General features: G+C 58.4%; 33 protein-coding genes (1 of these 33 cut by a window edge). 20 read left to right on the forward strand and 13 right to left on the reverse strand.

Translation table 11 applies throughout. The features are described from left to right. The 6 genes from GRH90_RS02090 to xylF all read right to left on the reverse strand — a co-directional run. Positions 1 to 505, reverse strand: the 5' portion of a protein-coding gene (locus tag GRH90_RS02090) for an ATP-binding cassette domain-containing protein (protein WP_162364225.1). It extends 155 nt beyond the left edge of the window; only the first 505 of its 660 coding nucleotides appear in the window; it begins with the start codon at positions 503 to 505; the stop codon falls past the left edge of the window. 1 nt (position 506) lies between these two features. Next, positions 507 to 1,763 (reverse strand): darobactin export ABC transporter periplasmic adaptor subunit, encoded by a 1,257-nt coding sequence (darC, locus tag GRH90_RS02095; protein WP_162364226.1) that lies wholly within the window; start codon positions 1,761 to 1,763, stop codon positions 507 to 509. 5 nt (positions 1,764 to 1,768) lie between these two features. After that, entirely contained in the window at positions 1,769 to 4,141 is a 2,373-nt protein-coding gene (gene darB, locus GRH90_RS02100) for a darobactin export ABC transporter permease subunit (protein WP_162364227.1), read from the reverse strand. A 443-nt stretch (positions 4,142 to 4,584) separates the two neighbouring features. Beyond that, a complete protein-coding gene (xylH, locus tag GRH90_RS02105; protein ID WP_162364228.1) occupies positions 4,585 to 5,763 on the reverse strand; it encodes a xylose ABC transporter permease XylH in 1,179 nt (392 codons plus the stop codon). Continuing rightward, on the reverse strand, positions 5,756 to 7,285 hold the full coding sequence (locus tag GRH90_RS02110; protein ID WP_162364229.1) for a xylose ABC transporter ATP-binding protein: 1,530 nt from the start codon (positions 7,283 to 7,285) through the stop codon (positions 5,756 to 5,758). The genes xylH and GRH90_RS02110 overlap by 8 nt, the downstream gene beginning before the upstream one ends. An 84-nt stretch (positions 7,286 to 7,369) precedes the next feature. Next, positions 7,370 to 8,365 (reverse strand): D-xylose ABC transporter substrate-binding protein, encoded by a 996-nt coding sequence (gene xylF / locus GRH90_RS02115; RefSeq protein WP_162364230.1) that lies wholly within the window; start codon positions 8,363 to 8,365, stop codon positions 7,370 to 7,372. Positions 8,366 to 8,850: 485 nt separating this feature from the next. Between xylF and xylA the strand changes: the two genes are divergently transcribed. From xylA to xylR, 3 genes are all read left to right on the forward strand, one after another. Beyond that, on the forward strand, positions 8,851 to 10,170 hold the full coding sequence (xylA, locus tag GRH90_RS02120) for a xylose isomerase (RefSeq protein ID WP_162364231.1): 1,320 nt from the start codon (positions 8,851 to 8,853) through the stop codon (positions 10,168 to 10,170). Positions 10,171 to 10,299: 129 nt separating this feature from the next. Beyond that, on the forward strand, positions 10,300 to 11,754 hold the full coding sequence (xylB, locus tag GRH90_RS02125; RefSeq protein WP_162364232.1) for a xylulokinase: 1,455 nt from the start codon (positions 10,300 to 10,302) through the stop codon (positions 11,752 to 11,754). A gap of 114 nt (positions 11,755 to 11,868) precedes the next feature. After that, positions 11,869 to 13,047, forward strand: a complete 1,179-nt coding sequence (xylR, locus tag GRH90_RS02130; RefSeq protein WP_162364233.1) for a D-xylose utilization transcriptional activator XylR — start codon at positions 11,869 to 11,871, stop codon at positions 13,045 to 13,047. 53 nt (positions 13,048 to 13,100) lie between these two features. Here the strand turns inward: xylR and GRH90_RS02135 are convergent, their stop codons facing one another. Next, on the reverse strand, positions 13,101 to 13,478 hold the full coding sequence (locus GRH90_RS02135) for a winged helix-turn-helix transcriptional regulator (protein WP_162364282.1): 378 nt from the start codon (positions 13,476 to 13,478) through the stop codon (positions 13,101 to 13,103). A 124-nt stretch (positions 13,479 to 13,602) separates the two neighbouring features. Between GRH90_RS02135 and GRH90_RS02140 the strand changes: the two genes are divergently transcribed. Then, positions 13,603 to 14,460, forward strand: a complete 858-nt coding sequence (locus tag GRH90_RS02140) for an SDR family oxidoreductase (protein ID WP_162364234.1) — start codon at positions 13,603 to 13,605, stop codon at positions 14,458 to 14,460. A gap of 49 nt (positions 14,461 to 14,509) precedes the next feature. Here GRH90_RS02140 and GRH90_RS02145 read toward each other — a convergent pair whose 3' ends face one another. From GRH90_RS02145 to GRH90_RS02160, 4 genes are all read right to left on the reverse strand, one after another. Then, on the reverse strand, positions 14,510 to 14,941 hold the full coding sequence (locus tag GRH90_RS02145) for a CopD family protein (protein ID WP_162364235.1): 432 nt from the start codon (positions 14,939 to 14,941) through the stop codon (positions 14,510 to 14,512). Further along, positions 14,938 to 15,312, reverse strand: coding sequence for a DUF3817 domain-containing protein (locus GRH90_RS02150; RefSeq protein WP_218586192.1), 375 nt, complete (start codon positions 15,310 to 15,312; stop codon positions 14,938 to 14,940). Before GRH90_RS02150 ends, GRH90_RS02145 begins: the two co-directional genes overlap by 4 nt. Positions 15,313 to 15,532: 220 nt before the next feature. Continuing rightward, the gene (locus GRH90_RS02155; RefSeq protein WP_162364236.1) at positions 15,533 to 16,783 is read right to left on the reverse strand and encodes an FAD-dependent monooxygenase; all 1,251 of its coding nucleotides are present in this window, start codon (positions 16,781 to 16,783) and stop codon (positions 15,533 to 15,535) included. Between the two features lie 233 nt (positions 16,784 to 17,016). Continuing rightward, positions 17,017 to 17,664 carry an L-fuculose-phosphate aldolase gene (locus tag GRH90_RS02160; protein WP_162364237.1) on the reverse strand — a complete coding sequence of 216 codons (648 nt, stop codon included), beginning with the start codon at positions 17,662 to 17,664 and terminating at the stop codon, positions 17,017 to 17,019. Between the two features lie 596 nt (positions 17,665 to 18,260). On the opposite strand from GRH90_RS02160, the gene GRH90_RS02165 reads away from it, so the two are divergent. From GRH90_RS02165 to bglB, 11 genes are all read left to right on the forward strand, one after another. Continuing rightward, positions 18,261 to 19,760, forward strand: coding sequence for a sugar ABC transporter ATP-binding protein (locus tag GRH90_RS02165; protein WP_162364238.1), 1,500 nt, complete (start codon positions 18,261 to 18,263; stop codon positions 19,758 to 19,760). Between the two features lie 3 nt (positions 19,761 to 19,763). Next, positions 19,764 to 20,744 (forward strand): ABC transporter permease, encoded by a 981-nt coding sequence (locus GRH90_RS02170; RefSeq protein WP_162364239.1) that lies wholly within the window; start codon positions 19,764 to 19,766, stop codon positions 20,742 to 20,744. Between the two features lie 53 nt (positions 20,745 to 20,797). Then, complete coding sequence (locus GRH90_RS02175) at positions 20,798 to 21,757, forward strand: ABC transporter substrate-binding protein (RefSeq protein WP_246235805.1); 960 nt, start codon at positions 20,798 to 20,800, stop codon at positions 21,755 to 21,757. Positions 21,758 to 21,820: 63 nt separating this feature from the next. Then, a complete protein-coding gene (locus tag GRH90_RS02180) occupies positions 21,821 to 23,581 on the forward strand; it encodes an L-fucose isomerase (protein WP_178112984.1) in 1,761 nt (586 codons plus the stop codon). An 85-nt stretch (positions 23,582 to 23,666) separates the two neighbouring features. After that, positions 23,667 to 25,145, forward strand: a complete 1,479-nt coding sequence (gene fucK, locus GRH90_RS02185; protein WP_162364241.1) for an L-fuculokinase — start codon at positions 23,667 to 23,669, stop codon at positions 25,143 to 25,145. Continuing rightward, the gene (gene fucU / locus GRH90_RS02190; RefSeq protein WP_162364242.1) at positions 25,139 to 25,567 is read left to right on the forward strand and encodes an L-fucose mutarotase; all 429 of its coding nucleotides are present in this window, start codon (positions 25,139 to 25,141) and stop codon (positions 25,565 to 25,567) included. The genes fucK and fucU overlap by 7 nt, the downstream gene beginning before the upstream one ends. A gap of 92 nt (positions 25,568 to 25,659) precedes the next feature. After that, entirely contained in the window at positions 25,660 to 26,379 is a 720-nt protein-coding gene (gene fucR, locus GRH90_RS02195; protein ID WP_162364243.1) for an L-fucose operon activator, read from the forward strand. A gap of 270 nt (positions 26,380 to 26,649) precedes the next feature. Next, positions 26,650 to 27,819 (forward strand): DegT/DnrJ/EryC1/StrS family aminotransferase, encoded by a 1,170-nt coding sequence (locus tag GRH90_RS02200; RefSeq protein WP_246235807.1) that lies wholly within the window; start codon positions 26,650 to 26,652, stop codon positions 27,817 to 27,819. 149 nt (positions 27,820 to 27,968) lie between these two features. Continuing rightward, complete coding sequence (locus GRH90_RS02205; RefSeq protein ID WP_162364245.1) at positions 27,969 to 28,490, forward strand: 5' nucleotidase, NT5C type; 522 nt, start codon at positions 27,969 to 27,971, stop codon at positions 28,488 to 28,490. Between the two features lie 251 nt (positions 28,491 to 28,741). Next, on the forward strand, positions 28,742 to 30,307 hold the full coding sequence (locus GRH90_RS02210; RefSeq protein ID WP_162364246.1) for an MFS transporter: 1,566 nt from the start codon (positions 28,742 to 28,744) through the stop codon (positions 30,305 to 30,307). A gap of 28 nt (positions 30,308 to 30,335) precedes the next feature. Next, positions 30,336 to 31,475, forward strand: a complete 1,140-nt coding sequence (gene bglB / locus GRH90_RS02215) for a beta-galactosidase BglB (protein ID WP_162364247.1) — start codon at positions 30,336 to 30,338, stop codon at positions 31,473 to 31,475. 105 nt (positions 31,476 to 31,580) lie between these two features. Here bglB and GRH90_RS02220 read toward each other — a convergent pair whose 3' ends face one another. Next, positions 31,581 to 32,687 carry a hypothetical protein gene (locus GRH90_RS02220; RefSeq protein ID WP_162364248.1) on the reverse strand — a complete coding sequence of 369 codons (1,107 nt, stop codon included), beginning with the start codon at positions 32,685 to 32,687 and terminating at the stop codon, positions 31,581 to 31,583. Between the two features lie 296 nt (positions 32,688 to 32,983). On the opposite strand from GRH90_RS02220, the gene GRH90_RS02225 reads away from it, so the two are divergent. Genes GRH90_RS02225 through GRH90_RS02245 form a run of 5 tightly spaced genes read left to right on the forward strand, consistent with a single transcriptional unit; the run spans position 32,984 to position 38,186 of the window. Further along, on the forward strand, positions 32,984 to 33,436 hold the full coding sequence (locus GRH90_RS02225; protein WP_218586193.1) for a MarR family winged helix-turn-helix transcriptional regulator: 453 nt from the start codon (positions 32,984 to 32,986) through the stop codon (positions 33,434 to 33,436). Positions 33,437 to 33,442: 6 nt separating this feature from the next. Further along, positions 33,443 to 35,539, forward strand: a complete 2,097-nt coding sequence (locus GRH90_RS02230; RefSeq protein WP_218586194.1) for an FUSC family protein — start codon at positions 33,443 to 33,445, stop codon at positions 35,537 to 35,539. Next, positions 35,536 to 35,745: a DUF1656 domain-containing protein gene (locus GRH90_RS02235; RefSeq protein WP_162364249.1), complete on the forward strand. Its 210-nt coding sequence runs from the start codon at positions 35,536 to 35,538 to the stop codon at positions 35,743 to 35,745. The genes GRH90_RS02230 and GRH90_RS02235 overlap by 4 nt, the downstream gene beginning before the upstream one ends. A gap of 6 nt (positions 35,746 to 35,751) precedes the next feature. Further along, the gene (locus GRH90_RS02240; protein ID WP_162364250.1) at positions 35,752 to 36,675 is read left to right on the forward strand and encodes an efflux RND transporter periplasmic adaptor subunit; all 924 of its coding nucleotides are present in this window, start codon (positions 35,752 to 35,754) and stop codon (positions 36,673 to 36,675) included. 2 nt (positions 36,676 to 36,677) lie between these two features. After that, on the forward strand, positions 36,678 to 38,186 hold the full coding sequence (locus tag GRH90_RS02245; protein WP_218586195.1) for an efflux transporter outer membrane subunit: 1,509 nt from the start codon (positions 36,678 to 36,680) through the stop codon (positions 38,184 to 38,186). 18 nt (positions 38,187 to 38,204) lie between these two features. On the opposite strand, the gene GRH90_RS02250 is transcribed toward GRH90_RS02245, so the two are convergent. After that, the coding region (locus tag GRH90_RS02250; protein ID WP_178112963.1) for a leucine-rich repeat domain-containing protein at positions 38,205 to 40,955 on the reverse strand (2,751 nt) is incomplete at its 5' end.

A 40,955-nucleotide genomic window follows, 5' to 3' on the forward strand; every position in this document is an offset into this window, starting at 1 on the left:
TGGGTTCATCCGCCAGTATCAAACCCGGACGGCAAACCATCGCCCTGGCGATGGCCACCCGTTGCTGCTGGCCGCCGGACAGCTGCGCCGGATGGTGCCCTGCCCGGTGCTCCAGGCCGAAAACCTCGAGGATCTGGTCGACCCGCTGCCGGCGCTCGGGCTTTGCCACGCCGCGGTATTTCAGCGGCAAGGCGACGTTGTCATGTACCGACATGGAGGGAATCAGGTTAAACGATTGGAATATATAGCCGATAAGCCGCCGTCTTAACGCGATTTTCTGCGCATGCCCCAGGGCGGAAACGTTTTCCCCGGCCAGGATCAGGCGGCCTTCATCAAGGGATTCAAACATGCCCAGCACGTTTAGCAAGGTGGATTTGCCGGAGCCGGACGGTCCCATGATGGCAAGGAAATCCCCCGCGCCGACGCGAAGATCGACCCCGTTCAGCGCCAGGGTCTTGATGGTCCTGGTGGTGTGGAACTTGCCGCCTTTTTCCAGTTTTATCATATCAATCAAACTCAATGATGTTGGATTTTTCGTAGTCGTTATCCGCAAAGGTCACCACCTGTTGCCCTTCGGTTAGCCCGCGGGTAATTTCCGCCTGAGCCGCTCCCTGCCGCTTGACCCGCACCGGCGTTTTCACCGCACGGCGGCCGTTTTCGTCAAACACATAGACCAGCGCCTGGCCCTCATTAAAAAACACCGCTTCGGAAGGAGTGAGCAGCGCGTCCTGCTGCGTACTCAGGAAAACATGCAAATCGATGGACTGCCCGCGCTTGAGGACCATTTGCAGCGGCCGGGACGATCTCAGCCTGGCTTTGAATTTGCCGTTATCCACCACGGAAGATACCGATTCGATGGTCAGGGGAATTTCAACGCCGCCGGCCTGCGCCACGACATTGGCCTGGGGCTTGATTTTATCCAGGTAATATTCGCTGAAATCAGCTTCAAAATAGTAAGAATGCAGGTTGTCGACGATGGTGACCTTATCGCCGGGCTTGATCTGCTGGCCGATTTTGATATCCAGCGACGAGAGCGTGCCTTCAATGGGCGAAACGATAACCAGCTGTTCCAGGCCCCCTTTGATCAAATCCACCAGTTTGCCCAAACGGTTGATGGAACGATCGATCTCCTGGAATTGTTGCGGCAGGATCTGATCCTGCTGCCGATCGTGCCCGGACAAAATGGCGCAGGTTTTTTCCCAGTGGTTTAACTCATCCAGCAGATCCTCATATTTGGCTTTTTCAATAATGGCGTTTTCGAATAGCTTTTTATTGCGCCGGATATCCTTGGCGATCTTCTGCCGGTTGTAATGGGATTTTTGCAGTTCTACCTTAGTATCGCGGCTGTTTCGCTCCAATAACATGCGCATATTACGCAGGTTGTTTATCTGCTCGGTGGCATCGGCGATACGGGAGGTCACCTGCAGGACAAAATCGTAATTGGACAGGCGGGCGATAATTTCGCCCTTCTTGACGTAATCGGAGGAGGTTTTATAGATATCGACCACCTTGCCTCCACGCTCGGAGGAAACGATGACGCTTTCGTTAGGCATGGCGACCGCGCGGGTGATCAGGGTATCGGTATAGGCGCCGCGCGTCACCGGATGAAGGGTTACGTTCGCCAGCGGCATCCGCAGGTAATTATCGGTGGTGGCCAGCTTATACAGCCACCCGCACAGCAGCATAAACAGCGCGACGGCGCACCAGGTGATCCAGCCGGCGCGCCGATGGACGCCATGTTTTTTATCCAGCTTGACATCCATGGGCTTTACCTGCGCCCCGGACGCGACATCCGGCCGCCGCCGGCCAGCAGGGCCATGGCCATCACCGCCACCACGGCCAGCGCCAGTAGCATCAGGGCGGCAAATGCATAGGTATAGGTCAGGCCGGTGATCACCTCATATTGGCGCAACCACCGTCTGAGGAAAACAAAGCCGATGGCAAAGGAAAATGAAAGCGCCGCCGCTAGCGGCGGTACGTTTTGCCGCAGGAAAAATACCGCGCTGGTATAAACCGAGCCGCCCACCGCCTCCATTATCAGCAGGGTCTGCTTGAGCCGCCGGGCTTCCGACAGCCCGATGACCATTGCGCTCGCCAGCATCAGTAACAGGGAGAGCGAGGCGACCAGCCTTATCACATTTAGGATCAGCAGGCTGTTTTTGAAATGATCGGCATGCAGCTCATCCACCGTCTGCATATGCATGTCCGCCAGCCCATATCCGCTGAGCAATGAGGTGATTCGATCCCGCTGCGCCGCGGTGGCAAACCCGATGGCGGCATACTTTTCCACCCGCTCGTTAATAAACAGCATCAACGGCGGCGGCTGCCGGGCGCGCTCCCCCAGGTAAAAGTTATCGACAATACGCAGCACGCGCAGTCTGCGCTTCGCGCCGCCCACCTCGGCATAAAACGTGGTGTTAAGCGTTTCATCATAAGAAGATAGCCCCATGAGCGCCATAAAAGACCGGGTAACCATAACGTGGCACACCGCCGGGTCTTCGCTTACGGCAATGGCGTTCTCCCCGCCGCCCAGGGTCTCAAGTCCCCAGACCCGGGAAAAACTGCGGTCGACATCGAGGGCGGTGACGGTGACGAACTGCTCCCCGGCCTGCTGGCGGGCGTGCTGGACGGTAAGCACGGTGCGCGACATATCAAAGGGACGCCAACTGCTTAACGCAATATTACCGCTGCCTGTCGCCTCTTTCAGGCGGCTTTGCAACGCGCGCATGGCCTCAGGCGAGTTTAGTCGTTCGTTGGGTTCAAACGTCAGCAGGTTTTTTTTATGGTAGCCAAAATCGGCATCCATAACGTAATGGTTTTGCGCCGTCGCCCCGGCCCAGATGTAGACCATCACGCCGGAAATAAGCAGTTGCGTCACCAGGGTCAGCCGGTTGAGGTAATACGCCGCCGTGGTATCGTGCCGGTTTTGCGCCCGTCCCGCCCCGGCGGACAACACAAATAAATAGAGATAGAGCAGATGCGAGGCCAATACCACGCAGCCGATGAGAAGCATCGTCGCCAGGAACAGCGCAACCGGAAGCACCGCGCCATGATGTGATATCAGCGCCAGGACATACGGCGACACGGCGGAAAAACCTATCAGTATCAGCAGCGCCAGCGCACAGATGGCGGCAAACTGCGGCACGATAACCGCCATCGCCTCGGCGACCAGTTGCTTATCCGACGCGCCAAGGGATCGTTTAGTATGCAAGGTGCGCCGTTTGGCGGCATTGACGACGGCATTGACGTTAAAAAAGTTTACCGCCGTGGTCAGCAGCACAAAAAACGCGGCCCCATACAGGGTATGCAGCAAGGGTTTGGCGATCCCCCCGGCCAGGTCATCGGCATAACCGTCGTCATAATGCATCTGCTGGATATTTTTGGCGCTGAAATGAATAAACTCCCCGGGCGTAAAGGGCGCGCCGGGCAACTGCGGCGCATACAGCCCGACCAGCTTATCCAGCAGGCGGTTATCGAACGGCGCGGCCGAGGCGGTCTTGATAAAAACAAACATATGAACGTGATACCAATCAACGCGCTTATCGTAGTAACCGTCCATCACCGCCGGGGAAAAGGCAATAATCGCCGGCATGGCGACGCTGCTGTCGGGGCGGGGCTCGAGCACGTCCTTGATCACGAACCGGCCTTTATCCCCCAGATCGATGGTCTTGCCCTGGGGTGACGCCAGCCCGAGATACTGGCGATTGAACGCGGGCGTAATATAGATTTCATTCGCTTCAAGCGTGGCGGGGGGCTGCCGGTAGGGATTCAACTGCGCCAGGAAACCGGGGCTGACCGCAAACACCGGCGCGCGCTGGGCAAGCCGGTCCTCGCTGCGAATGGTGGCATACAGCCGGAAAGCATAATTAACGCCCTCGATGCCCGGATCTTTTTTCAGGGCGTCAATCAACGGCAGCGGTGCCTGGGCGGAGCGTATCTTATCGCCATTGGGCAGCATAAACCGGGTTTCGATACGGTAAAGGCGCTGATGCCCGGGGTAAAACCTGTCGGTTTTAGCATCGTCGATAAACATCAGCAGGATAAGGAATGTGGTGGCAAAGCCAATGGCGGTAATAATAATCGCCAATAGGGATGCGAGGGGATTTAATTTTGCATCATTAAAAAACTCATTCAGGATCATCAGCGGATTATCTCTGTGTAGGGAGTAGAAAACCACTAAGCCTAACCATTAATTCTTTATTTAATTTATATAATAATTAATTATTGAATTATTTAAAATAAATATTTTGGTGAAATGCCCACCGAAATATCAGGGCCGGTTAAATACCGGCCATGGTAATACCTGATATGAAATACCGCCAATCACGAACTTCCGGAACTCATTCCATGCCGGCGGCTCCGGACGAAAAAATATTCTTCACTACTTAATTTAATAGACTATTTAAAAAATCGCCAATATATATTGCTTGTTTTTTAAGCTGATTTAATCAGCGTTTAACTTTTGATTAATGGGTTTAACGACGTTATTCATAAACGCACCTTGAACCCTGCGAAGGAGCGGTCCGGCGCGCCGGATAAAAAAAGGCCGCCCGTCGGCGACCTTCCCTGAGGCAACATCGGGTTTCACACCCGCTTTTTGCTGGCGGTATCCATCCACACCGCCAATAGCAGGATGGCCCCCTTGACGATGTACTGCCAAAACGTGGGTACGTCCAGCATGCTCATGCCGTTATCCAGCGAGGCCATGATAAACGCCCCCATTACCGCCCCGGCCACGCCGCCGACGCCGCCGGCCAGGCTGGTGCCGCCGATGACGCAGGCGGCAATGGCGTCCAGTTCGGCGATATTGCCCGCCGACGGCGACCCGGCCCCCAGGCGGGAGCTGAGGATCAGCCCGGCAATCGCCACCATCAGGCCGTTGATGGCGAAAACCGCCAGCTTGGTGCGTTCGACGTTGACGCCGGAGAGCCGGGCGGCGTCGATATTGCCGCCGATGGCATAGACGCGCCGGCCGAACGCGGTACGGGACGCCATAAACAAGCCGGCCAGCATCAACGCCACCAGGACCAGCACCGGCGTCGGCACGCCCCGGTAATCGTTAAGCAAATAGATGGCGCCCAGCACCACCACGGCGGTAATCGCCTGGCGGGTCATATCGCCGGTGCGGGTGGGCACCGATAATCCCAGCCGCCGGCGATTGCCCCGCCGGCGCCACTGCCAGGCGATAAACAGCACCAGGCTGACGAATCCGATGCCGAAGCCCACCCCGCCCGGCAGGTAGCTCTGCCCTATCTGCGACATGGCGGGTGAGGTAGGCGATACCGTGGTGCCGTTGGTGACGCCGATTAAAATGCCGCGAAAAGCCAGCATCCCGGCCAGGGTAACGATAAACGACGGGACTTTACGATAGGCCACCCACCAGCCGTTCCAGGCGCCAAGCACCAGTCCGAGCACCAGCGTCACCACGATGGTCAGCGGCAGCGGCCACCCCAGCCAGACGTCGAAAATCGCCGCCGCGCCGCCCAGCAGCCCCATCATCGAGCCGACCGACAGGTCGATCTCCGCCGAGATAATGACAAACACCATGCCGACCGCCAGGATGCCGGTAATGGCGGTCTGGCGCAGCAGGTTGGAGATATTGCGCGCGCTCAGATAGGAGCCTTCGGTGGTAAAGGTAAAAAACAACATGATGACCACGATGGCGGCCAGCATGACAAACACCTGCAGGTTCATGGATTTCAGACCGCCGGCGGCGACGGGACCGGCGACCGTTGCACCGTCGGTGCGCGTAATTTTAGACATGGGAGTCACTCCTGAGCGCCGCTTCCATCACCTGTTCCTGCGTCAGGCCGCGGTTGATAAGATCGGCTTTAATGGAACCCTGGTGCATCGCCAGTACCCGATCGCTAATGCCCAGTACTTCGGGCAACTCCGAGGACACGACGATAACGGCAATGCCCTGCCGCACCAATTGGTTGATCAATAGATAAATTTCCTGTTTGGCGCCGATATCTATGCCCCGGGTCGGCTCGTCAAGGATCAGGATGTCCGGATTCAGCAGCAGGCATTTGGCCAGGATGGCCTTTTGTTGGTTGCCGCCGCTAAGCCGGCCGATGGCCAGCTCCGGCGAAGACGTTTTCACCTTAAGCCGCTCGATGGCGTCGCGCACCGCGGCCTGTTCGCCGGCCTCATCCACCATGCCGAATCCACCGGTGAATTGCCTGAGCGCCGCCAGGGTAATATTGGACCCGACGCTCATCACCGGCACGATGCCGTCCTTTTTCCGATCCTCGGGCACCATGGCGATCCCCCGGCGCATCGCCTGGCGACAGTTGGCGAAGCGTACCGGCGCGCCGTTAAGGATAATCGAGCCCTCCCAACGGCCGGGGTAGCTGCCGAACAGGCACTGCACCAGCTCCGTACGCCCCGATCCCACCAGCCCGGCGATGCCGAGGATTTCACCCTTATGCAGGCTAAAGGCGGCATTGTTGACGCGACGGATATGCCGGTTAACCGGATGCCAGGCCGTCAGGCCCTCCACCCGCAGGATTTCCTCGCCAATCGCATGGGGCTGGCGGGGATAAAGCTCCGTCAATTCGCGCCCCACCATCATGGTAATCAGCGCTTCCTCGCTCAGGCCCGCCGCCGGGCGGGTGGCGATATGCCTGCCGTCGCGTATAACGCAGATCACGTCCGATATGGCTTTGACTTCATTGAGCTTATGGGAAATATAGATGCAGGCGATATCGTGATTGCGCAAATCGTCGACGATATCGAGCAGAATGGCGGTTTCACTTTCGGTCAGCGAGGCGGTAGGCTCATCGAGGATCAGCAGGCGTACCTGTTTGTTAAGCGCCTTGGCGATTTCCACCAGCTGCTGCTGGCCCAGCCCCAGTTCGCCGACCCGGGTGTTGGGATCAATATTCAGTTTTACCTGCGCCAGCATCCGCTGGCAGCGCAGGTACATATTGTCGTAATCCATTACGCCTAATCTTGCCCACTCGACGCCGAGAAAAATATTCTCCAGCACCGTCATCTGTTTCACCAGCGCCAGCTCCTGATGAATGATGGCAATGCCCTTTTGTTCGGTATCGCGTACCCCGTGCGCCACCAGCGGTTCGCCGCCAAACAGGATTTCGCCGTCGAAGGTGCCGTGCGGATATACCGCCGACAGCACTTTCATCAGCGTCGACTTGCCCGATCCGTTTTCGCCGCACAGCGATAACACCTGGCCGGCCTCGATGGACAGCGAGACATTATCCACCGCCTTGACCTGGCCGAACCGCTTGGTGATATTTTTCATTTCCAACAAATTTGACGCCATGATAATCAACCTCCGCAACCGGGCCGCAGCATAGGGCGGCCCGGTTCAGTTCACGTCACAGACAACAACCGGCGTTCAGGCGGATTAGTTCAGATCGGACTTCTTGTGGAAACCATCGGCGATGACCGTACTTTCTATATTGCTTTTATCCACCGAAATCGGCGTCAGCAAATAGGAGGGGACATCCTTAAGGCCGTTGTTCAGGGACGCGTTGGACTTGGGCTTTTCACCATTGCCCAGCTGTACCGCTATTTCGGCGGCGGCGCTCGCCAGCTGTTTAATGGGTTTATAGACCGTCATGGTCTGGGTACCCTGGTTGATGCGCTGGATCCCGGCCAGATCCGCGTCCTGGCCCGAGATGGCCACCTTGCCGGCCAGTCCCTGGGCAGCCAGCGCCTGGATGGCGCCGCCGGCGGTGGCGTCGTTGGACGCCACTACCGCGTCAATTTTATTATTATTGGCGGTAAGGGCGTTCTCCATGATTTTCAGGGCGTTTTCCGGTAACCAGCCGTCGGCCCATTGGTCGCCGACGATTTTTATCTTGCCGCTGTCGATCAGCGGCTTAAGCACCGTCATCTGCCCGGCGCGAAACATTTTGGCATTATTATCCACCGGCGAGCCGCCCATCAGGAAATAATTACCCTGGGGTACCCGATTGACCAGGCTTTGCGCCTGTAATTGTCCTACTTTTTCATTATCAAAGGAGATATAAAAATCCACATCAGCATTATTTATCATTCGATCATAAGCGAGGACTTTTATCCCTTCCCGTTTCGCTTCGGCAATAACGTTACTTAACACCTGGCCGTTGTAGGGAATAATGACCAGCACATCAACACCGCGATTGATCATATTCTCGATTTGTGACATCTGTGTTTCTTCATTGCCGTTGGAGGATTGGACAAACACATCGGCACCGAGGGACTTTGCTTTATCGACAAAAATATCGCGATCTTTTTGCCAGCGCTCCAGGCGCAGGTCGTCAACCGCCATGCCGATCTTGATTGGTTTGGCCATGCCCGGCTGGCTTAACAACACCAGCGCCGCGCAGGCAAAAAGCAGGAGGGTTTTCAGTTTCATCTTTAATTCCTTATGTTACTTTCATAAGAACATATTCAGCAAGGGACATTGCCGAGCAACGGATAAGAATCAAACCTTTACACAGTAGTGATGCGTAGGATGCCCGAACGGCGGCAGAGTTAACCCACGTAGTATTAGTGTTGAAAATCAGCAGCGGCAATTGCAAATTTTCACAACGGCATTACGATATTTTACTCAAATGCGGGTTCTGTGAGCTGCGCCTTATTTTACCAGCGGCGCCAAGCCCGGCCGGACATTAATCCTTGCGGCTTTCCCGTCTAGAAGCGTTTTTTTTCCTTCATTCCCTGTGATCTCGCGCACAATTAATAATTTCATGAATAGCGATGTGAAATAACGTAATTGATTGCGCCAAGGCTTATTACCAGAATCAACCACAGAGTAATTTATTTCGCCGACGTATTTACCCGCCGGCGCGGTAAATCCCGTCCGCTTCAGAACGGACCTGGTGTTTCCAAGGAGTCATTATGTCTCAATTCTTTGATCAAGTTGAAAAAATCCGTTTTGAAGGTACGCAAAGCACCAATCCGCTGGCTTTTCATCATTATAACGCCGGCGAAAAAATATTGGGTAAACGCATGGAGGACCATTTGCGCTTTGCCGTCTGCTACTGGCATACCTTCTGCTGGGGGGGCACCGATATGTTCGGCGTGGGTTCCTTCAATCGTCCCTGGCAGCAGGCGGGAGACGCGCTGGCCCAGGCGCGGCTGAAAACCGACGTGGCCTTTGAGTTTTTCAGCAAGCTGGGCGCGCCTTACTACTGCTTTCATGATATTGACATCCTGCCCGACAGCCCGACCATCAAAGACTACCTGAATAACTTTGCCATCCTGACCGACGTGCTGGCGCAAAAACAACAGGAAACCGGCCTTAAGCTCCTGTGGGGCACGGCAAACTGCTTTAGCCACCCGCGTTACGGCGCCGGCGCGGCCACCAGCCCCGACCCGGAAATCTTCGCCTGGGCCGCCACGCAGGTCAACAGCGCCATGGACGCCACCCGGAAACTCGGCGGTGAAAATTACGTGCTGTGGGGCGGGCGCGAAGGTTATGAAACCTTGTTGAATACCGATTTGCGCCAGGAACGGGAACAGATCGGCCGCTTTATGCAGATGGTGGTGGAACATAAGCATAAGACCGGCTTCCAGGGCGCGCTGCTGATTGAACCGAAGCCCCAGGAGCCGACAAAACATCAGTACGACTATGACGTCGCCACGGTGTATGGTTTTTTGCAACAGTTCGGCCTGGAAAAAGAGATCAGGGTTAACGTCGAGGCCAACCACGCAACGCTTGCCGGCCACACCTTCCACCATGAAATCGCCACCGCCATCGCCCTGGGCATTTTTGGATCGGTGGATGCCAATCGCGGCGACCCGCAGTCCGGCTGGGATACCGACCAGTTCCCCAATAGCGTGGAGGAGAACGCGCTGGTAATGTACGAAATTATCAAGGCCGGCGGCTTCACCACCGGCGGGCTGAATTTTGATGCCAAGGTCCGCCGCCAAAGCACCGATAAATACGATCTGTTCCACGGCCATATCGGCGGCATGGATACCATGGCGCTGGCGCTGAAGGTCGCGGCGAAACTTATCGAGGACGGCCGCCTGGATCAGATGGTCAAGGCTCGTTACGCCGGCTGGAACGGCGATTTGGGACAGCGGATATTGCAGGGCAACCTATCGCTTGCCGAACTGGCGCAGTACGCCGGCAAGCACGCCCTGGCGCCGCAACACCAGAGCGGGCAGCAGGAACTGCTGGAAAATATCGTCAACCAGGTGCTGTTCAGCTAACGCCGCGGGGCACCGCAGACCCTGCCAGCCAAAACTGGACAGGATTGCCGGTAGCGCCGCGCGGGCGGACCGCCGCCATGGACCCTATGCGCGGCGCCCGCGTCGGCATGATTTGATGGAGGATAGCGTATGTATATCGGCATAGATTTGGGCACGTCCGGCGTGAAGGCCATCCTGCTGGATGAGCAACAGCATATCCTGGGCAGCCATACGGAAACCCTGTCGGTCTCCCGGCCCCGGCCGCTATGGTCCGAACAGGACCCGGAACACTGGTGGCGGGCCGCCGACCGGGCCATGCGCGCGCTTGCCGCCCGGCATGACCTGAGCGGCGCGCGCGCGCTCGGGTTGACCGGCCAAATGCACGGCGCGACGCTGCTCGATAAGCATCGGCTGGTGCTACGCCCGGCCATTTTGTGGAATGACGGGCGCAGCTTTGCGCAGTGCCGATCGTTGGAAGACGAAGTACCCCGATCCAGGGAGATTACCGGCAACCTGATGATGCCCGGCTTTACCGCGCCCAAGCTGCGCTGGGTGCGCGAACACGAGCCGGAGATCTTTGCGGCGGTGGACAAGGTCCTGCTGCCGAAAGACTATCTCAGGCTGCGTTTGACCGGCGATTTTGCCACCGATATGTCCGACGCGGCGGGGACGATGTGGCTGGACGTCGGCCGCCGCGACTGGAGCGATGAGCTGCTCGGCGCCTGCGGCCTGTCCCGGGCGCAGATGCCGCGTTTGTTCGAGGGCAGCCAGGTTACCGGCAGCCTGCTGCCGCAGGTGGCGGCGGGCTGGGGCATGCCCCCGGTGCCGGTGGTGGCCGGCGGCGGCGACAATGCGGCCGGCGCCATCGGCGTCGGCCTCTACCGCCGGGGGCAGGCCATGCTGTCGCTGGGCACCTCGGGCGTCTATTTTGCCGTCAGCGACGGATTCCTCAGCAACCCGGAACAAGCGGTACACAGCTTTTGCCATGCGTTGCCGGGCACCTGGCACCTGATGTCGGTGATGCTCAGCGCCGCCTCCTGCCTGGACTGGGCGGCCAGGCTAACCGGCCTGGGCAGCGTGCCGGCATTACTGGAAGCCGCCGCGCAGTGCCCTCCCGGCGCGGCGCCGGTGTGGTTTTTGCCCTATCTGTCGGGCGAGCGCACGCCGCATAATAATCCCAACGCCACCGGGGCGTTCTGGGGACTGACCCATGAACACGGCCCGGGCGACCTGGCGCGGGCGGTGGTGGAAGGCGTCAGCTTCGGCCTGGCGGACGGCATGGACGCGCTGCATGGCACCGGCCTGCGGCCGGACAGCATTACGCTTATCGGCGGCGGCGCACGCAGCGAATACTGGCGCCAGCTGCTGGCCGATGTCAGCGGCGAGGCGCTGGACTACCGCACCGGCGGCGACGTCGGCCCGGCGCTGGGCGCGGCGCGGCTGGCGCGGCTCAGTTGCCACCCGGGCGCGTCGTGGGCCGACATGCTGCCCGCCCTGCCGTTGGAGGCCCGCTATACGCCGGATAAGGAACGGCACGAGGCCTACCGCGAGCGGCGGAAATTATTCCGCCGGTTCTATCAACAGGTGGCGCATTTGGGCGAATAAAACCTCGCCCGCACTTTATGATGAATTTGCTAGCTGGCGCACATACGGCCAATTCTTTCTCATTGTTCAAAGGTATATGCTGGCCTTCGGCAGATTTTCGCGAGAACTCCCCGTATGTTTGAAAAACGTTATCGTATAACTCTATTATTTAATGCCAATAAAGTGTACGACCGCCAGGTTATCGAGGGAGTGGGGGAGTATTTGCAGGCGTCGCAGTGCGATTGGGATATTTTTATCGAGGATGATTTCCGCTGCCGTATTAATCGTATCGAGGAGTGGCTGGGTGACGGCGTGATCGCCGATTACGACGATAAGCAAATTGAACAGCTGCTCAGCGACGCCAAGGTGCCGATCGTCGGCGTCGGCGGCTCGTACCAGCATACCGAGGAGTATCCGCCGGTACATTATATCGCCACCGATAACCATGCGCTGGTGGCCAGCGCCTTTTTGCACCTGAAGGCAAAAGGCCTCAATCGTTTTGCTTTTTACGGCCTGCCGGCCAGCAGCGGCAAACGCTGGTCCCATGAGCGCGAGCAGGCGTTTCGCAAGCTGACGGCGGATGAATATTACCAGCCTATAGTCTACCAGGGGGTGGAAACCGCGGTGGATAACTGGCAGCATGCCCAGAACCGGCTGGCCGACTGGCTGCAGTCCCTGCCGCCGCATACGGGTATTATCGCGGTGACCGACGCCCGCGCCCGCCATCTGCTGCAGGTATGCGAACACCTGAATATCGCCGTGCCGGAAAAGTTGTGCATTATCGGCATCGACAATGAGGAACTGGCCCGCTGCCTGTCGCGGGTCGCATTGTCCTCCGTGGCCCAGGGCACCCGCCAGATGGGTTACCAGGCCGCCAAGCTGCTGCATCAGATGCTGAATAAATCACGTTTGCCGCTGCAACGGGTGCTGGTGCCGCCGCTCAAGGTCATGGAGCGCCGCTCGACGGATTTCCGCTCGCTGCGCGACCCGGCGGTGATACAGGCGATGCATTATATCCGTTATCACGCCTGCAAAGGCATTAAGGTCGAACAGGTGCTCGACGTGGTGGGCATGTCCCGCTCCAACCTGGAAAAACGGTTCAAGGACGAGACCAGCAAAACCATTCATAACGTGATCCACGAGGAAAAGCTGGAGAGCGCGCGTAATTTATTGATCTCCACCTCATTAACCATCAATGAGGTGTCGCAAATGTGCGGTTATCCTTCGTTGCAGTATTTTTATTCGGTATTTAAAAAAGGTTTTGATATTACGCCTAAGGACTATCGGGAAAAACATGCCGAGATGCCGTATTAAAAACCCGTTTTTCCCCCCGGCATGCCGCCCCTAGGGTATTGATGGCCGCCGTGTTACGCCGTAGTGTCCCCGTCGCGTCGCGCCCGTTTTTCCTGGCGCGCCCGCGCAATCTGCGGCATATGGGTTTCAATCCAGTCGGCCAGGCCTTCCACGATGCCGCCGACCTCCCGGCCCAGTTCGCTCAGGCTATATTCCACATGCGGCGGCATCACCGGCAGGGATTTACGCACGATCAGGCCGTCGTCCTCAAGCCATGACAGGGTCTGCGCCAGCATTTTTTCGCTGACGCCGCCCACCTTACGGCGCAGTTCGCTAAAGCGGTGGGTGCCTTGCGACAGGGCTATCAGCACCAGCACGCCCCAGCGGCTGGTCAGATGTTTCAGTACGTCCCGCGACGGGCAGTTGACGTTCAGCAGCTCGCCGCGCTGCATTTGTCGTCCCAGTGAGGACGCCGGCGGTGGATTAGTTTTCAAATACTTACCTATTTGTTAGTACTTACTTAAAGTAAGTATAGAGGATATGATGAGCATTCTGAACCCCCCGAAGGAGAATATGATGATTGTCATTACAGGCGCGACCGGCCAACTGGGCCGCTTGGTTATTGCTGAATTATTGAAAACCCATCCGGCCGCGGAGTTGGTGGCCGCCGTGCGCTCGCCGCAAAAAGCGCAGGATCTGGCCGCGCTGGGTGTTAACGTGCGCCAGGCCGATTATAACCGGCCCGAGACGCTGGACAGCGCCTTCCAGGGCGCGGAAAAGCTGCTGCTGATCTCATCAAACGAGATCGGCCGGCGGGTGGAGCAGCATCGCGCGGTGGTCGACGCCGCCAAACGCGCCAAGGTTACGTTGCTGGCCTATACCAGCCTGCTGCGTGCCGATACCAGCCCGCTGGGGCTGGGTGAAGAACACCGCGCGACGGAAGCGTTGCTGCATGATTCCGGCCTGCCGGTGGCGCTGTTGCGCAACGGCTGGTACAGCGAAAACTACGCCGCGGGCATTCCCGCCGCCCTGGCCCGCCATGCGCTGGCAGGCGCGGCCGGCGACGGCAGGATAGCCTCGGCCGCGCGCGCCGACTACGCCGCGGCCGCGGCCGCGGTATTAACCCTGGACGGACAGGCCGGCAAGAGTTATGAACTGGCGGGCGACGGCGCCTATACCCTGACCGAACTGGCGGCGGAGATTTCCAGACAGGCCGGCGCCGAGGTGAAATATGTTAACCTGCCGCGGGATGAATACCAGGCGCTGCTCATCAAGGCCGGGCTGCCTGCACCTATCGCCGCGCTGCTGGCGGATTCCGATGCCGGCGCGGCGCAGGGCGGACTGTTTGACGACCGCCGGCAGCTCAGCCGGCTGATCGGACGCCCCACCACCCCCATCAAGGATACGGTGGCCGCCGCGCTGCAAGCCGGCTGATTGCCGGGGCCGACGATGGTTGCGCATGCAGGGATCGGGAATATCCGCGCTACAGCGGCTGGAGCACAATCAGCAGCACGCAGGCGACCAGCGCCACCAGGATAAACGCGGCGGCATGGCCCAGGATGGCCGGGGCCTTGAGCTCGGCGCGTCCCAGGCTGCGGCGAAACGATCCCGACTGCATACCGTGCAGCGCCGATAGCGCCAGGACAAAGATCGCCTTCACGATTAACGACAGGGACGGCGGCCAGTTGCCCATCATGGTCAGCGCCAGGCCGGACAGCCAGGTGAGTACCATGGCCGGCAGCGTGGCGGTTTGGTTAAAGCGCTGGATGGCGCTGAATATCCGCAGGCCGGGCGAAAGCTCGGCGACGGGCATTTTTTTCCAGGCGGCCATGGCCACCGCCAGCAGCAGCATGCCGCCGATCCATACCGTTATCGCCACCAGGTGCAGCGATTTTACCAGCATAAAGGTCATCATATCCGTTTCTCCTTGGCCGGCGCGTCATCCACACCCGGTCCGGCTGCACGCCGTTTGATCGTGCCCACGTTAAAAAATGTCCCGAAAGGGATAAACGCCAGGATCAGCAGCCGCGCCACCTGGGCTTTACGCCACATGCCGCCGGAAGCGGTGTTGATCACCATCCAGGCATAAAACAGGAAGGCCAGGCCGTGGATCGGCCCCATCATCGCGGTCACCTGTGGATAACCGGCGAGATGTTTTAGCGGCACGGCAACACACACCAGGATCGCCAGCGTGCTGCCCTCCACCAAAGAGGCGAGATGCAGGCGTTTTAACAGCGTAAGCTCCTGGCCGTCCAGCCCGGGCCGCCCTTGATCATTGATGGCCACATTAGCCCTTATTGCCGCCGCGGCGGCGGTAGTTATGATAAAAGTAGGGTTATTCTAACTGCCGGGCGGAAAGGCGGCAAGCGGGCCGCGGTCAAAGCTGCCGGCGGCGGGAAGCCGGCCCCCGCGCGGGGTGATATGGCGTTTTATAGCGCGCCGGATGAACCAGGGCGGGCGACGGCGCGCCCTGACGATAACAGCCTGGGTGATTAACGCCGTCCGGTTATCCCGGGATTGGACGCGTTTCTTCCGACGGTTCGCCGCGTGTCGCCGCGCCGTCGGGCGGGCGGAACGCGGTGGCGTCGTAGGAGAATACCCAGTTGGCCTCCAGGCCGGATGCATTTGGGTTCATCATGGCCTTGAGCTTATAGCTGAAATCCCGCCTGAACTGCTGCCAGGGCGTGGGCAAATGATAGATTTTACCCCGTTCGCGCGCCGTGAGCTGGACCCTGCTGGTGCGCGGCAACCGCTCCGCCTCGTATAACCGCAGCGCCTCGGGAATATCGCCGGCATTTGCCGCCAGTACGCAGGCCAGTACATAACCGTCCTCCATCGCCATCGCCGCGCCCTGGGCCAGGAAAGGCAGCATCGGATGCGCCGCATCGCCCAGCAGGGTGATACGTCCCCGCGACCAGTGGCGCATCGGATCACGGTCGAACAATCCCCATTTCAGGACGTTTTGCGCGCAAGAGAGGATGCGCAGCAGCTCGGGATGCCACCCGCTAAAGGTGCGCATCAGCTCGTCGCGATTGCTGGGCAAATGCCAGGATGACTCCTGCCAGTCGGCGGCTTCGCTGACCGCGACGATGTTGAGCAGCCGACCGCCGCTGATGGCGTACGTCACCACATGACCGTTTGGGCCCAGCCAGACGGCGGACACCGGACTGATAAAATCGGGACGCTCGCCAAGGGGGATGGAGGCGCGCCAGCAGATATGCCCGGTGAAGCGCGGCGCGTCGCCGCCGAACAGCGCGTCGCGTACCACCGAGTGGACGCCGTCGGCGCCCACGATCACGTCGGCCTCGAACTCTTGGCCATCATCAAACCGCGCAACCGCCGCCTCGTCCTGGTTCAGCACCGCCATGCAGCGTGCGTTGTGGGTAATATGGCGCGGGTCGACAAGCCCCACCAGCATCGCCAGCAGATCGGCCCGGTGCAAATGGTAAAATTCCGCGCCGAACAGCTGCGGACAAGCGTCGGACAGGGGGGTACGAAACTTCTCCCGCCCGGTGCGCCAGTTGCGCCCGACGATCGCCTGCGGCAGGTATCCCAACCGCTGAAGCTCGTCACCCAATCCCAGGGCCTTTAAGATTTTTACCGCGTTCGGCGTCATTTGCACGCCCGCCCCCACCTCTTTATATGCCGCTGTACGTTCAAACAGATGTGCTTCCATGCCCCGTTGCTGCAATGATGCGGTCAATGCAGCGCCACCGATACCTCCGCCGATGACTCCTATACGAAGCTTACGATTCATTCAGTTGACCTTTAGTGAATAAACGTTTGAAGAAAACTGCCTCACACCTTTTGTCGGAGCCTGCCCGCGAACCGCCGTGGGTACCGGCGGGCAGGCGCAGCACATGTCGGGAGGTTCAGGTAACGCCCGCCGCCGCGGCATATGGAGTGCTAATGTCAGTGTTGTTCACCACCGCGGACGAAGCAATGGCCGGGGCGTTATAGACATATTGCTTATTATTTGATGAATAACGGCTAGTGATCCACGCGCAGGCCGTAGGTTTTAAATTTTTCCACCACCCGGAGTATCTCATCGTCGGGCAGCACCGGCACCGGATCGACAATCGGCAGCAATTTTAAATACAGCGCGGCCAACACTTCCACCTCATGGGCCAGCCACAGCGCCTTGGCCAGGTTCGCTTCCGCGGCGATCAGGCCATGATGCTGCAACAGGATGGCCTTGCGATGTTGTATCGCCGCCGCCACGTGCCCGGAAAGCGCCTGGCTGCCAAAGGTCGCATAAGGCGCGCAGGGAATATCATTCCCGCCGGCGGCGGCAATCATGTAATGGATCGCCGGGATCGGCCGGTTGAGGATCGACACGCCGGTACAGTTAACCGCATGGTTATGCACTACCGCGTTGGCGTCCGGCCTGGCGTGGTACACCGCCTGGTGGAAGCGCCATTCGCTGGAAGGGATTTTGTCCGTTTCGCCGTGCCCCTGGCCGTCGACAAACACGATGTGCTGCTCGGTAAGCAGCTCATAGGCAATGCCGGAAGGGGTAATCAGCATTCCGCCCTGGTGACGGACGCTGACATTGCCGGCAGTGCCCTGGTTCAATCCCAGGCGCGTCATTTCCAGGCAGGTGTCGATGATCGCGCGCGCTAAGGTCGTTCTTCCCATGGTTATTCCTCGCATTGATATTTTGCCGGGCGCCAATGCGCATCGGCACAATTTACCCGCACAATAATTAACTGGCCGACTCACGCCGCCGCCAAATAGCGTTATATATGTGACGTAATCGACAATATTTTGCTGGGCGCGCAATTTTAAAGCAGATTACATATGTTAATGATTGCCCGTTTTTTTAATAAACCGCTCATACGGTCATTTATCCACGTTTATTTTTTTCCGCTGGGATAAAAAACACTTTAATAATCCCCTTTTTTAGTGACTAACTTCACAATTTATTTACATAACCGGCTATATGCCATGGCGACGATAGGTTTTTAATTTCAGCTGTCTTAGATTTTTTCCAGCGGCGGTATTTTGCCTCAAACAATGTTGTCACCCTGCGCCGGGGTGTTAACCCTGCGAACGCCGGGAAGACACATGAATAAATAAACATAATTATTATACACTTGCCTTTACAAGCCCGATCGCCATCACAAAAAACGCATAAAGCCTTTGTATTATTTCCAGGCGTTTCATAAATAGCTAACTCGAGTTAGCTAAAAGATAAAACCACCTTTTGTAGTACGTTTTTATCCGGAGGCAACATGTCTGAAGCGTTATTAACCATGAAGCATGTTACGAAACGATTTCCCGGCGTCCTGGCCCTGGACAACGTTAATTTCGATTTAAATCGCGGGGAAGTCCACGCGCTGTTGGGAGAAAACGGCGCGGGTAAGTCCACATTGATGAAAATTTTATCCGGCGTCTATTCCTGCGATGAAGGCCAGATAGTACTGGAGGGCCGACCGGTGACCATCAGCAGCCCAATCCAGGCGGGCGCCCTGGGCATTGCCATTATTCATCAGGAATTCAACTTATTTCCCGATTTAACCGTTGAGCAAAATATTTATATTGGCCGGGAATACCATAAACGCCATAAATGGATTCTGGATGAAACCGCCCAGCGGCAGGCGGTGCTGGATATCCTGGCAATGTTAAACCTGAACATCGATCCGACGCGTCGCATCAGCCAATTAACCGTGGCGCAGCAGCAGATGGTGGAAATTGCCAAAGCGCTGTCGGTCAACGCCAAAATCCTGATTATGGACGAGCCCACGGCGGCCCTGACCGAGAGCGAAATCGACAGTCTGTTCAAGGTTATCGAACTGCTGAAGTCGCAAGGGGTGGCCATCGTTTATATCTCCCACCGGCTTGAGGAACTGGCCCTTATCGCCGACCGGGCAACGGTGATGCGCGACGGCAAATATATCGCCACCGTCGACTACACCAGGGTGCGCATCGAGCAGCTGATCGCCATGATGGTGGGACGGGATTTGGGCGATATCTATCCTGCCAGGGCGGCAACGCCGGGCGACGAGGTGGTGCTGGGGGTACGTAACCTCGGGCGCCGGGGCGTGCTGAGCGATATCACCTTTGAGCTGCGCAAAGGCGAAATCCTCGGCATCGCCGGGCTGATGGGCGCCGGCAGGACCGAGGTGGCGCGGGCGCTGTTCGGCGCCGATCCCATGGACTGCGGCGAAATCAGCCTGTCCGGCCGTGATGTCACCATTAATAGCGTACATGGCGCCATTGCCCTGGGCATCGGCTACCTGACCGAAGATCGCAAAAAGGACGGCCTGGCGCTGGGGCTGTCCGTCGGCACCAATATCATGCTGAGCAGCTACCGGCAGTATGCCAACCGGTGGGGAATAATCGACGATAAACGTTGTAATTCCGTAAGTGAAAGCCTGCGCCGCCAGTTACGCATTAAAACTCCCGACTTGGAACAGTTGGCGGTTAATTTAAGCGGCGGCAATCAGCAAAAAATAATTATCGCCAAATGGCTTTGCAAGAATTCGGAAATATTGATTTTTGATGAACCAACCCGGGGCATCGACGTGGGCGCCAAGCTCGAAATATACGATCTGATGAATCAACTTACGGCGGAAGGTAAATCCATCATCATGATTTCATCTGAATTACCGGAGATCCTGGGCATGTGCGACAGGATATTGATAATGCGGCAGGGACGTATTACCGCCGAGCTGTCATCCGCGCAGGCTAATCAGGAAAACATCATGAAATATGCGACGCTGGAGGGATAGATTATGCTGGGCATAACCAAACATTTACAGACTGGCTCCAATAAAAAAATGAGCAATAAAGCGTTGCTGATGCGTTTTGCACCGCTGCTGAGCTTGATCCTGCTGATGATATTTTTTAGCCTCGGTTCGCCGTTTTTCCTTAATACCGAAAACCTGATGACCATCGCTTTGCAAACCTCGGTGATCGGCATTATGGCCATCGGCGTCACCTACGTCATCATTACCTCCGGCATCGATTTGTCGCTGGGATCGGTGGTGGCCTTTTCCGGGGTGGCGATAGGCCTGGCCGCCGCCGCCGGACTGCCGCTGGCGCTGTGTATCCTGAGCGGGGTGCTGGGCGGCTGGCTCTGTGGTTACATCAATGGTTTGCTGGTGGCCAGGGCGGCCATTCCCCCCTTTATCGCCACGCTCGGACTGATGATGTCGGTGCGCGGCGTCAATATGGTGCTGACCGACGGCCGCGCCATTTATTTCTCGCAATATCCCGGTTTTAAAACGCTGGCCCAGGGCAAGCTGTTTGATTTCCTGCCCTACCCGGTGATCTATCTGGTGGTATTGGCGGCCATCGCCGCCTATATCCTGAAAAGAACCGTGATCGGCCGATATATCTACGCCATCGGCAGCAATGAGGACGCCGCGCATCTGTCGGGCATTAAAGTCAGAAAAGTCAAAGTCTTCGTTTATATGTTCTGCGGCATCTTAACCGGCATCGCCGGGGTGGTGTTGGCGTCACGGCTGAATTCCGGGCAACCGACGGTGGGGGTGGGTTATGAGCTTGAGGCCATCGCCGCGGTGGTTATCGGCGGCACCAGCCTAATGGGCGGCATCGGCACCATCGGCGGCACCATTATCGGCGCCTTTATCATGAGCGTGCTGAAAAACGGATTGAATTTAATGGGCGTATCGCAATTCTGGCAAATGGTTGCGATGGGCATGGTCGTGATCGCGGCGGTGTACCTGGATACGCTGCGTAAAAAAATCTGATTCACCGACGTCACCGTTACCTGGACTGTATAAAAATAACTTCGGAGGTTGTCATGATGAAATTAATCAGGCTGTGCGGCATTGCGCTGATAACGATATACGGCGCGGGCAGCGCCTGGGCCGCCAATAACCAGATCTATATTCCAGTGGTCAGCAAGGGCTATCAACATGAATTTTTCCAGACGGTAAAACTGGGTTCGGAGGCGGCGGCAAAAGAATTAGCGATTAAAACCAGTTTTGTCGGTCCGTCCGACGAAACGCAAATCGCCGAACAAATCCAGCTGATGGAAAATACCATGACGCGCCAGCCCAGCGGTATTTTGCTGGCGGCCCTGGACGCCAATGCGCTGGTGCCGCTGGTGGAAATGGCGCACAGCAAAAAAATCGCCGTGGCCACCTTTGACTCGGGCGTCAATTCCGATATCCCGGTGAGTTTTGTCGCGACCAATAACGTCAAGGCGGGATCCGCGGCGGCGGACGCCCTGGCTAAAGAGGTGGGCGGCCAGGGCAAGGTCGGCATTATCGCCCATGTGGCCGGCACCACGTCGGCGATAGAGCGCACCGAGGGCTTCACCAAGACCATCAAGGAGAAATACCCCGATATAACCCTGCTGCCGGTGCAATACAGCGACGGCGATCCGCAGAAAGCCATGGATAAAACCATCGACATGGTGCAGGCCAACCCCGATTTGGCGGGCATCTACGCCACCAACGAGGGATCGACGCTCGGCGTGGCCAACGCCATAGACAGCCTGAGCCTGGCCGGCAAGGTCAAGGTGATCGGCTTCGACAGCACCGAGGCGATCATCGGTTTCCTCAAATCCAATACCCTGCAGGGCTTTATCGTGCAGGACGCTTACCAGATAGGTTACCAGGGCATCAAGACCCTCGATAGCTACCTGAAGGGGCAGAAGGTGGCGAAAGTCATCGACATCCCGGTGAAGTTCGTCACCCAAAGCAATCTTAACGATCCGGCAATCCAGAAATTGCTCTATCCGTTCGGCAAAAAATAGCCGCCACCACCAGAAGGAATCGCTATGAGCAGCACATCAGTTTCACCACGCAGGCACGACGATATGCGGGCAATCGGCATTCGTCCGGTGATCGACGGTCGCCGCCTGGGCATCCGCGAATCGCTGGAGGAGCAAACCATGAATATGGCGCGCGCCACCGCCGCCTTGTTAACCGCTTCCCTGCGTTACCCGAACGGCGAGCCGGTGGAGTGCGTGATTGCCGACACCTGCATTGCCGGGATGGCGGAATCCGCCGCGTGCGAGCGCAAATTCAGCGGCCGCAACATCGGCCTGACCATTACCGTGACGCCCTGCTGGTGCTACGGCAGCGAAACCATCGATATGGACCCCTTCCGCCCGAAGGCCATTTGGGGCTTTAACGGCACCGAGCGGCCCGGCGCGGTGTACCTGGCCGCCGCGCTGGCCGGCCATAACCAAAAGGGCCTGCCGGCGTTCGCCATCTACGGCCATGACGTGCAGGACGGCGGCGACGACGGTATTCCCGACGACGTACGGCAAAAACTGCTGCGCTTCGCCCGCGCCGGCATTGCGGCGGCCTCCCTGCGGGGCAAAAGCTACCTCTCGATCGGCGGCGTCGCCATGGGCATCGCCGGCTCCATCGTGGATCACGACTTTTTTGAATCCTGGCTGGGCATGAAGGTCCAGACGGTGGATATGACCGAACTGCGCCGCCGGATGGATCAGCGCATTTATGATGAGGATGAACTGGCGCTGGCGCTGGCCTGGGCGGATGACGCTTTCCGTTTCGGCCAGGACAAGAACGCGCGGCGGTATCGCCGCACCGCCGAACAAAGCCGGGCGGTCCTGCGCGACAGCCTGCTGATGGCCATGTGTATCCGCGACATGATGCAGGGCAGCGATAAGGTGGCGGCCAAAGGGTTTATCGAGGAGTCGCTGGGGTATAACGCCATAGCCGCCGGCTTCCAGGGACAGCGGCACTGGACCGATCAATATCCCAATGGCGATACCGCCGAGGCGTTGCTCAACAGTTCGTTCGACTGGAACGGGGTGCGCGAGCCGCTGGTGGTGGCGACGGAGAACGATAGCCTGAACGCCGCCGCCATGCTGTTCGGCCGCGCCCTGACCGGCACCGCGCAGATATTTGCCGACGTGCGCACCTACTGGTCGCCGCAGGCGGTGGAACGCGTCACCGGCCACCGGCTTGAAGGCCGGGCCGCCGGGGGCATCGTTCATCTGATCAACTCCGGTTCGGCGGCGCTGGACGGCACCTGTCGCCATACCGACGCCCGGGGCGACCCCACCATCAAACCCCATTGGGAAGTCACCGAGGAGGATACGCGGGCCTGCCTGGCGGCCACCGAGTGGTGTCCGGCCATTCATGAGTATTTTCGCGGCGGCGGTTATTCGTCATGCTTTTTAAGCCGGGGCGGCGTGCCGTTCACCATGACGCGCGTCAATATGATCAGGGGCGTGGGACCGGTGCTGCAAATCGCCGAAGGCTGGAGCGTGGATTTGCCGGCTGAAGTTCACGATACCCTGAACCAGCGCACCGACTCCACCTGGCCGACCACCTGGTTCGCGCCAAGGCTGACCGGCGAGGGGCCGTTTCGCGACGTGTATTCGGTCATGGCCAACTGGGGCGCCAACCACGGTGTGCTGACGGTCGGCCATGTGGGCGCGGATTTTATTACCCTAGCGGCGATGCTGCGCATCCCGGTGTGCATGCACAACGTGGCGCAAGAGGATATCTACCGCCCCTCCGCCTGGGCCGCCCACGGCATGGACCCGGAAGGACAGGATTACCGCGCCTGCGCTAACTACGGCGCGTTATATAAAAAATAAATCCGGCGGTGCGCGGCCGCATTCCCCCGCCGTTCGCGGGATTGCCGGCCGCGCGGCGCGCCCTTGACGCGAATCGGGAGCTCACATGAGCCAAGACGTGGTTATCGTGCTGGACTGCGGCGCCACCAATATACGGGCGATCGCCATCGCCCCGGACGGCCGGGTGGTCGCCAAGGCCCTCACCCCGAACGCCAGCCTGCCCGCAGCCGAAAACCCGGACTGGCAAATCTGGTCGCTGGACAAAATCATGGACGGCTTCGGCCGCTGCGCCCGCCGCCTGACGACCGAACTGTCGTCCTGCCGGGTGCGCGGGCTGGCCGTCACCACCTTTGGCGTCGACGGCGCGCTGGTGGACCCGCAGGGCGGATTGCTCTATCCGGTCATCAGTTGGAAATGTCCGCGCACCGCGCTGGTGATGGCTGATATCGCCCGCTATATCGCCCCGGCGGAATTGCAGGGCATCTCCGGCATCGGCCAGTTCAGTTTCAATACCCTGTACAAGCTTATCTGGCTAAAACAACATCACCCCGCGCTGCTGGCAAAGGCCCGCGCCTGGCTGTTTATCTCATCGCTTATCAACCATCGGCTGACCGGCGCGTTTACCACCGATCGCACCATGGCCGGCACCAGCCAGCTGCTGGATGTCAGGCGCGAACGCTTCAGCGAGCGGATATTAGGCGCCATCGGCCTGGATGCCGCGCTGTTTCCACCGCTGGTGAACGCCGGCGATACCATCGGTGCGCTGCTGCCCGCGGCGGCGGCAATGCTTGGCCTGCCGGCCGGGCTGCCGGTGATCGCCGCCGGGCATGATACGCAGTTTGCCCTGTTCGGTTCCGGGGCGGAGCTAAACCAGCCGGTGCTATCATCCGGCACCTGGGAAATACTGATGGTGCGTACCCGGCGGGTGGATACCGGATTATTGCCGGACATTGCCGGCTCCACCTGCGAGCTGGACAGCTGCGCCGGCTTATTCAATCCCGGCCTGCAATGGCTGGCGTCCGGAGTGCTGGAATGGGTGCGCGAACTGTGCTGGCCGGCTACGCCGCCCGGCGAGGTCTACCGGGATATGATGCGCGAGGCGCGGGAAGTGCCGCCGGGCGCCGACGGCGTCAGGATGCGCGGTTCATTGCTGGCGAGCGGGTCGGGGCTGGCAAGCTGGCATGGCCTCTCGCTGACCGCCCGGCGCGGGCATATTTATCGTGCCGCGCTGGAAGGGCTGGCCGTTACCCTGCGCGACAACCTGGCGTTATTGCAGCAAATCGGCGGTTTCACCGTCAGCGAACTGACGCTGGTGGGCGGCGGCGGACGCAACGCGCTGTGGAATCAAATCAAGGCCGACCTGCTCAATATGCCAATCAAGGTGATGAATGAAGCGGAAACCACGGTACTGGGCGCCTCGATGTTTATCTGGAGCGGCGTCGGCTATTTTCCTTCCCCCGGCCATGCCCGCGGCCAGGTCGCCTATCAATATCAATGGTTCAGGCCTGGCGGCGACTATGCCGGCGTTCAGTTGGCGCCGCCGCCCGGGCCATTATCCCCCCAACCTGGAGATCGTTTATGCTGAAATTGATATCACCGCTTATCTCGCCGTCGCTGCTCAAGGCGCTGGCCGAAATGGGCCATGGCGATGAGATTATTTTTGCCGACGCGCATTTCCCGGGCCATTCCCTGGGGCCGCAGGTGCTGCGCGCCGATGGCCTGGAGATCGGCCCGCTGCTGGCGGCGGTAATTCCGCTGTTCCAGCTGGACAGCTACGCCCCGCCGCTGGTGATGATGCTGCCCGGCGCGGGCGATGAGCTGGACCCGACGGTGGAAAACGGTTACCTGCGGGCCTTGTTCGGCGCGGGCGAACGCCTGCCGGTGACGCGTATTGACCGATATGCGTTTTATGAGCGCGCCCGCCGGGCGTTTGCCATCGTCATGACCGGGGAGCGGGCGAAATATGGCAATATCTTACTAAAAAAAGGCGTTACGCCCATATTTTGACCACCCGATGCCGTATCTTATGCCGACAACCGCCTGCGCGCCCTTCCGGGGCCGCCGCAGGCCGGGCACAGGGCAGGGCGGCGGGAGGGCAGATGAAATCAACGCGGCAGCAAGACATCCTGGCGTTAATATCCCAGCAGGAAATCCTGAAGGTGGACGAGCTGGCGGCATGGTTCGAGGTCAGCAGGGAAACCATCCGCCGCGATTTTAACAGCCTGCAGGAGCAGGGCCTGATTATCCGCCAGCATGGCCGGGCAAAAGGCATCCCCCGGGGCAAGCCCGATAGCGGCGACTCGTTTAACGCCCGCGTCAAAAGCCATTTGAACAGCAAGGCCGGGATCGCCGCGCAGGCTCTGACCTGGATTGACGAGGAGATGGTGATTGCCCTGGACGCCAGCACTACCTGTTGGTACCTGGCCAAAAAACTGCCGGACATCCCGTTGACCGTTTTCACCAATAGCGTCAGGGTATGCCGCGAGCTGGAAAAAAAATCCCGCATTACGCTGATCAGCTCCGGCGGCACCCTGCAGCGCAAATATGCCTGTTATGTGAACCCAGCGCTGTTTTCCATCGTTAAGCATCTGGATATCGACCTGTTTATCTTCTCCTGCGAAGGAATTGATCATGAAGACATCATGTGGGACTCCAACGCGATTAACGCCGACTATAAAGCCCTGCTGCTGAATAAAGCCACGCAGTCGCTGCTGCTGATGGACAAAAGCAAGCTCAGGCGCCGGAGTACCGTAAAAATCGGGCCGCTTAGCCTGGTGGAACGGGTCATTTCAGACACCGATCGCCTCAAAAAAACATAATTAATGTGAAAATAAATATCAGTTAAATTCAAAGAGTATTAAAAATATAATACTTATTTAAAACAACCCATTTTACTCCGGTTATAACGTTGTGGGAAAATTTACGTTAAAATTTTAACTTTATGATGATTTTTTCACATTTATGGCATAAGTTATCTATCGGGCCATCAAGGAAGAATTAGCTGTATGCTTAACATTATAGATATTAACCATCTTGCATATGAATTATTAATGTCGGGGAAGTCGTGTTCAAACCTCACCGATTTACCCATGGAAAAAGAAAGCTTAATTAATATTATTAATAACGAATCCCGTTATGACGATGGCGCGCCGATTCCCTTTCTTCCCTTCACCCGTCTTAATTCCAGCAAAGAGCGGACGGCATGCCTGGCGGAAATGGAAAAAGTGGTGACGTCGGGCCAATTTACCAGCGGTGACGCCATCACCCGGCTGGAAAAGCAGCTGGCCGATTATTACCGGGCAACATCATGCATCGCCACCAGCAGCGGGACGGATGCGCTGAAAATAGCGCTGAAAGCCATCGGCGTCGAACCGGGCGATGAGGTCATCGTGCCGCCCAATTCTTTCGCCGCCACGGAAAACGCTATTTTTTCCATCGGGGCAAAACCGGTCTACGCCAACATCGATGCCAGCTTTAATCTCAACCCGGCCGAGATCCCGCGGCTTATCACCACCCGGACCAAGGCTATCCTGGCCGTTTGCCTGTACGGATCCGTCAGGAATATGCGCGCCATATCCCAGGAGGCCAGGCACCATGAGCTGCGCGTTATCATCGACGCGGCCCAGTGTTTTGGCGTGCCGGACCTCATCGGCTGCTGCGACGTGGTTACCCTGAGTTTCAATCCGTTTAAAAATATCGGTGGTTTCGGCAAATCAGGGGCGCTGCTGACCTATTCCTCGGCAATAGCCAAAAGGGCCAGGCAGTTTTCCCACCACGGTTTTTCCGAGGGGAAAAAAAACGTCAAGGCCCAGAACTGGGGATTCAACAGCCGGATAGATAATATCCAGGCGGCGACCCTATTGGCTAAATTTACTTTTTTCGCCATAAATGCATTAAAACGATCATACTTAGCTTATCGTTATATTAATAAACTCACCCCGCTGGAAAAACGCGAACTTATTACCTTGCCCGTTGAAAAAACCGAAAATACCTGGCATTTATTTCCCATCCGGGTTAATGCCGGCAAGCGTGATGAACTGATTCGCTTTGCCAAAATCATGAACATTGAGTTCGATATTTATTATCCAATATTAGGTTATGAGGGCGCCAATGAATATGCGCTAACCTACCAGGACAAAATAAGCTTCGCCACCAGCCGCAGCATTCATGCCACGGTACTCCATATCCCTTTGCACAATCATATGTCCATCAGGGAACAGGACCGTATCGTCGACATCCTCTACGAATTTTTCCAGTGACGGCCGGATGTTATTATTTTCACAGCGGTTGACCTGGACAGGCCGTTAAGCCCATCGTGGTCAACAGCCGGCAGCTTGAGCTAGTATGGATGTCGATGATGCGGGCCTTGCGCCATAGCGCGGCGCGGCCAGGATAACCGGAGGACAAAATGCAAACGATAGCCATAGATATGGATGAGGTGATAGCTGATTTCAACAGCAAAATGATCCGGCACTTCAATGCCGAATTCGGCGAGCATATCGGCTTAGGCGATCTTGCCGGACGGACCATTCAGCAGTTGCGGCCGGCGCTGCGTGAAAAGATCAACCAGATGATCGGCGAGCCGGCGTTCTTCAGCGATCTGGACGTGATAACCGATTCGCAGGAGGTGGTCAGGCGGCTCAGCGAAAAATATCACGTGTTTATCACTACCGCCGCAATGGAATTCCCCGCCTCGTTTACCGCCAAGTTCCAGTGGCTGCAAACCCACTTTGGTTTTTTAAACGCCATGAACTTTGTCTTCTGCGGCAACAAACGCATTTTGAATGCCGATTATCTTATCGACGATAATATTCGTCATTTCGAACATTTTGTTGGCGAAGGCATCCTGTTTACCGCCCCGCATAATATCCATGCCGGCGGCTATCGCCGGGTCGACGGCTGGCAGGATGTGGCAAAGCTCTTTTTGTAGGTGCAATCCCCGGGCAAACTGTCATTGCCTATTAAATGAACCAATGTTTCTTAATAAAAGAAATATTCTTTTATAAATTTGAGCTTGATCGCCCCGCTCTTTGTTTTTTTGCCATTCAATCAACGGGTCTGGCAACGTGAGAAAGGTTTCCCACCGTCCCAGGCGTTAGGGTTGACAGCGACAATGATGATGTCGGTCGGTTGACCGTTTTTGCCATGCCCTGTCAACGCCTTATCCGGGGATTAATGACGATGAAAACACGCTCCATAGGACTACCGCAATACCTGGCTTATGGCTCCGGCGACTTCCTGGGCGCGGGCACCACCGCCCTGACCGCCGCCTGGCTGCTCTACTTCTACACCACCTTCTGCGGCCTGTCGCCCATCGAGGCTACCTTTATCTTTGCCTGCGCCCGGGTACTGGACGCGGTGGCCAGCCCGCTGATGGGCTACCTGACCGATAACTTCGGCGGCACCTGGCTGGGCAAGCGCTTCGGCCGCCGCAAGTTCTTTATCCTGCTCGGCATTCCCTGCGTGTTCAGCTACTGCCTGATGTGGGTCGGCGGCATGGGCTACGGTTATTACCTGCTGACCTACCTGCTGTTCGACGTGGTCTACACCATGATCCTGGTGCCCTACGAAACCCTGGTGCCGGAAATGACCGACGATTTTAAACAAAAATCCAAGTTTTCCGGCGCCCGCATCGCCCTGGCGCAGCTGTCCGCCATCCTGGCCGCCTTTTTGCCCGGCATCCTGCTGTCGCATTTCGGCAAGGACAACGCCATCTCGTTTTTTTACGCCAGCGTAGTGTTCGCGGTGATCTGCGCCTGCGTGCTGACCCTGGTCTACCTGTTTACCTGGGAACGTCCGGCGGCGCTGAAATCGGAGGCGGCGCTCAGGCTTGAGCGTGAAAAACAGCAGCTGACGCTGGGCCAGAGCCTCAGGCGCCTGCATACCGAACTCTCCTCCACGCTGCGCGTGCGCATCTTTCGCCAACACCTGGGACTGTACCTGGGCGGGTATATCGCCCAGGACGTGTTCAACGCGGTGTTTACCTATTATGTGGTCTTCGTGCTGATGCAAAGCGCCACCGTGGCGTCCAACCTGATGGGCGTCATGGCGATCCTGCAGTTCGTGGCGGTGATCGGCATGATCCCGCTGTGCATCCGTTTTGGACCGGCGCCGTCCTACCGCCTGGTGGTAACCCTGTTCGGCCTGAGCGCCATCTCCTACGGCGTGCTGTATTACGCCGGCCTGAGCGACACGTTCTCGCTGCTGCTGCTGGTATCGGCCATCGCCGGCCTGGGCCGGGGCGGCATCAACTATGTGCCCTGGAATATCTACACCTATATCGCCGATGTGGACGAGGCGATCACCGCGCAGCGGCGCGAAGGCATCTTCGCCGGCATCATGACGCTGACCCGCAAGGCGTCGCAGGCCGGGGCGGTCATGCTGGTCGGGGTGTTCCTGCAGCTGTCGGGATTTGTTTCCGGGCAAAAAGTGCAGTTGCCGCAGGTCAGCCACGCCATCCTGGCCATCCTGTGCGTCGGCACGGTGCTGGTGCTGACCGCGGGTTTTATCATCTCCCTGCGCTTTAGGCTGAACCTGAAGACCCACCGGGTGCTGCAGCAGGAAACGCAGAAGATGCGCGAGGCCAATCACCCGCTGCCGCAGCAGATCACGCCGGAAGCGCGGGCCACCGTGGAAATGCTGACCGGGATGAAATACGAATCCCTGTGGGGCAATAACAACATCGGCTACGTTAACCGGCATAAAAGCGCGCCGGAAAAAGCCGCGCCCACCGGGCACCCGATTTAACCTATAAAGACATTGCCAGGACAAATACATGACTATTTTTAGCGTAAAACACAGCCCGCTGCTGCGTCAGCCGGAGTATCTGCTACCCCGCGATCGGTTAAAGTCGTTGATCGGACAAGTGACCGACAACCTGGTGAATATCGAGGATCGCACCGGCGAGTTTTTGCTGCGCCTCGACGACGGGCGGGTGATTGACACCAAGGGCTGGGCCGGGTGGGAATGGACCCACGGAATCGGCCTGTACGGCATCTATCAGTACTACCAGCAAACCGGCGACGACCGGATGCGGGCGATTATCGACGACTGGTTCGCCGCCAGGCTGGCGGAAGGCACGCCCACCAAGAATGTGAATACGGTGTGCCCGCTGCTGACCCTGGCCTATCGCTATGAGGATACCGGCAACCCGGCCTGGCGCCCCTACCTGGAACGCTGGGCGGAATGGGTGATGTACGAGATGCCGCGCACCGAGAAAAACGGATTGCAGCACATTGTCTATAACAATGAAAACCATCAGCAGCTGTGGGACGACACCCTGATGATGAGCGTACTCCCACTGGCGAAAATCGGTAAATTGCTTAACCGTCCTGAGTTCGTGGCAGAAGCCACCTATCAGTTTTTATTGCATGTCCAGTACCTGATGGATCGTGAAACCGGGCTATGGTTCCACGGCTGGAGTTTTGTCGGCCGGCATAACTTTGCCCGGGCGCGCTGGGCGCGCGGCAATAGCTGGCTGACGGTGGCCATTCCGGAATTTATCGAGCTGCTGGATCTGCCGGAGCAGGACCCTACGCGTCGTTATCTGCTGGAAGTGCTGACCAGCCAGATCGACGCCCTGGCGAAATGCCAGGATGAAAGCGGCCTGTGGCACACGCTGCTGGATGAGCCGGATTCATACCTTGAAAGTTCGGCCACCGCCGGCTTTGCCTATGGCGTACTGAAGGCGCTGCGTAAACGCTACATCGGCCCGAGCTACCGGGAGATGGCGGAAAAAGCGGTGCGCGGGGTCATCGGCCGCATCAACCAGGATGGCGAGCTAACCAATGTCTCGTTCGGCACGGCGATGGGCAGCGAACTGGAATATTACCGGCAAATCCCGCTTACCTCCATGCCCTACGGCCAGGCCATGGCCATATTATGTTTGACCGAATATTTGCGCGTCTATATTTGAAGCCGGGCATGCCGAAGGTCGTTTGCCGGGGGCTTGCCGTGTGGCCCAGGCAAACATATTCAGCGGATCATGGCCGTCGCACCGGGCGGCCATGGCGCGTCCCGGTTATTCAATAATGGTAGTATTATGCTCAAAAGAAGCAAAGAGCGTGGGCCGATGGCTGTCACGGAGAAAGGCGCGCAGTCCTGCGAGGGCGATATCATAGTCGTTGAATAAAAACAGTTTGAGCGTTACCGGCAATGCCGGCATTTGCATCCTCAATAGCCCAACCGCGGTAATAATATGCGGCAAACCCAGTATGGGGGCGACACAGGACATTCTTTCCCCCTGGTGCCGCGCGTGTTTCCACAAATCACGCAATTGCCCGGTCAGTCTGGCATAGATGATATCGGCATATTTATCGTTGCTACAGTCAATGTCAAATTGCCCATGGTTGTCCACTGAACATTTTACCACGCAGTTCAGCCAGGTAATTTTATTACTATCTGCTAACCCGTTAGTTAATTTTTCATAATAATCATCAATATAGTCATTTAGTGTATAAATAATACAAATACAATTGGCTTCACTGAGATCTTGCGTGATTTGGCCCCGGATCCAGATGCACCCCGTCAGGACGTTATTTTGTGATGGCGGTAGTTCGTTCATCAGCATTGTCGGCGGCGCCATGGACAAAAGAACGATGGCGCCGTTGGACCGATCCTCCAACGCCAGAGTTTTGGCGTTATTCTCAGGGTATAGATACGCCTGCTCGGTGGTGAACGCCTCCAGCCGCATGCCGGTGGATTCAGTGAAGGCGCTAATGGCGGCGTGACTTCTATCCTGGGCATATTTGACGTCAATGCAGCGCCAGCGTAAATCGGTAAAACCTTCAGCGGCTAATAGCCTGGTAATTAAATACTCCGCCAATAGTCCGCCGGCCCCCAGCGAAATCAAGGTCAGAGGCTGTGGCCTGGGCAAATCCATGGCAATGATGCGATCTACCAGGCTGCTGATAAAATGGAGACGCGCGTCGAGGGAGCCGATATCGGCATGTTCAAACCAATTCATACCATGAAAGTAACGTAAAGCGCCAAAATGACAGGGACGCAAATCGGTTTCCTGAATGAAATGTTCAATAGAATAACAACGAGTTTTCGGCATATTATTATCAACGGCAATCAATCTGTCCGCATTTCTCAATACATAGCCGGTTAAGAGTTCATCTGGCATGGTGGGGATATCCTTCAGGCCCGGGAATATTATTTTGTGGACATCTATGATCAATATTTATTAGCGACAAACCTAGCTTTGGTTGGGCAAAGACTGCTTAACAATACAGGGTTAACCGTGCTCCATGCCCTTACGCCTCCGTTATCCGCACGACTAAGACACGACGAGTTTCGTCGCTTACCCACGCCGCGCTGTTGACTCGTGACCTTGATCACAATATAGTTAGCAAACTACCTAATTACATGCTATCGATAACAATGACGAAGCCAAAAACTCGCGCGCAGGCGCTTATGGCGATGACCATGGCATTGAGCCTGCTGCAACGGGGTTATCGGGCCAAGGCGGATAAACTGGTCGCGCCGCTGGGCCTCTCCTCCGCCATGGCCTGGCCGCTGGTGCTGATCGGCCGTCATCCCGAGGGGATTCGTCCCGGCGGACTGTCGGAAGAACTGGGTATTGAAGGGCCTTCCCTGGTGCGCTCGCTCAACCAGTTGGTGGATGCCGGGCTGGTGCTTCGCCAGGACGACCAGGTGGACAAGCGCGCCAAGATTCTTTATCTGACGCCGGCGGGCAGCGCTATCCAGATAAGGATAGAGGCGATGCTGAATGATTTTCGCGCCACGCTGTTCGAGGGCGTGCCGCAGCAGGACGTTGACGCGTGCCTGCGGACATTTTGCCTGCTGGAGCGGCGGCTGGGCATCAACGGATCTTCATCCCTTGATGACGCGATAGTGAACACGCCGGCCTGAATGACCATGACGCTGCCCGCCTTTAAGCTCTTCTCCCGCGCGGAAATGATCTATTCGCTGAAAAGTTTCACCGCGGCGATGATGGCGCTGTACCTGTCCAGCCGCGCCGGATTGCCCAACACCTTCTGGTCGCTGATGACGGTCTATGTGGTCAGCCAGCCGCTGGCGGGCATGGTGCGGTCGAAGGCGGTCTATCGCCTGTGCGGCACCTTTATCGGCAGCACCGCCACGGTATTTATGATCCCCGCCCTGTCCAACGCGCCGGTGCTGCTGGTCCTGGCCATGGCGCTTTGGGTCAGCGCCTGCCTGTTTATTTCTCTGCTCGACAGGACCCCGCGATCCTACGCCTTTATGCTGGCCGGCTACACCGCGGCGCTGATTGGGTTTCCTTCGGTGCAGACCCCGGATTTAATCTTTAATACCGCCATCACCCGGGTGGAGGAAATCTGCCTGGGAATTTTATGCGCCACCCTGGTGCACAGTGTGGTGCTGCCGGCGGGATTGACCGGAAGCGTCATGGGCCTGCTGGACAAAACCTTAACCGACACCCGGCGCTGGCTGCAGGATATCTTTTCCCCGGAGGTCCCCGTCGCCGGTGAGGACGACGGCGCCCTTTCCGCATCGCGCCTGCGCTTATCGGTGGATATTACCCAACTGCGCCTGTTGTCCACCCATATCCCTTTCGACACCGGTAACCTGACCTGGACGGCGGGCGCCATGCGTACCATGCAGGACCGGGTGGCGGAACTGATCCCCACGCTCTCCGGCGTGGAGGATCGTTTGCAGGCGTTGTATAAGGCCGAAGGCGGCTGGAGTCCCGACGTGCTGGCGGTCCAGCAGCAAATCAGCGCCTGGCTGGCGGCCAACGAACCCTTGCTCACGGGCCAGGACATGGATATCCCGCTCACCCGGGCCGAGTATAACGACCAGCGTCTGGCGCTGCGCGAGTCGGCATCCCGGCTGGAAACCGGCGGCAATCAAGGCGCCTGGTCGCGGGCGTTGCGGATTTCGCTGGTCAACTACCTGGAAGAGCTGGTGATTAAATGGCAGGAGTGCCTTGCCCTGCGCCAGGACATAACCACCGGCATGCGGGTCGGCGTGATGCCCCGGCGGCGCCTGGCCGCCGTCGGCAACCGGGTGCTGCACCGGGATCTGGGCATGGCGCTGCTCTCGTCGCTAGCGGCATTTATCGCCATCAGCCTGTGCTGCCTGTTCTGGATACAAGTCGGTTGGGCCGACGGCGCCACGGCGGCCATGATGGCGGCGGTATTTTGCAGCTTTTTTGCCGTTATGGACGATCCGGTACCCGCCATCAATAATTTTCTGAAATACACCTTCTGGTCGGCGCCGATTTCGGCGATTTACATCCTGGTGCTGCTGCCGGCGGTGCAGGATTTCGGCATGCTGGTGCTGGTATGCGCGCCGTTGTTCCTGGTGTTGGGCTGCTACAGCGCGCGCCCGGCGCTGCTGATGGTGGCGCTGCCGCTGCTGTTTGGCGTGGCGGGCACCATGTCGCTGCATGATACCGCCCATGCGGATGTCACCAGCTTTATCAACAGCACCACCGCCCAGTTGTTGGGTACGTTCATGGCGGCTCGGGTGACCCGTTTATTTCGCTCCGTCGGCGCCGACTGGAGCGCGCGCCGCATCCGCCGGGCGATACGCCGCGACCTGGTGGACATGGCCCGGGGCGCAAAAGCGCATCAATTGCAAATCTTCGCGGTCAGGATGGTCGATCGCATCGGCCTGCTGGTGACGCGTATCGCCCAGGGTGAAACCCACCGGCACCATAGCGTCGCCCGGGAAACCCTGCGCGACCTGCGCCTGGGCGCCAATATCATCGCGCTGCAGCAGGCGCGCCGGCATTTTCCGGCGGTGGACTTCGGCGCGCTCCTGGCCCAACTGGCCCTGCTGTTCCGCTCGGCGCAAAACCTGCCCGCCGAATCGTTACACCACGCCGTCGACCGGGCGCTGGACGCGATGCTCGCCATACCGGAAAAGACCCCGCAGTGGCGCGGCGCCATTTCCGCCCTGGTCGGGCTGCGTCATAACCTGTTCCCCGATTCTCCCGCCGCCCTGACCGTTAAGGAACACACGCCATGATAGGTGAGGCTAGTTTTTATGGTCTCTTTTTCCCCTGGCTAATGGTGCTGGCCATGGCCGCGCTGGGGTTGTTCTGGATGGTCCGGCGCCTGCTGGCGCTCGGCGGTTTTTATCGCTGGGTCTGGCATCCGGCCCTGTTCGATATCGCCGTTTATTTCCTTATCCTTTATGGGATTACCTATGCCACTTATCTTTTGCAGCGATAGCCTCCGATGAAACCTGAAACTTTTGCTTTACGTTCGCGACAAGCGATCCGCGTGTTGATTACCCTGCTGGCAACGGTTGCGGCTATCTGGGCGGTGTTGCAACTGTGGGACCACTATGAACTTGCTCCCTGGACCCGGGATGGCCGGGTACGCGCCAACGTAGTGCCCATCGCGCCGGATGTCTCCGGACTGGTGACCGAGGTGGCGGTACATGATAACCAGCGCGTGACGGCGGGTTCGCTGTTATTCGTGGTCGATCGCACCCGTTATGAGCTGGCGGTGCGGCAGGCGGAGGTGGCCCTTAACTCCCAGCGCATCGCCATCGCCCAGGCCCGGCGCGAGGACAAGCGCAATGCTCAATTAGGTACGTTGATTCCGCAGGAGGAACGGGAGCGCACCCGTACCCAGCTCGACCAGGCGCAAAACGCCCTGGCCCAGGCGGAGGTCGCGCTGGACAGCGCCCGGCTGAACCTGCAGCGGGCCCAGGTGCGTTCCCCGGTCGACGCCATGGTGACCAATCTCGATCTGCGCCAGGGCAGCTACGCCACTACCGGCAAGCCGGTGATGGCGCTGGTGGATATCGGATCGTTTTACGTGGAGGGCTATTTTGAAGAGACTAAGCTGCCGCGCATCCATCTAGGCGACCCGGTCCGGGTGATTCCCATGGGCGGCAACGGGCCCTTTACCGGCACGGTGGAAAGTATCGCCGCGGGCATCGCCGAACGGGATCGGCTGACGGGCGACAACCTGCTGCCCAGCGTAAACCCGACCTTCAACTGGGTACGACTGGCCCAGCGTATTCCCGTGCGGGTTAAGATCGGCGCCCTGGCGGCGGATCAGCGCCTGGTGGCCGGCGAGACGGTTACCGTGGAGGTGGCGGGCTCGTCCAGCGGCATCGTTAAAATCAACCCAGCCGGACAAGGACGCTAGCCATGCTGCTCCACGCCATGATTGCCGGTTGGTATCGTCGGTTTTCCCCGCTACCGGCCTGTACGGTATTATTTGCCCTGTCCGGCTTGAACGCCTGCTCGCTGGCGCCGGTCGGGCCGGACTATCATCCCCCGGCGTCGCCGCTTGTCACCCGCGCCGGCAGCCTGCCGCTGGCTGATAAGAGCATGAACCCGTCGCCAAACGCCGCAACCGCGCCGGTCAGTTCCCGGCCGCTGCCGGACCGCTGGTGGCAGCTTTACCAGGATCCCCGGCTCGATCGTCTGGTGGGACAGGCGCTGGCGCAAAATACCGATCTGCGCGTCGCCATGGCCAACCTGGAGCGGGAGCAGGCATTGCTCAGGGAAGCCGGCAGCGCGCAAAACCCGACGCTTAGCGTCAACGCCAAGCCCTATTATGGCCATCCGTCGGGATTATCGGTACTGCAACCCGATTATGTGCCGGATAACGCCTGGCGCTACGACAGCGGCCTGAACCTGTCTTACCAGGTAGATCTGTTCGGCCAGATACAGCGCGCCATCGAAGCCGCCAACGCCGATAGCGAGGCCGCCCAGGCCGCCCTTGATTTGGTCAGGATCAACGTGGCGGCCAATACCGCCCGCGCCTATGCGGAGATTTGCGCCACCGGCCTGCGGCTGCAGACCGCCCGGCGCTCCATCGACCTGCAGCGTCAATCGGTGGAGCTAACCGCCCGGCTGTTGCAGGCGGGCCGCACCGGCGAACTCGATACCGCGCGCGCGCGCGCCCAGCTCCAGCAGCTGTCGGCTACCCTGCCGCCGCTGTTGGCCCAGCGCCAGAACGCGCTCTACCGGCTGGCCACCCTCACCGGGGCGCTGCCGCAGGATTTTCCGCGCGATGTCGCCGACTGCGTCGCTCCCCCGCGCATTAGGCAGCTGATTCCGCTCGGGGACGGCGCCGCGCTCCTGCGCCGCCGCCCCGATATCCGCCAGAACGAGCGCCAGCTGGCCGCCGCTACCGCCCGGGTCGGCGTGGCGATGGCCGATCTCTATCCTAAAATTACCCTGGGGCTGGCGGGCAGCTCCGCCGGGTTGATAAGCGGCGCCGGTGAAAAAGATACCTATGGCTGGAGCCTGGGCCCGCTGATTTCCTGGACGATACCCAATAACGGCGCCGCCCAGGCGCGCATCGCCCAGGCCCAGGCCGCCACCAAGGGCGATCTGGCGCGTTTCGACGGCGCGATCCTAACCGCGCTCAGGGAAGTGGAGACCGCCCTGAACAACTATGCCCAGGAATTGGACCGCCTCCAGGCATTGCGCGATGCGGGTAAAGAGACGCGGGACGTGGCGGAAAAAACCCGCCGGCTCTACTCCAGCGGCAAAATCGGTTACCTGGACGTGCTGGACGCCGAACGCAGCCTCGCCGACAGCGACGCCGCGCTGGCGCAATCGCAGGCGCAGCTGGCCGACGATCGGGTGTTGCTGTTCCTGGCGCTGGGCGGTGGCTGGGAAACAGCGCCGGGCGCGGCAAAATAGCAGCCCGGGCTGTTGTCGCTAAGGCGTATTGATAAATTCCACCGCCGCGGACAAATGCGCGGGGCGCTCCGTAATCAAATTATGGCTGACGTCGATAAGCACCAGATCGCGCGGCACGTTGACCATAAGGGCTCTTAATTTGTTGTCGGCGATAAAAATCTTTTTTATGCCGGCGGGTAAGATTTCAGATAAGAACTCGATATGGTTTTGATTCAGGTTGAGCACCCGCAGCCCAGGCGGGAAAACGGCCACTGACATACTGGTAATATCATTATTTTTCAGCATGATGGAAGTTATTTTAGACGGCCAATTTCGCGGAAGCCGCATGATCTGGTTATTGCTGGCGGAAAAGGAAATCAGCAGTTGCGGCAGTGGTTGCAATATATCGCCTATCAGATTGTTATCGAGTTTCAGGTGCCTCAACTTGCTGAACTGCCAACTCGGGGGTATTCGATTCATTAAGTTAGAGCTAAGATCAAGATAGGTTAATTTTTCCGGTATAAGCCACGTCATTTCCTGTAAAAGATTATGCGCGGCACTGAGGATAGATAACGTATCCGGTAAATCGGGCAAAACCTCCAGCTGGTTATGGTTAAGATAAAGGCTCTTTAATTTCAGTTGCCCAAAGCTAGGTAATTGAGTTAGTCGATTATGATTAAGGTTAAGCGTAGTCAATCGCGCGTGGGAAAACACCGCCACTGAACCAATCCCGTTGTAGCTGACATCAAGCTCGGCTAACGACGCCGATAGCCTGGCGGGCAGGTGTTCAAGCTGATTATGGTGGGCGACAATCACCGTCAGTTTATCCCCCGAAGCACCTAGTAACCCGGTAAAAAGATTATGGCTGATATCCAGGTGCATTAAATCGGGAGGCAGGGCGCCCTGGATCGTTTGCAGCCGATTATTGCTCAGGTTCAGTTTCACCACCCGGGGAGGATATGCCGCCGGCAGGTCTCGCAGCCCCAACCCGCTGAGATCGAGCTGCGTATGGCCGTTCAACAGGCAAAACTCTAATCTGTGCAGGGCCGCCGAACGCCCCTCATCCAATAGCCCATGGCTTGCCCACAATTCCCATAGGTCGAAAAAATCGTTATTGGTGATCTTTAGTCGCAGCGCGGCCGGTTCACGTAAACTTGCGCGCCCGGCATCCTCGATTATGGCGGGGGGCAAAGCCCGGCCGATGTTGTCATGCCAGGTGCCGGGATCGATATGAACCTGAATACGCTGTTGCACCTCAGGCGGCGGGTTAGCGTTGCGAGTCAACGAATCCGGTTCATCGCTTGCCAGCAACGCACGTCCCCGCGCCGTTAATGTCCCCTCCTGGTGTACATAGCGCCGCCATTGATGCAAGGGAATACCCCGCAGGGCAATAAAAGCCCCCATAGCCGTCGGGTGAGGGCGTATGCCGTTCTGTACCCATGCCCGCAGATGCGCGCCGGTAACCCGGGTATAGGGCTTGCGGCCGGGTTTGCCGGCAAGCTGTTTACCCGCGCCCGGCGCCCCCCGCCCGCCCAGTCCCTGTTCGAGGATATTACGCAGCCGTTGGGCCAACGGTGCCGGCACCGCCTGCAGCACATTCCCAGCGGCAAGCGTATATCTTTTGCCGAACGCTTCACCGGTTTCGGGGTTGAAACGGAGATAAATATCCTGCGCCCCCAGCTTGTCGCCCCCCAGTTTTACCACCGGCAGGTCCCGATCCAGTCCCGCCAGCCGTGCCGTAATAACAGGCGTTGCGTGCGGCGTCGCGCCGGCGGGCGGATGGCGTTGTTCTAGCCAAACGCGTATTTTTCGCCACACCGGCACCCGGTTTTCCAGGAGTCCGGCGACGCCGACAAGCTGCTTTACCGCCCGCGCGCCGGCGATGCCCGCCAGTTCAAAGCCGGGGTCCATGGCCCTGACGGCCGCCAGGCCAAGCGAAATCATTGCCTGGCGATCCAGCTCCCGCGCCGCCGGCACCACGGCAAAGCGGATTAAATCCACCCCGCCGCGGCTTAAGGTTTCCCTGAATGAAGCGCGCACCGCCAGGGCGCCGAGGCTGGCGCGCAGGGCAACCATGCCGCCCAGGGCTCCGCGCTGGGCAAACCGGGCGCCGATAGCCGCGCCCTGGCCGGCCAGGGGAGCCAGGGTAAACGCGTCTATCATGCACGATATTACCGCCTCCCTGCGCTCCTCCCTGATACCCGATATGCAATCATAAAGCGGTATCAGCGATAGCAGGATTTTTTGCGTTTTTTCCCAGTTTGTCTCTTCATAGCCGAATTGCTGTAGCTGATCCATCAGCCGCTGCTTATGCCGTTTTATCAGGTTTTCGATCAGGATCGCCCCTGCTTCGGCGGAGGTTTTCATTACCGGCGCGTTGACGGCGTCAGCGTGGATTTTGAGTTGATAGTCCGTATCTTTTCTCGCCGTCGCGGGATCCGTCATCAGCGCATAATAATGTTCTTCTATCTCATCAACGCGATCCAGCCGATACCCCGAGCGCGAGGGCCGCAGGGCGTATATCCTTCTGCCGCTCCCGGTTGCGGCGGCCAGCAGGTCCACCTCGGGCAACAGCGCGATGGAGTGAGCGCGGCGGGGAAGATGCCTGCTGATGATTTGATGTTTAAGGCGGTCAAAGGCGCTAAATCGCGCTGTAATCAGCGCCACCCTGGCGGAAGCGATAAATCCGGACTCCTCCGGCGCCAGGTCCGCCAGCGCCTGCGACAGCAGCATATCGTCCACCACGGCGTATTTGGCGGCAATATCCTCATTTTGCCGCCTGAACCGCTC

Source organism: Acerihabitans arboris (assembly GCF_010131535.1).
Taxonomy (GTDB): domain Bacteria; phylum Pseudomonadota; class Gammaproteobacteria; order Enterobacterales; family Enterobacteriaceae; genus Acerihabitans; species Acerihabitans arboris.

Bases quoted from the DNA above. Each gene is read 5' to 3' on its own strand.
- darC (WP_162364226.1), bottom strand. From the start codon at position 1,763: ATGGATGTCAAGCTGGATAAAAAACATGGCGTCCATCGGCGCGCCGGC.
- darB (WP_162364227.1), bottom strand. From the start codon at position 4,141: ATGATCCTGAATGAGTTTTTTAATGATGCAAAATTAAATCCCCTCGCA.
- xylH (WP_162364228.1), bottom strand. From the start codon at position 5,763: ATGTCTAAAATTACGCGCACCGACGGTGCAACGGTCGCCGGTCCCGTC.
- GRH90_RS02110 (WP_162364229.1), bottom strand. From the start codon at position 7,285: ATGGCGTCAAATTTGTTGGAAATGAAAAATATCACCAAGCGGTTCGGC.
- xylF (WP_162364230.1), bottom strand. From the start codon at position 8,365: ATGAAACTGAAAACCCTCCTGCTTTTTGCCTGCGCGGCGCTGGTGTTG.
- xylA (WP_162364231.1), top strand. From the start codon at position 8,851: ATGTCTCAATTCTTTGATCAAGTTGAAAAAATCCGTTTTGAAGGTACG.
- xylB (WP_162364232.1), top strand. From the start codon at position 10,300: ATGTATATCGGCATAGATTTGGGCACGTCCGGCGTGAAGGCCATCCTG.
- xylR (WP_162364233.1), top strand. From the start codon at position 11,869: ATGTTTGAAAAACGTTATCGTATAACTCTATTATTTAATGCCAATAAA.
- GRH90_RS02135 (WP_162364282.1), bottom strand. From the start codon at position 13,478: ATGCAGCGCGGCGAGCTGCTGAACGTCAACTGCCCGTCGCGGGACGTA.
- GRH90_RS02140 (WP_162364234.1), top strand. From the start codon at position 13,603: ATGATTGTCATTACAGGCGCGACCGGCCAACTGGGCCGCTTGGTTATT.
- GRH90_RS02145 (WP_162364235.1), bottom strand. From the start codon at position 14,941: ATGATGACCTTTATGCTGGTAAAATCGCTGCACCTGGTGGCGATAACG.
- GRH90_RS02155 (WP_162364236.1), bottom strand. From the start codon at position 16,783: ATGAATCGTAAGCTTCGTATAGGAGTCATCGGCGGAGGTATCGGTGGC.
- GRH90_RS02160 (WP_162364237.1), bottom strand. From the start codon at position 17,664: ATGGGAAGAACGACCTTAGCGCGCGCGATCATCGACACCTGCCTGGAA.
- GRH90_RS02165 (WP_162364238.1), top strand. From the start codon at position 18,261: ATGTCTGAAGCGTTATTAACCATGAAGCATGTTACGAAACGATTTCCC.
- GRH90_RS02170 (WP_162364239.1), top strand. From the start codon at position 19,764: ATGCTGGGCATAACCAAACATTTACAGACTGGCTCCAATAAAAAAATG.
- GRH90_RS02175 (WP_246235805.1), top strand. From the start codon at position 20,798: ATGATGAAATTAATCAGGCTGTGCGGCATTGCGCTGATAACGATATAC.
- GRH90_RS02180 (WP_178112984.1), top strand. From the start codon at position 21,821: ATGCGGGCAATCGGCATTCGTCCGGTGATCGACGGTCGCCGCCTGGGC.
- fucK (WP_162364241.1), top strand. From the start codon at position 23,667: ATGAGCCAAGACGTGGTTATCGTGCTGGACTGCGGCGCCACCAATATA.
- fucU (WP_162364242.1), top strand. From the start codon at position 25,139: ATGCTGAAATTGATATCACCGCTTATCTCGCCGTCGCTGCTCAAGGCG.
- fucR (WP_162364243.1), top strand. From the start codon at position 25,660: ATGAAATCAACGCGGCAGCAAGACATCCTGGCGTTAATATCCCAGCAG.
- GRH90_RS02200 (WP_246235807.1), top strand. From the start codon at position 26,650: ATGGAAAAAGAAAGCTTAATTAATATTATTAATAACGAATCCCGTTAT.
- GRH90_RS02205 (WP_162364245.1), top strand. From the start codon at position 27,969: ATGCAAACGATAGCCATAGATATGGATGAGGTGATAGCTGATTTCAAC.
- GRH90_RS02210 (WP_162364246.1), top strand. From the start codon at position 28,742: ATGAAAACACGCTCCATAGGACTACCGCAATACCTGGCTTATGGCTCC.
- bglB (WP_162364247.1), top strand. From the start codon at position 30,336: ATGACTATTTTTAGCGTAAAACACAGCCCGCTGCTGCGTCAGCCGGAG.
- GRH90_RS02220 (WP_162364248.1), bottom strand. From the start codon at position 32,687: ATGCCAGATGAACTCTTAACCGGCTATGTATTGAGAAATGCGGACAGA.
- GRH90_RS02225 (WP_218586193.1), top strand. From the start codon at position 32,984: ATGACCATGGCATTGAGCCTGCTGCAACGGGGTTATCGGGCCAAGGCG.
- GRH90_RS02230 (WP_218586194.1), top strand. From the start codon at position 33,443: ATGACGCTGCCCGCCTTTAAGCTCTTCTCCCGCGCGGAAATGATCTAT.
- GRH90_RS02235 (WP_162364249.1), top strand. From the start codon at position 35,536: ATGATAGGTGAGGCTAGTTTTTATGGTCTCTTTTTCCCCTGGCTAATG.
- GRH90_RS02240 (WP_162364250.1), top strand. From the start codon at position 35,752: ATGAAACCTGAAACTTTTGCTTTACGTTCGCGACAAGCGATCCGCGTG.
- GRH90_RS02245 (WP_218586195.1), top strand. From the start codon at position 36,678: ATGCTGCTCCACGCCATGATTGCCGGTTGGTATCGTCGGTTTTCCCCG.